At 40.7% G+C, this 50,543-nt stretch carries 39 protein-coding genes (1 of these 39 only partly in view); 2 read left to right on the top strand and 37 right to left on the bottom strand.

Annotation, left to right across the window (positions count from 1 at the left end):
- The 13 genes from ACSSWA_RS11945 to can all read right to left on the bottom strand — a co-directional run.
- Positions 1–710 carry the 5' portion of a PfkB family carbohydrate kinase gene (locus tag ACSSWA_RS11945; RefSeq protein WP_437356805.1) on the bottom strand. It extends 196 nt beyond the left edge of the window, so the window shows 710 of its 906 coding nt (coding positions 1–710); it begins with the start codon at positions 708–710; its stop codon lies off the left edge, out of view.
- A 36-nt stretch (positions 711–746) separates the two neighbouring features.
- A complete protein-coding gene (locus ACSSWA_RS11950; RefSeq protein ID WP_437356806.1) occupies positions 747–1,214 on the bottom strand; it encodes an NUDIX hydrolase in 468 nt (155 codons plus the stop codon).
- Positions 1,215–1,223: 9 nt separating this feature from the next.
- Complete coding sequence (locus ACSSWA_RS11955; protein WP_437356807.1) at positions 1,224–4,676, bottom strand: hypothetical protein; 3,453 nt, start codon at positions 4,674–4,676, stop codon at positions 1,224–1,226.
- A gap of 33 nt (positions 4,677–4,709) precedes the next feature.
- A complete protein-coding gene (locus ACSSWA_RS11960; RefSeq protein ID WP_437356808.1) occupies positions 4,710–5,939 on the bottom strand; it encodes an ABC transporter permease in 1,230 nt (409 codons plus the stop codon).
- Entirely contained in the window at positions 5,939–7,105 is a 1,167-nt protein-coding gene (locus ACSSWA_RS11965; RefSeq protein WP_437356809.1) for an ABC transporter permease, read from the bottom strand. Before ACSSWA_RS11965 ends, ACSSWA_RS11960 begins: the two co-directional genes overlap by 1 nt.
- 236 nt (positions 7,106–7,341) lie before the next feature.
- A complete protein-coding gene (locus ACSSWA_RS11970) occupies positions 7,342–8,724 on the bottom strand; it encodes a glycoside hydrolase family 28 protein (RefSeq protein WP_437356810.1) in 1,383 nt (460 codons plus the stop codon).
- A 36-nt stretch (positions 8,725–8,760) separates the two neighbouring features.
- Complete coding sequence (locus ACSSWA_RS11975; protein WP_437356811.1) at positions 8,761–9,789, bottom strand: LacI family DNA-binding transcriptional regulator; 1,029 nt, start codon at positions 9,787–9,789, stop codon at positions 8,761–8,763.
- A gap of 83 nt (positions 9,790–9,872) precedes the next feature.
- Complete coding sequence (locus ACSSWA_RS11980) at positions 9,873–11,594, bottom strand: T9SS type A sorting domain-containing protein (RefSeq protein WP_437356812.1); 1,722 nt, start codon at positions 11,592–11,594, stop codon at positions 9,873–9,875.
- Between the two features lie 55 nt (positions 11,595–11,649).
- Positions 11,650–13,443 carry a TonB-dependent receptor domain-containing protein gene (locus tag ACSSWA_RS11985; protein ID WP_437356813.1) on the bottom strand — a complete coding sequence of 598 codons (1,794 nt, stop codon included), beginning with the start codon at positions 13,441–13,443 and terminating at the stop codon, positions 11,650–11,652.
- A complete protein-coding gene (locus ACSSWA_RS11990; RefSeq protein ID WP_437356814.1) occupies positions 13,440–14,570 on the bottom strand; it encodes a carboxypeptidase-like regulatory domain-containing protein in 1,131 nt (376 codons plus the stop codon). The genes ACSSWA_RS11985 and ACSSWA_RS11990 overlap by 4 nt, the downstream gene beginning before the upstream one ends.
- Positions 14,571–14,874: 304 nt before the next feature.
- Positions 14,875–16,095 (bottom strand): glycoside hydrolase family 27 protein, encoded by a 1,221-nt coding sequence (locus tag ACSSWA_RS11995; RefSeq protein ID WP_437356815.1) that lies wholly within the window; start codon positions 16,093–16,095, stop codon positions 14,875–14,877.
- Positions 16,096–16,113: 18 nt separating this feature from the next.
- A complete protein-coding gene (locus tag ACSSWA_RS12000; RefSeq protein WP_437356816.1) occupies positions 16,114–17,925 on the bottom strand; it encodes a peptidase U32 family protein in 1,812 nt (603 codons plus the stop codon).
- Complete coding sequence (can, locus tag ACSSWA_RS12005) at positions 17,922–18,551, bottom strand: carbonate dehydratase (RefSeq protein ID WP_437356817.1); 630 nt, start codon at positions 18,549–18,551, stop codon at positions 17,922–17,924. The genes ACSSWA_RS12000 and can overlap by 4 nt, the downstream gene beginning before the upstream one ends.
- Before the next feature lie 420 nt (positions 18,552–18,971).
- On the opposite strand from can, the gene ACSSWA_RS12010 reads away from it, so the two are divergent.
- On the top strand, positions 18,972–20,114 hold the full coding sequence (locus ACSSWA_RS12010) for a 5-(carboxyamino)imidazole ribonucleotide synthase (protein ID WP_437356845.1): 1,143 nt from the start codon (positions 18,972–18,974) through the stop codon (positions 20,112–20,114).
- Position 20,115: 1 nt separating this feature from the next.
- Positions 20,116–20,631 (top strand): 5-(carboxyamino)imidazole ribonucleotide mutase, encoded by a 516-nt coding sequence (gene purE, locus ACSSWA_RS12015; RefSeq protein ID WP_437356818.1) that lies wholly within the window; start codon positions 20,116–20,118, stop codon positions 20,629–20,631.
- Here purE and ACSSWA_RS12020 read toward each other — a convergent pair.
- The 24 genes from ACSSWA_RS12020 to ACSSWA_RS12135 form a co-directional block, all read right to left on the bottom strand.
- Positions 20,628–21,536 (bottom strand): DUF58 domain-containing protein, encoded by a 909-nt coding sequence (locus tag ACSSWA_RS12020; RefSeq protein WP_437356819.1) that lies wholly within the window; start codon positions 21,534–21,536, stop codon positions 20,628–20,630. The two genes, purE and ACSSWA_RS12020, sit on opposite strands and share 4 nt — an antisense overlap.
- 1 nt (position 21,537) lies before the next feature.
- Positions 21,538–22,035 (bottom strand): tetratricopeptide repeat protein, encoded by a 498-nt coding sequence (locus ACSSWA_RS12025; RefSeq protein WP_437356820.1) that lies wholly within the window; start codon positions 22,033–22,035, stop codon positions 21,538–21,540.
- 60 nt (positions 22,036–22,095) lie between these two features.
- Complete coding sequence (gene hydE, locus ACSSWA_RS12030; protein WP_437356821.1) at positions 22,096–23,139, bottom strand: [FeFe] hydrogenase H-cluster radical SAM maturase HydE; 1,044 nt, start codon at positions 23,137–23,139, stop codon at positions 22,096–22,098.
- A 21-nt stretch (positions 23,140–23,160) separates the two neighbouring features.
- Positions 23,161–24,552: a [FeFe] hydrogenase H-cluster radical SAM maturase HydG gene (gene hydG, locus ACSSWA_RS12035; RefSeq protein ID WP_437356822.1), complete on the bottom strand. Its 1,392-nt coding sequence runs from the start codon at positions 24,550–24,552 to the stop codon at positions 23,161–23,163.
- A gap of 144 nt (positions 24,553–24,696) precedes the next feature.
- The gene (locus ACSSWA_RS12040; RefSeq protein WP_437356823.1) at positions 24,697–25,638 is read right to left on the bottom strand and encodes a S66 peptidase family protein; all 942 of its coding nucleotides are present in this window, start codon (positions 25,636–25,638) and stop codon (positions 24,697–24,699) included.
- Positions 25,639–25,746: 108 nt separating this feature from the next.
- The gene (locus ACSSWA_RS12045; protein ID WP_437356824.1) at positions 25,747–26,793 is read right to left on the bottom strand and encodes a glycoside hydrolase family 26 protein; all 1,047 of its coding nucleotides are present in this window, start codon (positions 26,791–26,793) and stop codon (positions 25,747–25,749) included.
- A gap of 2 nt (positions 26,794–26,795) precedes the next feature.
- On the bottom strand, positions 26,796–27,863 hold the full coding sequence (locus ACSSWA_RS12050) for a glycoside hydrolase family 88 protein (RefSeq protein WP_437356825.1): 1,068 nt from the start codon (positions 27,861–27,863) through the stop codon (positions 26,796–26,798).
- An 84-nt stretch (positions 27,864–27,947) separates the two neighbouring features.
- Entirely contained in the window at positions 27,948–29,054 is a 1,107-nt protein-coding gene (locus ACSSWA_RS12055) for a glycoside hydrolase family 5 protein (protein ID WP_437356826.1), read from the bottom strand.
- Between the two features lie 11 nt (positions 29,055–29,065).
- Positions 29,066–31,507: a glycoside hydrolase family 9 protein gene (locus ACSSWA_RS12060; RefSeq protein WP_437356827.1), complete on the bottom strand. Its 2,442-nt coding sequence runs from the start codon at positions 31,505–31,507 to the stop codon at positions 29,066–29,068.
- A 138-nt stretch (positions 31,508–31,645) separates the two neighbouring features.
- On the bottom strand, positions 31,646–34,198 hold the full coding sequence (locus ACSSWA_RS12065) for a T9SS type A sorting domain-containing protein (RefSeq protein WP_437356828.1): 2,553 nt from the start codon (positions 34,196–34,198) through the stop codon (positions 31,646–31,648).
- Positions 34,199–34,242: 44 nt separating this feature from the next.
- The gene (locus ACSSWA_RS12070) at positions 34,243–37,215 is read right to left on the bottom strand and encodes a TonB-dependent receptor (RefSeq protein ID WP_437356829.1); all 2,973 of its coding nucleotides are present in this window, start codon (positions 37,213–37,215) and stop codon (positions 34,243–34,245) included.
- Positions 37,216–37,498: 283 nt separating this feature from the next.
- Complete coding sequence (locus ACSSWA_RS12075; RefSeq protein ID WP_437356830.1) at positions 37,499–38,818, bottom strand: AGE family epimerase/isomerase; 1,320 nt, start codon at positions 38,816–38,818, stop codon at positions 37,499–37,501.
- A 16-nt stretch (positions 38,819–38,834) separates the two neighbouring features.
- Positions 38,835–39,665: an RraA family protein gene (locus tag ACSSWA_RS12080; RefSeq protein WP_437356831.1), complete on the bottom strand. Its 831-nt coding sequence runs from the start codon at positions 39,663–39,665 to the stop codon at positions 38,835–38,837.
- 170 nt (positions 39,666–39,835) lie between these two features.
- Positions 39,836–40,834: an SDR family oxidoreductase gene (locus tag ACSSWA_RS12085; protein WP_437356832.1), complete on the bottom strand. Its 999-nt coding sequence runs from the start codon at positions 40,832–40,834 to the stop codon at positions 39,836–39,838.
- Positions 40,835–40,894: 60 nt separating this feature from the next.
- Positions 40,895–42,106: a hypothetical protein gene (locus tag ACSSWA_RS12090; RefSeq protein ID WP_437356833.1), complete on the bottom strand. Its 1,212-nt coding sequence runs from the start codon at positions 42,104–42,106 to the stop codon at positions 40,895–40,897.
- Positions 42,107–42,627: 521 nt separating this feature from the next.
- Positions 42,628–43,323, bottom strand: a complete 696-nt coding sequence (gene phoU / locus ACSSWA_RS12095) for a phosphate signaling complex protein PhoU (RefSeq protein WP_437356834.1) — start codon at positions 43,321–43,323, stop codon at positions 42,628–42,630.
- Between the two features lie 15 nt (positions 43,324–43,338).
- Positions 43,339–44,091, bottom strand: coding sequence for a phosphate ABC transporter ATP-binding protein PstB (gene pstB, locus ACSSWA_RS12100; RefSeq protein WP_437356835.1), 753 nt, complete (start codon positions 44,089–44,091; stop codon positions 43,339–43,341).
- A 4-nt stretch (positions 44,092–44,095) separates the two neighbouring features.
- Positions 44,096–44,899, bottom strand: a complete 804-nt coding sequence (gene pstB, locus ACSSWA_RS12105) for a phosphate ABC transporter ATP-binding protein PstB (protein ID WP_437356836.1) — start codon at positions 44,897–44,899, stop codon at positions 44,096–44,098.
- A gap of 8 nt (positions 44,900–44,907) precedes the next feature.
- Positions 44,908–45,774 carry a phosphate ABC transporter permease PstA gene (gene pstA / locus ACSSWA_RS12110; RefSeq protein WP_437356837.1) on the bottom strand — a complete coding sequence of 289 codons (867 nt, stop codon included), beginning with the start codon at positions 45,772–45,774 and terminating at the stop codon, positions 44,908–44,910.
- The gene (gene pstC, locus ACSSWA_RS12115) at positions 45,759–46,703 is read right to left on the bottom strand and encodes a phosphate ABC transporter permease subunit PstC (RefSeq protein WP_437356838.1); all 945 of its coding nucleotides are present in this window, start codon (positions 46,701–46,703) and stop codon (positions 45,759–45,761) included. Before pstC ends, pstA begins: the two co-directional genes overlap by 16 nt.
- Positions 46,704–46,718: 15 nt before the next feature.
- On the bottom strand, positions 46,719–47,768 hold the full coding sequence (gene pstS, locus ACSSWA_RS12120; protein WP_437356839.1) for a phosphate ABC transporter substrate-binding protein PstS: 1,050 nt from the start codon (positions 47,766–47,768) through the stop codon (positions 46,719–46,721).
- Positions 47,769–47,791: 23 nt separating this feature from the next.
- The gene (locus ACSSWA_RS12125; protein ID WP_437356840.1) at positions 47,792–48,808 is read right to left on the bottom strand and encodes a hypothetical protein; all 1,017 of its coding nucleotides are present in this window, start codon (positions 48,806–48,808) and stop codon (positions 47,792–47,794) included.
- 167 nt (positions 48,809–48,975) lie between these two features.
- Entirely contained in the window at positions 48,976–49,656 is a 681-nt protein-coding gene (locus ACSSWA_RS12130) for a hypothetical protein (protein WP_437356841.1), read from the bottom strand.
- 21 nt (positions 49,657–49,677) lie between these two features.
- On the bottom strand, positions 49,678–50,412 hold the full coding sequence (locus ACSSWA_RS12135; RefSeq protein WP_437356842.1) for a T9SS type A sorting domain-containing protein: 735 nt from the start codon (positions 50,410–50,412) through the stop codon (positions 49,678–49,680).
- Positions 50,413–50,543: the final 131 nt, after the last annotated feature.

Below are 50,543 nucleotides of genomic sequence, written 5' to 3' on the forward strand. Positions count from 1 at the left end.
GCGTCGCCCGCTCCAGTCGGATCGTTAATATCCTCCATAGGATAAGCGGGAGCTGAAAATATCGAATCGTCTCCGAAAAGCAATGCGCCGTGTTCGCCCTTTTTGATTATTAAATATTTCGGACCCATCTCCGATATAATCTTAGCCGCTTTAATCAAATTAGGCTGTTGGGTTAAAAGTCTCGCTTCCGAATCGTTGATAATCAAAACGTCGACTCTTTTTAATACCTTCAACAAATCATCTTTAGCTCCTTCAATCCAAAAATTCATCGTGTCGCATACTACAAATTTCGGATTGGTTAATTGATCCAGAACTTTGAGCTGCAGCGCCGGAGATATGTTGCCCAGAATAACAAAACTGCTTTTCTTTTTTTGTTCTGGAATAACAGGGTTAAAATGTTCAAACACGTTCAAATGAGTAAAAAGCGAATCCCTCACATTTAAATCGTAATGATATTTACAGCCGTAGCGGAACGTTTTTTCGCCTTCTACTATCTGAAGTCCTTCCAGATCGATATTATGATTTTCGAGCATCCGGACGTGACGCTGTTCGAAATCGTCTCCGACTACGCCTACAATACTTACCGGAGCCGTAAAATAACTTGCAGCCAAAGAAATATAAGTAGTAGAACCGCCCAGAGCGTTTTTAACGCTGTCAAACGGCGTTTCGATATCATCCAGACCGATTGAACCGACAACGAGTAAACTCACAGTTATCACCTTTTTTTGTTTATATAAATATAGGAATCATTTTCGAAATTTTATTTCGAGCAGGTCAAAAAAATGTTTTTGATTCATAAAATAATCTTCAATAATCTTTAGCGATTTGCGCTGACCCTCCCAAGGAAGCATACCGCGCGCTTCGCCGGCATCGGTCCATTTGTATTCGCAATGCTCTTTAGACAATATTATTTCCGCGCCGGCATTAAGCATTGCCGCGAATACAGGTATTAATACAATACTGTCGTTATCGTCCGAATAAAAAGAATTTACGTTCGGAACTGTCCACAACCGCAGGGGGCGCTGCCCTGTTTCTTCATAAATTTCTCTCAATGCTGTTTCGTAAGCCTTTTCGCCTTCTTTTATTTTCCCTGTCACCATCTGCCAAATCGATGGATAGAGTTCGCCTGCGGATCTTTTTAAAAGTAAAAATTCGATTCCTTCTTCTTTTTCCCTGAAGAGATGAACTTCAATCATATTCGATATTATTTTCATAGTATGATCTCAAAAATACGCTCTCGCCTCGGCGCGCATGGAATGAATTACTCTTCGTTTGCCGTAGATGCGAGCTTCGTAATTTACGGTTGTTTGTATATAATTTGTAATTCTGTAATCGAAATACGTTCTGCAAAAATAATTTTTCCCGACGATATTTCCTTTTAGTATTTCGAAAGGAATATTGTTTTCGTTCGTATTGGCGTTTATTTCAATTCTTTCAAATTCAATTCTCAGTCTGCCCAGATTCAAGAATGAATAATTAAATTGAATAGTCTGGGAATTATCGTCGATTATAGTGGGACTCTCGGGATAATAATCCGTGCTTCTGCCTGTTGATATCTTGAAACCCACTTCTACTTTCCGGGCAGGTTTGTACGAAAAGTTTGTCGACAATTCGTCCCTTCGAATATTACGGGAGCGCTTGGTTATGGGAGGCGCGATATAATTATCCGCCTGATTCAAATACTCGGATTGATTGCTCAATTCTTTCAACATTCTGAATCTCAATCTTACCGATCGTTCTTTGAGATATCCTTTTTCAACGCCGTTGCTGTATTGATTCAAACTTTTGCGCTCCAGATAACGCAGCCTTATTGAAAAATCCGAACGGTTTTTAAATAAATCCAGGTCCTGTTGAAAAAATTGAGCGCCGTTTATTGTAGTCGAATCATTAAGGAACTCAGACAGCTTGAACAGATAGATATTTGACCTATTTCTGTCCCTGCTGTTTTCGTCGACCCGCCAGTACGTTTCGGTCGATACGGGTTTAAGATATTTACCGAAAAAGCCGTCTCTGAATTTTGAGAAATCGATTCGTAATCTGACGTTCGATTTCAAATCGATTACGGGGAACCGTTCTTCGGTAGGAACGGTAATCAAAATAAATTCGCCGTCGTAAGAAGTCAATTCGAATTCGCTTTCATCGGCAATACCGTTGTTATTCAAATCCCCCAGATAAATATAATTTCCGTAGCCCGTATTAACTTTAACAAAAACTTTTTCGTATTTGGCAGATTGTTCGGTAGATACCTGATAATAGATATCCCCGCTTACGGCTCTTTCGAAAAAATTAAATCTGTTTTTGGAAAGCAAAAGAAACGTCTCGCTGTTCGTAAAACCCTCGGCTAAAAATTCGTCCGTATATTTTTTATTGCGAAGACTTAAGTTCAACGACGAATTTAGAAAAGACGCCCCGTTATATTCGAGGGTCAATTGTTTGATATCCGCTTCGGATTGTTTGATCAATCGATTATTGCGTGCGGCAAATTCTTCTCTTACCGAATAACCTCCTTTTATATTAAATGCGCCGGAGATAAATTCGATAAACGGCGCCGCTTCTCTGTATTCATAACTGCTGTTAATCAGACTGTCGGAAACCTGTTCTTCTTTTTTTTCGAAGAGAAGATCGATGCCCGGTCGAAAATTATAAATCTTATAAAATGCGTTCCCGTTCTGGCGATTCCACATGGAATTGAGCGAACCGTTTCGGGACGAAACGTAATCCAGAGTGTAATCGATAGTGTAATTTTTTTCGTCGGTGATAATAGCGTTGCCGAAAAAGCGGTTCGATTTGAAATTGTTTCCCTGTTTCAAGAAACCGTAACTCGAATTAAGCGTGATTTTTTCTCCCGGTTTATAAACAATTCCCGCTTCTCTTAAAAGTTGATTCCCTTTTTGAGTCGATTCGAGATTATAATACCTGTTGAATTCCACATCGTTTATTCTGTCGAGCGTTGTATAGCGGTTGTCGATAAATCTCTCTTTAAAACTCAGTCCAATATTTCCCAAATTTATGTCGTAAAGTTTGAAATCCCTCGGTTTAATTTCGAGTTCCACAAGTCGGGCGTATCCGTAGTTGTCGTTATCGTCGAGCGAAGAAAATCTGTTTTGGTCGTAACTGCTGCCGGAGAGTTCCAGTTTAAGATTTATGCCCATTCCAAGGTCCGATACAGCCGACAAAACCGTTACCTGCTTTAATTCGGGAAGCGGTAAATAAATCAACGGCATATAATTGCCTTTGCCGGGACCCGCATACCGGTAATTGCCCAACCCCCTTTTAACATAATCTCCTTTCGCTTCGCCGACATAGCTGAAACTCACGTTATATAACGACGAATCGCCTCCCGGCGCGTAGAAATAATATTCAAAAAGTTCGCCGTTAATGACCGTATCTCTTTTGGCATAAATACCTTTGACGTTGCCCGCCGAATCGGTTTCCGCCAATCGAACGCCGCTTTTGTATGCATTGACTCGGGAATCGCCGGCATTTCTTAATATATTCAGGTCGTCGTCCGTCAAAGAAAGTTCAACGGGGCTGTCCTGATTGTCCGCCTCTCTGTAATATGAAATTCCGACGGCAAGCCTGTCATCGAACGCTTTCGAATTTATATTTACTCCCATAAAATTGCGGGAATAATTCAGATCGGTATATTCGTAATCGACATGGATTCTGCTTGCGGAAGTAATAATTCTTTTCGGAGTGAATGTAATGGTTGCATTCGAATAATCGATTATATAATCGTAATTTTCGCCTCGAGCCATTTCGATTCCGTCGAGAAATACTTTTTCGCTGCCAGCTATAATTATAACATTCCGTTCGTTATTCTGACCTGTAAGCCGGTACGGTCCCTGATCTCCGTCCGAACCGAAAAAATCAAGAGAGTTGAATTTACCCCGCGCTCCTGCAATAACCAGATTTCCTTTAACTGTCCCGTCGTCGGAGCGGATTTCGGTTTTGAATCCCTGTAATTTTTTTGTCACCCTTGAAAATTGGGAAGAATTATCGATGAAATCGATATCTCCGAAAGTTCCGGTAAAATTACGATGCCTCAGCTCGATGAACACTTTGTCGATTTCATCGAGCGTTTGAGTATTTCCTTCGGGTTGAATAGGAGTGCTTTCATCGGTAAGAGCTGCTATTAATTCCAGATCGTCGGACAATTTTCCGCTTAACTGCAGTCTGAGCCCGCTGTTCAATGTAAAGTCCCTGTTGGTGCCGATTGTAAAGCCTCTTATAATCGATCCGCTCTTGTTGATCTCCCTTCCGAAAATCGATTCCGCCGACAATGTTTTGGATAAAGGCTCTACTGCAATTAATGTGTCTTTCGCGCTATCGTCGTATTTGAAAACCGGAGTTTGGCGGCGATATTCTTTTTTCAAAGAAACCGCCGTCGAGGAATAACGAATTATTAATGTATCCCCGATATTATAACGCGTAATATCGTTAAGTTTGAACTCGCCTTTTCTGTAAGAAATCGTATATTCGTTTTTATCGAGCGGCTTGCCGTTAATTAAAATTAATTCGGAAAACGGAATTATATTAAGCGAAGAGATTTTGTAATTGTTTTTTAAACTGACCCGGAATGTATCCGATACCGTTGCCGATTGCGCGTAGAGATTCCACCCGCTCAGAAGCAACGGCAAAAGTGCGATAAGTTTTTTCGGTAATCTTAATTTCATGACAAGGTAAAGACAAACGATATCACCTCGTGATTATTCGTAGCGAAGCGCTTCTATCGGGTCGAGATTGGCTGCCTTCATAGCAGGATAAACTCCGAAGACAACGCCGACGACGGTTGTAATAATCAGACCGATTACAATCCAGTCGATCGGAAGTATAAGCGAAACGCTCAAATAGAGAGCTACAATGTTTCCGCCTATCAAACCGAGCGCAATTCCGATCAAACCGCCGAACCAGCTGAGAGCGACTGCTTCTATAACAAATTGCGTTAGAATATTCTTTTTCTGCGCTCCCACGGCTTTACGGATTCCGATTTCCTTCGTTCTTTCGGTAACGCTTACAAGCATAATATTCATAATACCGACTCCCGCCGCAATCAACGCAATAAACGCTATAACTGCCGCGCCTAACCGGAAATATTTTGTCAATTCGTTGAACTGTTCCGTCAACTGATCGTTTGTGACAATTTCAAAATCATTATCCTCACCGGGAGCTACTCCGCGTATTAACCTGAGAGCTCCGATTACTTCATCCATCGTTTCCTGAATCAAATCTTTGCTCGGAGCCATTATAAGAAACGACGCCGACCTTTCCCGTCCGAAATATTTCTGAAAAACAGGCAGCGGAATACATACGAAATTATCCTGCGACTGCCCGAGCACAGTGCCGCGTTTTGCAAACGTACCGATAACTTCGAATTCGAATTTATCGACCCGTATAGTTTGTCCGACCGGACTTATATTCTTGAACAACTTATCAACAACGTCGTGCCCGAGCACCGCCACCGGACGGCTCAATTCAACATCGGCATTGGTATACATTCTGCCGTCTTCCATTTCAAGATCGAGCGCAACAAAATAATCGACGTTAGTGCCGGCTACATAAACAGTAGGATTGGTCTTTTCGTTACGAAAACGGACAACCCTTCCTGTAGCGTTAAGCACAATGCCAACCGCTGCGGGTAGTTCCGTCATTTCCCTCAGTTTTTCGCCTTCATAAGGAGTTAAATCTTTTCTGTTTCTGTATTGTCTTCTCGCATGAGGACCTCCCGCCTGAAAAGCGGGATATTTCTGGACAAAAAAGTTATTGGCGCCGATTTCATTAAATGCGTCGACAATATTCTGCTGAATTGCGCTGATTGCCGTCATAACGATTATAATCGAAAACAGTCCGATTGCAATTCCCAGAAGAGTTAAAAAAGATCTGAGTTTGCTTCCGATGATCGATTGATACGCCAGTTTAATGCTTTCCAGTATAAGCATTATTCATACCTCAACGAATCGACAGGATTCAAACGCGAAGCCTTCCATGCAGGCACAAATCCGGAAATAATACCGACCAGCGCCGAAATCAAAAGCGAAATAAATACAATATGAATAGGAAGAGATGTCGGTAAAAATTGATTAATCACGAGACTCAGCGGATATGAAAGAATAATTCCGATAATTCCTCCGATCATACAAATTACAGCCGCTTCGGTTAAAAACTGCAACAGAATCGACCATGTTCTTGCGCCGATAGCTTTTCGAATTCCGATCTCCTTAGTCCTTTCGGTTACCGACACAAACATTATGTTCATAATACCGATTGCCCCGACGAAAAGGGAAAGAGCCGTAATAACAATACCGGCTATTGCGACAACACCGACCGTCTGGTCGTACATTTGTTTGAAAGCTTCCTGTTGATTGATGGCAAAATCTTCCGGTTTACCCGGAGGGACTTTACGGATTACGCGCATTGCGGCTATAATTTCTTCTTTGGCGTCTTCAAGTCTCTCTACGTTACCGATTTTAATGTCGATTCGCATTCGATTGCGCGCTTGTCCGACGGCGGCTTCAAACGCTTTGAATGGAATTATTACCTGTCCGTCCAAACTGAAGGCTCCCAGAAAACCGCTTCCCTGTTTTTCAATTATTCCGATAACTTTAAACGGTATATTATTAATACGGATTTCTCTTCCGATAGGACTTATGTCGGGAAATAATTCGTTCTGAATATCTTTGCCGATAATACAAACGCGCCGCCCGGCTTTAGCCTCCCATTCGTTCATAAATCTGCCTTCCTCCAGAATAATCTGACTGGTACGGGCATATTCCTGCGTGGTGCCGATTATCATAGCGGATTCAACGGTTCTGTTTTTTCTTTTTACGGAGGCGCCGAAAGTTCTCTTTGTGGGAGCCATTGCTTCGTAATTTTTTAGTACGGTTCTGAGTTTTTCGTACTGTTCGTAAGTGATGTCTTTGCGGTTCCTGTAGAGGCGCCAGTCGTTCATGGCAAACCAGGGGAATTTATCGACATATAAAACGTCGCTTCCGAACGACGAAATCGAACTCATGAAGGCTTCCCTCAATCCCACAATAGCAGTCGACATTGTCGTTACAGCTACAATTCCGATTATAATACCGAGGGTTGTCAATACGGAACGCATTTTATTTGCCCGAATTGCCCTCAATGAAATTAACAGAATTTCTTTAAACTCTATAAAGAATCTTTTCATATGCCGGTTGATTTATCGGTATTAATATAAAAGTTTAATTTTAATAAAAAAAATAAATTGTAGAATTACGTTCTATCGATTGAACAGACAGGAAATAAAAATAGTTTAAAAATTCCGCAGTTTTCTGCGTAATTTTGCTCCTTACATAATGCCCTCTTAAAGTCAACTTAATTTATCTGTGTACCGTTAATTTTAACGTTTTTCAAAATAAGATTAATCGTATTCGAAATCGAATTTTCTTTTTCCACACCTTTAAAATCGCAGTTGATAATTTCTACATTCTCAATCGGCGATTCTTTCAGTCCCAAAAACTCCAGTGCGTATTCGCTCTTTTGGCTGGTAACATTTTCAACACGTATGTTTCTGAATTTAGGCGGAAATTCGCGCGGTCCGATTTCTTTCGGATCGTAAAACATATTCAACCGGACGATTGCATTGCTTACCTCGCCCACTTCGATATTTCTCACGTAAATATGTTCAACCACTCCGCCGCGAATTGTATTTGATTTAATTCTCAGCATCCTGTCGAGATTCGGGCTGTCCATTTTACACTCTTCCGCAAACACAAAACTGCAGCCGCCGGAAATTTCGCTTCCGATCACAACTCCGCCGTGCCCGTCTTTCATAGTGCAATTTCGAATAATAATATTTTCACTCGGAGCGTTAATTCTCCTGCCATCGTTGTTTCTGCCAGATTTAATTGCTATACAATCGTCGCCGTTATCGAAATAACATCCTTCGATCAAAACGTTTTTGCACGATTCCGGGTCGCATCCGTCGTTGTTGGGACCGTGACCGATTGTTTTAACGTTGCGGATAATGATATTTTCGGAAAGCGCCGGGTGCAAAAACCACATTGGCGAATTTTTGAAAGTTACTCCTTCAATCAGAATATTCTTTGAACTATAGAATTGAACAAAATTTGGACGCAGATAATGTCCTTCGCCAAAGATGCGTTTTTCGACGGGAACATTATTATTATTCATTTCAAAAAGTCGAGGTCTGCTGTTCGGGTTATTTTGAGTTTCATCGTCTTCCGGATTTTTTCTGCCTTTCCATTTCCACCAATTTTCGTCGGAAGCCATACCGTCAAAAATACCTTCGCCCGTTATCGCCACATTTTCCACTTCGTAACCGTAGATCAAAGGCGAATAGTTATAACATTCCACGCCTTCCCAACGAGTAAAAACAACGGGCAAATAATCTTTTGGATTTGTACTGAATAACACAACCGCATTTTTCTCCAGATGCAGATTAATATTGCTCTTAAAATGAATAGGACCGTTGCATTTATAAACGCCTTCGGGAATTATAATTTTGCCGCCGCCCGATTTGCTGCATTCTTCGATTGCTTTGTCGAGCGCGGGTTTAATATTTTCGGATAACGAAGCTTTACCGGCGTAATCCGTAATTTTGAAAACTCTTCCCGGTATTTCAGGTTCATGAATATGCTTTAGTATTTCATCGGCTTTTTTCCAGGGGTCGTTTAAAGTCTGCGAACCGATAAAAAGCGGCAAAAAAAATACAAAAATGCCTATGTAAAATTTCATACATTTCATAAAGATCTCTAACTATTGATTATGAAATTATTTTTCGTTACAGCTGATACAAGTGCCTCTCAGTATTAATTCCGACTCGACGGTTATCTTTTTCGAAGTTTCGTCGGTTTTTTTGTCGATTAAGTCGAAAATCAGGTTCATGGCATTTTCAGCGATTAATTTTGTAGGTTGGTCAACGCAGCTAAGCGGCGGCGACAAAAATTTTTGAATCCGCGCATTTCCGAAACAAATGACGTCGATGTCGTCAGGTATTTTGTAGCCGACTTCATTTGCAGCCATATAAACGCCCAGCGCAACAGGATAAGTAACCGTAAAAATCAATTTAGGCAGATTATTTTTGAGATATAATTCCATAAACGATCTGTAACCGTATTCCTCGCCAAAGCCTCCTTCAATCACCCAATCGGGATTAATTTCGACGCCATACTTATTCATCGCATCCTGAAAGCCCATTAAACGCTCCCTGCCGATATTAATATCCGTATAACCGGCAAAGTGCCCGATTTTACGGTAGCCCAATTTAATGGCGTGTTCAATGGCTTTGAAAGCGCCTCCTCTGTCGTTTACCACAACGGAATAAATATTTTCCATTTCGGGGATACGGTCGATAAAAACAATCGGTACGTTTCTGTTTTTTACGAGTTCGAAAATTTCATAGTTCTTCGTTTCCTGAGTTATCGAAACGATTATTCCGTCGACTTTCATCGAAAGGAGCGTTTGAATCTGTCGTTTTTCAATTTCCGCGTTTTCCTGAGAAACGGTCAAAATTATGTCGTAATTTTTTGAAAACGCCAATTGATAAACGTGCTCTATAATCGAACCGAAGAAAAAGTGAGCAATTTTGGGAACGACAAGACCGATAGTGTTCGATTTGCGGGCAGAAAGATTGCGAGCCATAATATTCGGAATATACCCGAGCTGTTCCGCAGTTTGTTTAACAAGGTTAGTGGTTTCGGGTGAAATATCGGGGTGATTTCTGAGAGCCTTAGAAACCGTAACCGTAGAAACATTGAGTTTCTTGGCAATATCGCTGAGTGTAACGGCTTTGTTTTTCAATTCTTCAGACCAATTTTATTCGGAAAAATAACAAAATATAAATAAAAACGGGACTGCAATTTTGCAGTCCCGCCGGTAATAAATTACTTCAGAAGAATCATTTTCTTAGTAAGAACGAGATCGCTCGATTTCAACTGATAGAAATAGATACCCGATGCGACAGAATTTCCGTAATTGTCTTTGCCGTTCCAGGTAATTGTGTGCGTACCAGCTGATTGTAATTCGTTATTGACCAATTTAGCTAATTCCTGACCGAGCGAATTGTAAACAGTAATCGTAACATTCGAAGCCTTCGGCAATTGATAACGAATATTCGTAGTCGGGTTAAACGGATTCGGGTAATTTTGTTCGAGTACGAATTCGTTTTTGATTACCGGTTCGTCAGCCACGCCTACAGTTCCGCCTTTCGACCAGAGTTCTTTCAATTCGGGGAACCAGTTAAGATCGCCTGCAGGGAAGCCTTTAGCAGCTCCGGTATATGCCGGAGAGGAAGTCGAATACGACGCGTCAAATTCATTGACATAATACGTCAACGGACGTCTGTCCATATCCTGCGTTGCAGGATCCCAATAATCATTCGGCGTGTCTTTCGTCTTATTGGCTACCGTTACATAATATTCCATCATCCCTAACATCAAATCCGGCACGTTTGTCAATCCGGGATCGCTTATCATCGTAAAGGCATCGGCTGCTTTCGAACCCAATGCCGATTTTATGTAATTCGACAACGGTTCGCCTACGTCAATTTCAGGATATTTATCGAAGAACGACTGTCCCTCTGCGGTTACCGCATAATAGTTATGGTCTACTACCCATTGGGTCGTATCGTTCGGAGCGGCAAATATCCATGCCATACGGTTATTTCCATTGGCATACTGCTCGCCCGTGTTTGCCCATTCTGCCGTCCTCGTGGCATCCGTCGAGTCCTCGCCTGCGGCAAATGCATCGACAAACAAGTTATTCGTTATCACTATCTCGTCGCCTACGTTACCCAACGACAATAATCCGTGAAAGCCCATGCCGTTGACAAACGTATTATGATCAAACAATCCGTAACCGATATTGCCCGTTCCAGCCAGCGGATTGCTGAAATTATAGTGACGGATCGGACGGTCAATATAATTTACAAACGTATTGTTTATCAATATCAACGAATCGCACGTCGAGGCTCGTAAATCGATGCCTTTGCCGGCTCCGAAATTCGATACCGACAACGCGCCTAAATTTGCAAATATACAGACCTCTACTCGTATAGTTTTTGTAGAAGCTTCTGTTCTTAATACCTGCCCCGATACGTTCGAGAATATACAATTCTTTAGTGTGATCGAAGCTCCTTCTCCATCTGTCCTCAAAAATGTTCCGCCTACGGTATACAATTGATCAAATACGCCGTTTGCCGGATCGTCGGCAGGTTCATAATATCCCGTTATTGCTATATCCTCTAATATTATATCTCCGCCTCTTGTCCTCAATAAATATCCCGGAGGATTCTGTGGATTGTCGCCCGTACCGGTGGGATATTGATATATTATCGCTTTCTGACCATTGGACGACCGCATACGGAACGTATACTCCTTCTCCACATAAAATGATTCCGTATTATAATAAATCTTCCCCCCCTCTAATTCGTATACTCTGCCTTCGGGTATTCCGCCGTTTGCTGTCGTATCGGCGCGTATCTGCGCTATCAAATACGACTCCGGAGTGCCGTCAAACGGCTTCAAACGGAGTACGTTTTGCGGGTAGGCGTACCCGGCAAGAAATATCAGCAGCAGAAAAAGACTCAGTTGCTTTTTGGTTATCATGTTGCCTCCTATTATTATTGATAATTACTGAGTTAGACCTCAGTTAAATTTATAATTATAATTCCAACCAGACGCCGGCTTCCACAGTTATACCGTAACGTTCCGCCGAGCGGGGTATTTTGTAGCCGTCTTCTCTGTTTTCGAGTAAGTTTTCTTCTTTAATATTTGTCAAATTATTGATATTGCACAGTACGGTTATGTTATCCGTAATTTTTTGTTTTAAAACAAGATCGAGACGAGTAAATGCGCCTACTATTCTGTCGGAACGTCCGCTGGGCGAATAAGTTCTGTAATACTCCGATTGATGGAAGAGCGACAAACGTCCTGAGAAGCCGCCTATATCGTAACCGATCGAAATGTTGCCGAAGAATTCGGGTTGATTTTCCAAACGTTGTTTGTATGATTTTACAACCACTTCGTATTTAGGCAAAGGAATTCCAAGTAGCGGATCTGTTACATAAATAGTATCCCGTTCGGAACCAATCAATGAAGTTTCAGATCGTACCAACGAAAAGTTGTAGCTAAGAACAAAGTTCTTAAGCCATCCCGGCAGCCACGTAAAATTAATCTGGTGATCGACTTCGAATCCCCATACTTTGGAATTATCGGGGGAATTATACGGGACGTACAAATCGTAATTACCTCTGTGAGGCGAGCTCCAGTTGAGTCCCAGAGCGTGAATTAACGTATCGCCTACAGTCGAGATACCGTTCAGCATGTGATACATATCTTCTATTTGCTTGTAAAACGCCGACACAGAGAAAAGCCCTATTCTGTTGCCGTAGAAAGAAGTGTTGATTTCGAAGTTCCAAGCCTTGGCAGTTTTGAGCAACGGATTTCCGAGAATCAGTATTCTGTCTCCGCCAGTCGTGGATTCTCTCCATGCAAAGTAAGACAATAGCCTCATGTTAAAATCGGGACGTGCTAAAGCGCGATAAGCCGCAAGCCTAACGTTCATAAAATCGGTAACGGCTATATTTAATTGCAAGTTGGGAAGAACTATTGTCTCTTTATACGTGGAACTGGTATCTCTGGTAGAACCGACGGGAATCGGGAAACCGCCAATCTGACGCGGCGAATATTTGTTTGAATAGTCATGGCTTTCGTGCTCAATTCTCGCTCCTAAAATCACTGTGATAGCCCTTCCGATTTTAAGAGTATTCATTGCATAACCGGAAGTAACGGTTTCCGTAATATCGTATGTATTTGCCTCGGACGAAGGATCGTTATGATATTCGGGATTTGTACCCGCCTGATTAATTCCGTTCTTGTTGAGCGCATACCATTCTCTGAGCTTATCCCTGTTGATTAAAGGATTCATATTAAAATCGTCGAGAATAATTTTCGAATTTGGAGACGGGTCGAGAAAATCGTTGAACGATATAGTTCCGATGTTCGGATTTTCCAGATAGCTTCGGTAAAAATCTTCGAAATAAGTTCCCGTAAAATCCTTCGGAACAATAGAACCGTCTTCCAATTTTTCGTACGCGCGCCAGTAACCGAGATAATAAGGCGAATAGATTCTCGAATTTACATTCGTTCTGTTTTTGGAGCGGTATTTGGCGCCCGCCTTAAAAGTTCCGGTAACAGATTTCGTTATGGTATAATCCCTGGTTAAATCCAGAAAAGCCGTTATTTCTTTTTCGGCGTTATCCTGAGTATAATAATATGCCTCGCTGAGCGTTGCAGCCCGGAAGTTATTGTAAGCATAATTTGTAAGCGCTTCGGGATTTTCTTTAATAATCGGGGGGCTCATCATACCCGACAAACCGCCGCTCGAAGGCTCTACAAACCGGAGCTCATAATCATAAGGATAATAAGCTTTGGAACGCGCAACGAAAGTCCTCAATTCGTATTTAAACCGAACAAATTATTTTCGCCTGTTAATGCGCTGCTGAAAATGTCAATAGTTTGTTCCCTGTCTCTGAATATGTATGCTACTGAAGCTTCCGTAACGGGATAATTTCGCGAATGAACGAGATAATCTCTCGTAGTAGTACTGAATGTAGTATTTAATTTAATATTTCCTTCGTCGGGCGTATTAATGTCGAGAATAAGTCCTGCGCCTTTTCTGTATCTGATTTCATCCGTAAATTCCAATTCGAGGTCGCCGATAAAATAATCCGACTGGTTTTCGCCCGTAGTTGAATAACTGATGTCGATTCTTTCGTTGCTTCGGATTTTTCTTTCGATATTACCGTTTACCTGCACGCCCAGTAAATTGTCGAAAAATCGTTCTCCGTACTTAAGACTGAAATCATACTGGCCGAACGAATCCATAATTCCGTTATAGCCTCCTTTCGAAACAAAGCGGAGGTCTCTTACCTCAGGAGCTTTTTTGGTAACGAGGTTAATGCTGCCCGCAATAGCGTCCGCGTCTTTATCGGGAGTTAAGGCTTTATAAAGCTCGATACCAGCCAGTGAACTTTGCGATATGGTACTCAGGTCGAGCCCGCGTTCGAGAGCGTCGGTAGCCGGCAGTCTTACTCCGTCGACCGTAACGCTCAAATACTTACCCGACAGACCGCGAAGAATAACTTTGTTAGCTTCTCCTCCGGAACGAATCAAAGAAACGCCCGGCAGTCTTCCGATCGATTCAGCCGCATTAGCGTCGGGCAATTCCTGAATTTTTTCTTCCGAGACAACATTTACGATCGTATTCGAAGAAAGCTGTTGGTTGATTGCCGCTACCTGTCCTACAGCCTGAGCGGTAATAGTTATTTCGGTACCTTCAATTACGTCCGCCACAAGGGGCACATCGAGTACAAGAGTTCTATTGTTTTGAATAGTAACTTGCAGAATTTTCGGTTTGTAACCCACATAAGAGATTTTAACATCGTAAGTGCCTGCTGGAATTCTCGAAATATGATATTCCCCTTCAATATTTGTGGCGCTTCCGAGAGAAGTTCCCATCAAAAATACGTTTGCGCCAATTAAAGGCTCGGCTGTAGCCGAATCGGTGACAACCCCCTTCAAATTACCCTGCCCATATAAATTAACAGCGAGAAAAAAAATTATAATTAAGCGGTTAAATAATTTCATGGGTACCTCATTTAATAGATTTTTTGACTGTTTAAGTTAATGTTTACTTAATTGCTTACTTAAATTCTCCAAAAAAAATTTTAATGTTAAGTAAAAATTGACTTCTCTTAAATATTTAATTATCTCAATTTTATTTTGCGAGGCGTGATTTTGTGTTAATATTACACTTTTGAATATGACTGCCCCGCCCGATATGAAGCAACAAACTAATCAGTCGGGACAGTCATTCTCATCATAATTATTTTATCAATCTGAGCATTAATACGTCATGCGACCGAACTACTGCTTTCAACGGCTCGTCTGTCGTACCTATAAATTCGTGTTTCCATATATCTCTAAGCCTATATCTGTTATTTTGAGTATCGAGCGTTCTGTTGAACAATTCATCTATCACTTTTTCGTTTTGCCAGTCGAATACAATTTCTTTATCCGCGTCATTCCGGTTCAAAATGCAGAACGCCCATTCGTCGTTTACAAGGGGTTTGAACCAGACTTCAACGCTGTCCTCCGACGAATATTTAAAACCCTGAATACCGAGCGAATCCTGGTCGATTGCAATGGCTTCTTTATTTGTGAGTATTTCGAGTGTTTCTTTCGACATGTTTCTGATATCGTTGCCGGCTATTAAAGGAGCCGCAAGCATACACCACATAGAAAAGTGAGCCCGGTCTTCATTAACGCTCATACCGTTGCCGACTTCAAGCATATCGGGATCGTTCCAGTGCCCGGGACCCGCATACTGCCTCAATCCTTCCTGCATATCGAGAATATACGTTACTCCCCACGATTTCCATGTTCCGTGATCCACAAAGCAATCGAAACAATCGGTTATATCTCCGGTTGTACGCCAGAGATGTCCAACGTCTTTGCCCCATTCCCACGGTTGATTGTCGCCCCATTCGCAAATACTCAGCACCATTGGTCTGCCTGCGGCGCGTATAGCGTCGCGTATTGTCATATAAGCTCCTTCGGCGCAGAGTCCTTCCGTATTGCACCAATCATATTTCAAATAATCGATACCCCACTTTGCGTAAGTGAGAGCGTCCTGGTATTCATAACCTCTGCTGCCGGGTCTGCCCCCGCATGTTTTATAACCGGCGCACGAGTAGATGCCGATTTTTAATCCTTTCGAATGAATATAATCCGCAAGGGCTTTCATTCCGGATGGAAATCTTTCCGGATCCGGATGAATAAATCCGAGACTGTCCCTTTCGCCGTGCCAGCAGTCGTCCAGATTAACATAAAGATAACCGGCGTCTTTCATCCCCGATTCAACTATAGCGTCCGCTATTTCTTTAATAAGTGCTTCGTCAATATCGCATGCAAACTTGTTCCAGCTGTTCCAGCCCATCGGAGGCGTAAGCGCGAGCCCCTCGTATTTTTGAGCCGTTATATCTCCCCCGATAAAGAAAAAGAATGCCGCAAGCGCTATCGAAAATACTTTTTTCAGATTATCCATTAATCGCTCCTCTTTTGTTTATTTTATGTAGACTTCCATCAAACAATTTTTGCAATCGAATTTCAGTTCGAATTTGCCGTTCCTGTTTTTCAGGTAATATATTTTCGAATTATTATTAGTCGTTTTCTTGCAAATTCCGATTTCTTCCAGAATGCAGTATCGGGACGTCATCAAAGGTTTATTTTGAAATTCTTCCGAGTAATCCAATCCGCGCTCAATCTTTTCGACTCCGCATTTTATATAGAAATTTTCCGTCAGCCGATTAACTACATTTTCTCTGTAATCAATTTCTTTCTTATAATAATTTGTGTATCGCGGCTTAAAAAAAGAGCTGCGTTTTTTCCGGTGATGTTCGATTCTCAATTTTGTCAGTTCCTTCAGCGTTTCTCTTCTGAACCGGTTGATTTGCGAAATTGCAAGGAAGGATATCTTCCCTTCGGCGATATTAACCTGCGTTGCGTTGTAGATTGTATTGCCGGTTTTGGAAAACTGTTTTTTCAACAATCCGATAAATTCGGTTTCTTTAACGGGCTGCGTGAATTCAATTTCGAATTTCTTAACAGCTGCAATGCCGTCACCGCATTCCGCTTTAATCGTAATTGAACGGGCGTCGAAAGAGATATAAAAAGAAACGTCAATTTTTCGATCGGTTTCTATTTCGAGTTGCTTTTCGAATAATCTGTCGTAATTTCTATATATGCCGGTATTCTTAGGAACGACAAAATTGCCATCGTAAAAAATAGAATCGTTTGCAATTTTGTTTACATAAAAGCCGTTCAAATTTCCCTCGTTGTCAAAATAGCAGAGCCCGTCTCCGGTATGAACGTCATTATTATTAAGTCTGATGAAACCTTTTCCGGATTCAATAACTTTTCCGATTAATTCCCCTGTCGACTTAGGCGTGTTAAACGAAGCCAATCGATCGGCCTTACCGTTTAGAAAAAAACTTGTAAAACCGCGATTGAACGATTTTTCGGGGGCGGGTATAAAATCGATTAAAGATTTTCCGGAAGACGCCCTTTCGATTTCGTCCGAATTATCAATTATTTCATCGAGCCGGTTCCGATAAAAAGCAGTAATGTTTTTAACATAATTTACGTCCTTGAGTCTTCCCTCAATTTTAAAAGAAGAAATTCCCGCGTCGATTAAATCCTTCAAATAATCCGACAAATTCAGGTCTTTCAGAGACAGCGGGTATCTGTTTTTTATAATCGGATTTTCATTTTCATCCAGAAGGTCGAAAGCCATGCGGCAGAATTGAGCGCACTCGCCCCTGTTGCCGCTGCGATTAAAAAGCGCTTTGCTTATATAGCATTTTCCGCTGAAACTTACGCAGAGGGCTCCGTGAACAAAGAATTCGAGCTCCGCACGGGTTGACAGGCTTATTTCTTTAATCTGTTGCAGCGAAAGTTCACGCGCGAGAATAATTCGATCGACTCCGATACTGTCGATAAATCGAATTCTTTCGGGATGGTAATTATCCGTTTGAGTCGACGCAATTAATTTAACCGGAGGGAGATCCATTTCCAGCAAACCGAAATCCTGAAAAATGATTCCGTCGATTCCCGCCTCATACAAATCGAAAATTAAACTGCGAACCTCTTCGATTTCGTGGTCATAAAAAAGTGTGTTAACTGCGGCATAAACATTAACTCCGAACGGATGAGCATAGTCGGTTAAAAGCTTAATGTCTTCAATCGAATTGCCGGCAGCTTTGCGCGCTCCGAATTTAGGAGCGCCAATATAAACGGCGTCGGCGCCGCAATCGATAGCCGCCATTCCGATTTCCGCGTTTCCCGCGGGCGCCAGCAGTTCGATTTTCTTTTTCATATCATCTTTTTTCTTTTTGCTTCGGCAAGACTTGATACCGTTACATTGAGATTTTCAAGAAGTCCGTCTTTTAATGAATAGATAATGCCGTGCACGCTCAGTTTTTTCTTTTCCCTCCATGCGTTTTGAATAATCGACGTACCGCATAAATTTCTTACCTGTTCTACAACGTTTAATCGACACATCATATCGAAACGCTCGTTAGGGTTGTTTATTTTTTGTAATTTATCCCTGTTGAATCGATAAACATCTTTTATGTGTCTGAGCCAATTGTCGATAAGACCGTGTTCTTTCGATTCCATTGCCGCTTTCACTCCTCCGCAGCCGTAATGTCCGCAAACGAGTATATGCTCCACATTCAACACTTCAACTGCGAACTGAATAACCGAAAGGCAATTCAAATCCGTGTGAATAACCATATTTGCAATGTTGCGATGCACGAATACTTCGCCCGGCATTAAACCGATAATTTGATTGGCGGGAACCCGGCTGTCCGAGCAGCCGATCCATAAATATTTCGGTTTCTGCTGGCGCGACAATTTCTTAAAAAATTCCGGGTCTTCGTTTTTTATAGACTGAGCCCATTTTCTATTTTTATTAAAAAGTTCCTTTAATTCCCGATTCACAATTCCTCCTTATCATTAAGGATTAACAAAAGAATTTATTTCTGAATTCTCTATTGCTTTAATCAATCGCGGATATAAAAGCAGTCTTTTGATGCTGCCTCAAATAAAATTCATGAAAAAGCTCGAACTACATTTAACAATCAAAACAAACGGAGTCATTTTATTAAGAGGTTATTCAACCTTTAAAACTAAACGCGGAATTGCCGATCCGTCTAAGAAATTATTAATTAATTCAGAATATCAATTACTTGGAAAGAAAATTTAATCGTAAAATATTATTTTTACAAATTGGTATATGATTTTTAACTATGCACGGATCATCAAGCTTTTTAATGATTCTAATAATTGCATATACCTTAAAAGCCGCTACAGATTCAGAATAAGATTTATATTTGCATAACATAAAAAATGAGGTGAAAACTGGACAATCCCAATAAAATAAAATTAGGCATCATCGGAGGCGGACAGCTCTCTAGAATGATGGCGTTCGAAGCGCAGAAAATGGGCATTTATGTCGAAACTCTCGATCCCGACCCTAAATGTCCGGCTTCCTACGTTGTTAACAGTCTAATCATATCTGATTTTTATAATGAAGAACATCTTACCCGAATCTTTAACAATAACGATTATATTACTTATGACATTGAACATATCAACACAGACGTATTAAAAAGGCTTTATGATAAGGAACCAAAAATATTCCCTTCTCCTTACATATTGGAACAGATCCAGGACAAACTAATACAGAAAAAAATATTCGAAAAGGCAAATGTGCCTGCTCCCGCATATCGGAAGCTGGACAAAAATGAGATAGATACTTTCGAATCGGATATTTATCCGGTAGTGCAAAAATCAAGGAAAGGCGGATACGACGGAAGAGGAGTTTACGTACTGAAATCTCCCGCAGATAAAGCAAACATGCTCAAAACCGATTCTTTAATTGAAGAATATATCGACTTCGAAAAAGAACTTGCAATAATGGTCGCAAGAGACAAAACTGGAAATATCAAACTTTATCCGGTCGTAGAAATGATATTTGACGACAGGGTTAACATTTGCGACATTACATCGGCTCCGGCAAGAGTATCCGAAAAAGTAATCAAAGAGGTAAACTCGATTGCGGAAGCTATTGTTGAGACACTCGAGGGAGTAGGCATTTTCGGCATCGAGTTGTTTCTAACCAAAGACGAAAAAGTTTATGTTAACGAGATAGCTCCCCGTCCGCATAATTCCGGACATTATACTATCGAGGCGTGCAAAACTTCACAGTTCGAACAGCATGTAAGAGCGGTTTGCGGTTTGCCGCTCGGCTCGTCCGATCTGGTAATTCCCGCCGTAATGGCAAATATTCTCGGAGAAGAATCCCATACAGGTAAGCCGTTAATCATTGGGCTTAAAGAAGCTCTTCAAATCGAAGGGCTCTATTTTCATTATTATTGCAAATCTTCTACCAAACCGTTCAGAAAGATGGGACATATTACAGTTGTCGATAATTCTGTCGACTCGGCGTTCCGAAAAGTAAATCAAGCAAAAAATATCATAAAAGTAATAAGCGAGAAATAATATGAAACCGATAGTAAGCATAATTATGGGAAGCGATTCGGATTTACCCGTGATGAAAAACGCCGCCGAAGTCCTGGAAGACTTCGGAATCGATTATGAGATTAAAATTGTGTCGGCTCACAGAACTCCCGATTTCATGTTCGAATTCGCGCACAAAGCTGCCGAACGCGGAATCGAAGCGATAATTGCTGGAGCCGGCGGAGCGGCTCATTTGCCCGGAATGGTAGCTTCTTTAACAGAATTACCTGTCATCGGAGTGCCGATCAAAACTTCGTCGCTCAACGGCATCGACTCGCTTCTGTCGATTGTTCAGATGCCGGGCGGCGTCCCGGTAGCAACCGTCGCGATAAACAACGCTAAAAACGCCGGACTTCTTGCCTGCCGCATTTTAGCTTTGAAATATCCGGAGATAAAAAGTAAACTTATCGAATCGATAAAAAATACAGAAAAAGAAGTGTTGGATAAATCGGATAAATTATACAAAGAAGGTTATAAAAAGTATCTTGGTAATTCTTAAAAGCTCATAATTCTTTTCTTGAAATATGAAAAAAGAGCCGTGCTGAAATTTTCGTTCGTTTTAATCAGATTGTATTCGATGCCGTAATTGAGAGATTCGTTCTTTAATTTTTCAATAAAACCCGCCATCGATTCCGAGTATGCTTTACGAATATGATACGGCTGCGACGACAGTTCTTCCGAAGTTTCGAGGTCTACAAAAAGAGCGTCCTTTTCGAAATCGAAATCGATTTCCGATGGGTCGAGCAGATGAAACAGAATTACTTCGTTCTTTCTGTGTTTAATCTTTTTAATCGATTTGAGTATTGTATCGGCGTCGTCGAAAAAATCCGATATGATTATTGTCAATCCCCTTTTCTTAATTTTTTCCGTAGCCTTATTCAAACAGTCGGTTGTATTAGTCGTTCCTCCCGGCTTTACGCCCGCAAGTGAAATCAGGATATTTTTCAGATGAAGTCTGTTGGATTTGGGCGGAAGGTAATTTTGAATTTCGTTCGAATAAATCGTGAGAGCTACCGCGTCTTTTTGATTGATCATTATATAACTCAGAGCCGAAGCCAGCGTTACGGCATAATCCAGTTTTGTTACGGACGCCTTATGCTTGAAACTCATCGAGTTGCTTACGTCGAGAAACAGATTACAAATTAAATTGGTTTCCTCTTCGTACTGCTTGATATAAAACCTGTCGCTCTTAGCGTAAACTTTCCAATCGACATCCCTGAGCGAATCTCCCTGCATATACGGACGATGTTGACTGAATTCAACGCTGAAGCCGTGATACGGGCTTCGATGGAGTCCGACCATAAAGCCCTCGACAACTGCTTTTGCCCTCAGTTCAAGATTTTTAATTTTAGTTACGATTTCCGGTTGAAGATAAGCGACAATATCCTGCGATTTGACAAACATGTCACTGATTCTTTAATCTTTGCTCAAGCAATTTATCGGGCGGCATACCGAGATATTCCAGTTCGAGTTTAACGGAGGCAACCATTTCGCTTTCCGGATAGCGTTTCAGAAATTCTTCGTAAGTTTTTCTTGCCGCGCTTGTATCGTTCAATTCATTTGCTTCGATATAGCCCGCTACAAAAAGCGCTTTTTGAGATTCTTTGGCGTCGGGATATTCCGAAGAAAGTCTTTTATAATAAAGAACCGCGTTGCCGAGCGATTCTTTATTATCCGTTTCCTTAATCAAATTCATGTGATAAATTTTTGCTATTTCGTAGAGAGCTTTCGGCGCAAGCCGACTGCCGGGATGCTCTTCAACTAATTTATTATATTCGTTGACAGCGCCCTGAAAATCGTTCTTTTTGACCAATTCCATGGCGGCGTTAAAAATTTCGGTATCGCTTTGAGAACTGCACGAAACCAATAAAACCGAAAAGAAAAACAAGAATATTTTACGCATAAAATTTCCCGATTTTTTTGTTGACTAATATACAATAATAATCGGATAAACGGATTGAAATCAATTCTTATGATTTAAAAGTTTCAGAGAGTCTCCTCTCGAAGAAGAAACTCTTCTGCCGATCGATTCGATTTGCAATTGGAGACAGGAACGGCAGTAGTCGGGATTGTCGTTGACGCACTTTCTGTCGGCATAAATCTGGTATTTTTCCCTGTATGGCGAGGGTGTAAAGTCGGGCATTACTACATTTGCCCCGGCTTTAAGTCCTTTAATTCTGCCGTCTTCGTCAAGAGTCGCAAGAGCAGTCGTGGCGGGAATATGAGCGTCTTTCAGAACAATTCTTGCAACAGCCATTGTTTTAAGCGTCAGCAGTACGTCCCCGGCTTTTTTATTGTGCCACGGTGTATCGGGCGCGGGTATGAAAGGTCCGAACGCCGCCATATCGAGATCAAATTCTTTACACAACAAAATATCGTCGGCTATATCTTCCAATGTCTGATTCGGAAGTCCAATCATATTACCCGACCCTACCTGATAACCGATTTCTTTCAAAAAGCGGATATGTTCCAACCGTTCGTCCAATTTTTGATTTTCATGAAAAGCGGCGTATAATTTCGGATTTGCCGTTTCATGTTTTATCAGGTACCGGTCGGCTCCCGCAATTTTCCATGTTCTGTATTCTTCGAAATCGCGCTCTCCCAAACTCAACGTTATTGCCACGTCGGCTTTCCGTTTGATCGAATAAATTATGTAGGCAATCTGGTCAGTATCATAATATGCATCCTCGCCCGACTGGAGCACAATCGTAAAAATTCCTTTATTGATAATCTTATGAGCTACTTCAACGACTTCATCGGGAGTCATGCGGTACCGCGGCAGATTTTTGTTGCTTTTTCTCAAACCGCAATAGAGGCAATCCTGCTCGCAATAATTGGAAAAATCGATAATTCCCCTCAGATGGACTTCGTCGCCGCAATAAAGACGGCGTACTTCATCGGCTCTTGCGAATAAAGAATTTATCTCCTTTTCATCGGATAAACCGAGCAGATATATAATTTCGTCCCGGTTCAAACTCTCTTTTTTCAATAATTCGTTTATATCCATAATCGGGAAATAATTTAGTTATCAGAAAAATACATCGCGTTCGCCCGCGTCTACTCTTTCGACCATTTTCAATGTTTTATTCTTAGTCGGCTCTTCGAGTTTTTCAATTTCATTGAGCAGAAATTCGAGAGCTACTTTTTTCGTTTCCTCAGACGCGTAGTCGAGTATATATTCTTTAAAAGTCGAAATTGCATTCGGCGAACAGAGTTTGCCTATATTGCCAGTTTTTGCAAGTTCCATAAACCGGTCGCCCGTACGAGAAGACCTGTAGCAGGCGGTGCAAAAACTCGGGAGATATCCCAATTGGCAGCAATCCCGAACGACTTCGTCTAATGAACGATGGTCGCCCAGTTGAAATTGCTCCATTTGATGTTCTTCCAGACTTTCCTGCGATTCTTTATATGCTCCGGGCGAAGTACGGCTTCCGGCGCTTATCTGCGACACTCCCAAATTGAATAATTCTCTTCTCAATTCGGGACGCTCCCTTGTCGATAAAATAATTCCCGTATACGGAACTGCCAAACGAATAACCGCCACAAGCTTTTTGAACGAAATGTCGTCGACAGCAAACGGTGGTTTTTCCGAAACGGGAGCATTCAAAGCGGGCTCCAACCTTGGCACCGAAATGGTATGCGGACCAATTCCGTACTTTTCATCAAGATAAAAAGCGTGGCTCAACATTGCGAGCGTTTCAAATTTATAATCCATTAAACCAAACAACGCTCCGATTCCTACGTCGTCAATTCCGGCTTGCAAAGCTCTTTCCATTGCATAAAGTCTCCAGGCAAAATCTCTCTTCGGTCCGTCGGGATGCATTTTCATATACGTTTCGTAATGATAAGTCTCCTGAAAACACTGATAAGTGCCTATGCCAAAACTCTTTAACGTTTTGAATTCATCCACTGTCAGAGGAGCCACATTAACGTTAATTCTTCTTATATTGCCGCCGTTAATGTGAACTTTGTACATCGTATCGATTGCTTTGCCCACAAAATCGAGTCCCGGTTTTTTCGGATGCTCTCCGGCAACCAACAATATTCTCTTATGCCCCTGCTTTACCAAAAACTCCGTTTCTTCTCTTATTTCGTCGAGAGTGAGCGTTTTTCTTTTCAATTCTTTGTTGTCCCTGCGGAAAGCGCAATAGAGACAATTATTTACGCAAATATTTGTAATGTAGAGCGGAGCAAAGAGAACCAGTCTGTTGCCGTAAATTTTCTCTTTTACCTCTTTAGCCGTATGGAACAGTTCTTCGAGTACTTCTTTATCCTCGATATTCAAAAGAGCGGCGCTTTCTTTGAGGCTCAATCCCTTGGCGTTTTTTGACTTTTCGATAATTTCACGCTGATAGGACCTGTCGTTTAATCCCTTATCTTCAATAAGAGATTGAATATATTCTTCGTTAATGAATTCCATACTGCCTCTTATAATTAGTGCAGGTGTAATTTAATTAAACAATAAGCATACCAGTACGGAAATCATTAAATAAATGAGGGTAAAAGGAGAGTTTTTCTTAAAAAAGAGAAATATAAAAGTCGTTATTCTATAATTGCGATAAAATCAGACAACGCCGCTTTCCGGTATTTCTATGAAACCTCTCGAACCGTTAACGATGCACTGCAAACCGAAAGGAATCGTTATATTATCTTTAATATGCCCGTGTTTGACGTTATAAATAACAGGAATTTTCATTTTTTCAAAATATTCGAGAATTACCTCATTTAAAGTAAACGAAGCTTTGCTGTTATCCGTTTCGTAACAATTTACAAACCGTCCCAAAATTACAGCCTGCGCGTTCTTAAAGAGTTTAGCCAAGCGTATATGATTGAACATTCTGTCGATTTTATACGGCGGTTCGTTTATTTCTTCGAAAATGAAAACCGGGGACTTAAATTGCGGTAAAAATTCGGTTCCGATAAGAGATGTGAAAATACTCAGATTTCCACCGATTAAATTTCCGACTCCGCGGCCTTTCCGGAGCACGAAGAATTTTTCTTCCGAAGGATTTTTCAGACGACCGATTTTTTTATTTGAAGTAATAGTACGCCAGAAAATCTCTTCGGTAAATTCGCTCACCTGCTCATGAAAATCGACCGCAAGCATCGGTCCCGCGAATGTAACGAGTCCGCACTTTTTCAAAAAAGCCAATTGCAGCGCATTAATATCGCTGTATCCGACGAAAATTTTCGGGTTTCTTTTCACCAGATTATAATTAATTTTATCGAGGAGTCGGGTTGATCCGTAGCCTCCCCGGATCGAAAATATAGCTTTTACATGCTTGTTTTCGAACATATAATGAAGGTCTTCGAGTCTTTGCTCGTCGGTGCCGGCTAAATATCCTTCCTGAAGACCGACATTTTTGCCGAGTTCCACACGGTAACCGATGCTCTCGAGATAACTGACGCCTTTATTGATTTTATTCAGGTCGTCGGGTGATGATGCAGGCGAGATTAATCCTATTACGTCTCCTGCATTTAATTTGGGGGGTTTAATCAACTTCATTAAGATTTATAGTTTTGTCAGAAGTTTTTTACAATATAAAAAAAGTTTAATCCAATGCAAAATAATTTTTTTGATTTATGCGGCTCTTGCTAAAGAGCCGCATTTGTTTTATTTCAATACCGGATAGTGGATTTTGACCGAATCAATATCCGTCCACGGCAATTCATCCAGAGTAAGCACTTTTTCGTCGTTGTAAATTTCAATAAATTGACGATTCGATTGAATACCGCCAAAAGGATCGCCCCAGAGCATAAACCAGACCCATCGAGGCTGATCTTCCAATATTTCACTTGAAGGCGCAGCTCCAACTTCTCCCAAAGCAATAGGTTTATCCTTTGCCAATTCGAGCAGTTCGTTATAATTCTCCAGATTAAATCCTTCCGAATAAACGTCTGTGGCAAGAATATCCACAACATCGTCGCCCGGATAATAATCGGCATAAGAACCGACGCCGGGCTTAACTTCGTTTGCATTGAAAACCCAGAGAAGATTATTAAGACCATGAAAATTCACCAACCTGTCGAAAAGCATCCGGTAAAGTTTTTTATAGCCGTCATCTCCTTTTTTTCCGCCCCACCAGAACCATCCTCCGTTCATTTCGTGATACGGTCTCCAGAGAACAGGCACGCCCGCATATTTCAGTTGTTTTAAGAACCATGCAATTACGTCAACCTGAGATTTCCATCTTTCGTTCAGTTCCGTGCCGTCAGTAATCAGGTCATTCCATTCGTCATCTGTAAGTTGACTCTGAATTGCCGAACTGAAGTCGACAGGTTCTTCCATATTCGGAGGCACGGCGTGCCACATTAATGTGATAATAAAACCTTCGTTGTAACGTTTTATAGCCTCGTCAACAATTTGCTGCCTGTAATTAATACCATCCCATGACCCCGGTTCGCTGAATCCGAAATCCTGTCCGAACAGAGCCGGATATTTACCTGTGGCTTTATGTACAGCCGGTAGTCTTAAAGAACCCAGCAATGGCACGGAATGCTGACCTGCCAAAGTATATTTCCCCGAAATCGAGTAAAAATAGTTAAGCAGTTCGACAGCTTCGGGCGAAGCGTTCGGGGTAACAGGCAAAACAATACTTGAGTCCTGCTGTGCTTTAATTGTTAGAGTAAGAAAAATCAATAAACATATTTTTTTTAACATAGTTACTCCGGTTTATTTAATTCTTGATATGCCGTTTCCATTAATATAAAGAATGCCTGACCTTCAGTGGCGGTGCCCGGATGATTAAAATCGGGAGACCCGCAAACTCCTTGAATCAAACCGTATTTATCAAATTTCGAATGGGCGGCTTTTCTCATCAATTCCGCCTTTTCGAGATATGAGCTGTCGAGCCAGCCTCCTTTTACCCCCTTGAATATCGAATACGAAAGCATTTGGGACAAATTAGTTTCTACAAACGAATTATAATCGTCGACTATATTATGAAATAAACCGTCGTCGCGCAAATGAATTAAACATCCGTCGAGTAAACTTCTTAATCTGTTTATTAATAATTGTTTTTCGCTTGCCATCGATTCGGGAAGTTTTGGAATAATTCTCGTAAAACCCGCCGCAGTCCAGCCGTTACCGACTCCCCAGAACTCTTTCCTTGCATATTGATTTTTTTCGAAATCCCACATATGGGACAACAGTTTTTTGTCGTCATTCCATAATACCCGCCAAACTCCGTTAATCTGTTTCATTGCTTCCCGGTATTTTTCCGCCGCAACTAAAAAAGGCGGCAGCATATAGTTAATATCGCTCCAAACCTGCGGAATATTCGTAAAATGATAAATAATCCCTTCTTTATTCCGGGGAGCATCATACAAAATATAATTCAAAAGTTTATTAAATCCGTCGTATAAATTCTTATCCCCGGTTTTCTTGGCAGCCCACAGCAGAGCTTCGCCGGGCGATGCAGCGTCGCTCAATGCGAATTCTTCTCCCAACATGGCGAGTCTTCCGTCCGGAGTTTGTCTTACGACCGCTTCTTTAGCCATAAGAATTACAAGTTCTTCCTCGCCGCGCTCCAATAAAGCCTGCATTGCAACGCCTTGCTCCCACGGGGCTCTCTGCATTGTAAGCATGGCAAGTATTGCTTTTTCCACCATTCCCACGCTTTTAGCAAATATTGTTTTTTCCTCCGGTTCGGAATTCAGAATTTTGCCGTCAATGATACCCGGGCCGACTAAACTAAGTGGAATTATGCTTAAGAACCGTTTTCTTTTCATATTTAATAGCATTTATGTTATTAAATGATATCCGTATTATATTTATATTGTATAGATTACATAAATTAGCTGATATTCATTATATCAAAAATATTTTTTAATTAATTCGAGCATTTCCCTGTCGAGTTTATGACCTTTATAGTTCTCATATTTCACGTCTTTTCTGCTGCTGTTCAATATGCCGAAATCGCCTTTTAGATTCCACATGGCATGTCCCCATCCTGCTTCTTTCCATAGCGAGAGAACATCTTCCATCCATCTGAGACAAACGTCATGAGGAGTTTTATTGTAGCACCCCCATTCTCCGACATGGACAAGCGAACCTTGCTCCACAAGAGGCATCCAAGAATCAATTAATTTCACTCTGAGCGCTTCTTTATCCCATAGTTTGCCGTTATCGGCTTTTAACGGCCAGGCGGGAGGATTAAAAGTTTCGAATTCGTCTTCAGGCACCCAGGTTGCCGTATAATGGCTAAGGCTCATCGGATCATAGCCGCGGGTACTTTGCATCGGCACGACGTCCGCCAATTCCATTACCGGGTATCTGCCGATTTCCCTTCCGTCGGCTACAATTAAGCGCGCCGAATCTTCTTCCTTTATTCCCGTTACAAGAGCTTTGACAATTTCCACATATCTCTTGACATTTGTATTTTTTGGCGGTTCGTTAATCAAATCGAAACTCAGTTGCGAATTCGGTATTCCGCTGTATCGCCTTGCAATATATTTCCAATGGAATACGGCTGCATCGAGCGCTTTTGCCATATTTTCAGGCGTATCGTCAAATAGATCGTACGGCTCCAAATTTCTGCCGTTAATACAATATCCGGGAATCCGATGTAAATTAAGGTTAATATGGATATTGTATCGCTTCCCGAATTCAATTAATTCATCTACATCTTTAAATACATCCTCGTCAATTTCGTACCAATTATCTTTCGACGCCCAATTCCAATACGACATTGGAATTCTGGCGAAGTTAAAGCCCCATTCCGCCATTATTTCAAAATCTTCTTCATTAAATTTTCTACGGGGACCCATACCGCTTGTTTTTTCGGTGAGATTAAAACCGATATAACGTGGAATATCGATTTTATTATTCTTAATATTCGACGCTAATACCGACGGCAGACCGCTGATAAGCGATCCAGCTCCAAGCATTCCTGTAATTTTTATAAATTCTCTACGGTCCATCGGGTATTCCTTTATTTTTGATTTAGAATTTTATCGGCTCCTAAAGATAAAAGGATATAATCCGCGGTTCCTCCTCCCAGAACATATTCGGTTTGCTGCCATAAATAAGGCCATACTTTAAGTTCCGGTAAATCCGGTCTAATGAGAGCCGTTCCGCTGCCGATACCTCCCGGAATGTAAGACCAGTCCGCGCGGTTAAATCCGTACGCCGTAGTCAGAGAATTTACGCCGATTCCAGAAACAAACGACGCGTTGTTCTTTCCCGGATGAACGCCCAAAATAAAATTTAAGGAATTGAGAAGAAAATCCGGTTTGAAAACGCCCGGGAAATAGAGATGCAGGAATAATTGAGAGACTCCGAAGGACTGAATTCCCCATCCTGCGCCCCAAATATACGGTTTATAAGGAACTCCAAACGGCGTTTCCCGCTGAAGTTTAGTCACATTATCATAGACATTTTTAACAGCTTTTTCGGCATTTATTTTAAAATCATTTCCAAGTTCATCTGCCAATCTTCCGATTACCGTAGTATGAGCGAATAAATTTTCGATCAGCTTATCCCGGTTATCGAAAAGTATCTTTTTATAATTTTCCTTTTTAGTCGAAAAATAGAGTTCGGCGGCGGCGTTTAATTTTTCCGCATTAATTCCCGAAGTATCACGTTCGAAAATTTCAGCGGAAATCCTTAAACATTTTTCGGCGAGAATCGGATTATAATTTTTCATTACCCGATACGCTGCCGCCAGGGCTTGCGCGGTTCCGAGCTCGTGTCTGTAATTGTTTTCGGTAAAGACCCATCTGTCGTCTTCGTTCGGAAGATTATCGGTCATATTAACGGGATCGCCCAATAATACATATTGTCTTAAATCGCGGCATATTATTCCTCTGTAAAGTCTGCCCATCGATTCGTAAGCTCCTGTTATCGAGAGTAATCCGTGTTCAATTTGCTGCAGAATATCGTTTTTGCCGTCGGGAACATGAATTTCTACAGTTTTACTCTTCTGATCGATTGTGGTGACGTCTATCTGGGGACGAAATAATTCGTACGCCAGAGACAATTTATATACGGTTTCCGACTGCGATTCAATTCTCAAGTCGAAATCGCCTGCGTCGTGCCATCCCCCCGCATTCAGTCCGGGCACGCGCATACCGGATTCGAATTTCGTCAGAGTCGATTCCCCCTGCAAATACCCGTCGAAATGATTGTGATTAACTGGAGCCATTACAGCATCGTCGAGATGGCATCTTCCGTGCCACACTCTGTAATTTTCGTTTACTCTCATATGGCACATTTGAGCCGGAAGAAAATATTCAACTGTAGGCTGCCAGATATATTCGGAATAAATCTCATTATCGATCAAAAAAATGTTTGAGACGGCTTCCTGTTTCTCGTCTTTATATACGAAACGGTAAAGTCCCTCGTCCCTGATGTTAGTGAAATCCCATGTGTAATAATTGTAGCGTAAAAACCTGCCCCAATAATCAGGCTGAATATTATTTTCGATAATAATCACAGAATCTTTTTCGATTCTTTGAAGTTGCAGTTTACCTCCTGCTTCATAATCTTTTGCCGTTTCAATTATAACCAGTTTATTTTGTCGAGGGTGATATCCCAACTGCGAAACTTTAATTACGGGTTTATAATCGCTTTCCGGATTAGCATTAGGAGTAATCACCCACTTGACAGCTTCATCGGGATTGGATGAATCGATAAGAGTTCGAAGAATAAACCAGCCGTTATTGTGCCTGATCCTTCCGTCGAATAATTCTATATTTTTCGTCAAGCTTTCAATTGTAATCCTGTTCGGCATTCCCGGTTCCAGAACAAATTCACTGCATTTTACAAGAGGAGTGTCGATTGAAGATGATTTCAATATCGGGTCTCTCGGGAACAGTCCTGGCTTTCCATCCGCTATATAATGTTTTCCGAAGAAGTAACCCGGAAAAAGTTCCAGATTAAAACCGACTTTATCCGCCCACCCGGAAGGCAACGGCTCGTCAATCATAACCGTCACGAGTATGGATGCTCCGTTGTTGATCGGTTCAGTTTTGATCTTATATTTAAGATTAAGGTCGGGATAAACAATCGGATTGAATCCTTTACGATTTTTCGATGAATCCGGGAACCAGAGTTCAACGCTGATTAATTGTTTTTCTTTATCTACTATTTTCTTCCCCATTTTAGGAACGGGCGACCATTGTCCCGGGGTCGGTTCCAATCTTAAATCTCCGTTAGCCGCAATCCTATCGTCGTTTCTTATAATTGTTATTCCTCCCTGATGCCCTTCGGGATAGAAATCGTCGAAAACCGTAAGATTGAATCCGGGAGCTTCGTAATAATTTTCCGAATTAAGGTATATTTTCGACGAATCCGGTCTAATTATCTCTGTTTTAGCTGACAGGCGGGCAATCAATAGAAAAAAGAAAAAAAGAAAGAGTTTACTCGAATGCATAGAGACTCATGTTTTAATGAAAAACAAACTTTTAGAAATATTTTATAATTATAATCCCCCGCAAAAAAATTTTCAACCCGAAAAAAGAGACAGCCGGTTTGCGCCGGCTGTCCCGATATAACAATATGAAGTCAAAAATTACTTAAGCAGAATCATCTTTTTGAACGTTTTGAAGCTTCCTGCTTCGATACCGTAGAAATAAATTCCCGAAGCAAGATTCGATGCGTTAAAATGAACTATGTGCTGTCCCGCAGTCATAGGACCGTTAACAAGGGTAGCTACTCTTTGTCCAAGAATGTTATAGACGGTCAATTTAACTACTTCCGGTTTTGCTAAAGTAAATTTGATTGAAGTAGTCGGATTAAACGGATTCGGGAAGTTTTGTTCGAGAGCGTAACCGTTTGGAATCTCGTTATCATTTACGCCAGTTCCAATTTCTTTAAGTAAATTAATATAATCGATATTAACATTTGATCCGCTTAACATAATTGTATGAGTTCCTTGAGTTAAACTAAAACCATCTGTAATAACATCAGCGCCAGTCGAATCATCTTTACTAGGTAATAATACAGTGTTAATTACCTGTCCATCAATGCTTAATTGAATAGATTGATTTCCCATATAATTTTGATAGAAGATTCTTAATCTATAGATTCCGTCTTCAGGAGCAGAAAGATTCAGGGCTACACTGCCATTTGTATTGAGAGCCACCGACTTAAATTGACTTGGGACAAAGGGAGCGCCTTCCGATTTTAATGTAACAATATCGAACTTAGCGTCGGGCGCTCTTAATTCAACCACGGGAGTTGTAGAACCGGCAGGAATAACATCAATCCCTGCAAATAGCTGGTAACCCCACGAGGATTCAATTCTAATAGTATTTTTTCCAGCCGGAAGAGTTAAAGCCCCGGCTTCAAGTATTTCTTCCTGTTTAATCAATGTCCATACCCATTCGTTCGGGTCAAATTTACCGTACCAGATATTCTCAGAATGCTCAGTTGGACTCCAGATATATTCGCCCCAATTCATCGGGTCGTGAATAGAGACTCCATTGACTATTATACGTTGTCCTCTAGTGCTATTTCCATTTAAATTCGTCCATATATTTAAGTCGTACTGACCAGCTTCTGCCAATTCGAATTCCCACTCAATGTATCCTCCGCCCTGCATGTCGAAGTATGTAAATCCTTCAAACGGCAAAACTGCGGCATCGCCGCTTAAAGTACCATCCTCCGCTTCAACAGATTCAACTACTTCAAGTTCTACGGCAGAAACCAGATTTTCGATTTCGGATACATACTGATCATAATTTGCTAAGAATTGCTCCTTTTTCTCAGGGAACCAGTTAAGGTCGCCAAGTGGAAGTCCGTCGGTTCCAGCAGTTAACAAATCTGCATTTGAATAGGAAAAATCTTCGGGCAAAGGCCAAATATTACATTGATAACAATTTTCATCTCTACCGGGGTCCCAGTAATATAGAGTGCTTCTGCTGACGGTAAGTGAACCTTCGTCTGCAAAGAGAGAATCCATAGTAGCTGTCATTTTGTCAAAAATATCGTCGGTTGGATAAACAGTTAATTGAGGATTAGCTTCTATATTACCTTGCATAAGCATATTATCCCACGCATTGAACCATCCCTTAGTAGTATCATTTACTAGCGGTTGTGGACGTATTGGTTGTGTTCTTACCGGAGTAGTGGAATTTTCATACCATTGGTCAAATTTTGGGTCTCTCCAATAACCGTTATTAACTAAGACAATTTTCCTTTCCAGGTTCGTTCCAAATTTTGCTGGTAATTCCGCAATGCTGAAAAATCCAGTGTGAGGATCCTCGCGGTCAGGATCGGTATATTGTTCATAACTTTCGCCTGCCCAAAAGTAATTTACGAATAAGTTGTTTGTTACATATATAGTTTTCCAAATAGAGCCGGCAGAGAAAGAGCGACCGATATTAACAAATGTATTATGGTTAACTCTAAAATAATTTATTGGCACTGCCTCTGATTGGAATGGAGTGAAACCAATATTAAAAAACGTATTGTTTTCGAAAATAACCGTATCGGCTCCTACTTCGAACCTTATACCGAGTCCTTCCCATATTTGCGTAGGGCCAAAAAGATTTCTGAATTTACAATTTGTAATTATAAAATCATTATTAGGACCGTCGGGACCCAAATGATGCCAATCATTGCGGTCAAAAATAACATTGTCAAAAATATACTTTTTACCGTCTCCTAGTAATTTGATTGGTTCGTATGTAGCCAAATTACCTTGGTCGGTTTGCCCCATAATCCAAACATTTTTGACGGTCAAATCATCGTAACTTTCGAACATTGTTGCCGCAGGTTCGCTACCGTCTTCGCGAGCGACTCGTTGTATTATTGCGGGTCCATAATCAATCTCCCCTTCAGGAACATCAGCTTCAGTTTCACCAACTATTACTAGAGGAAATCCATCATTTTGAATTGGGTCTGTAATCCAGTAGAACCCTCCCCTTTGTAACTTATACACCCGGCCTGCAGGACGTAAAGTATCATTGGCGATAGTTTCTCTTAAGGAATTAATAATAACATCCCCATTTTGATCAGCCCACGGTACTACCAGGGTATCGCTTGATTGCGGTAGAATTTTAGAAGGCGAAATTATGTAAAGCAATAACGCCCACATAAAAAGTAATTTAATATTCTTCATATTTACCTCCACGATAAAGTTGTTATTAAAATGTGCTAACGCACTTATAATCTATATCTTAATCCTACATCCATTGTAAATCCGTAATACTCCGTATAAGACGGATTATTTACGGCAGAGCCCCTGAAACTGCGATCCGCTCTATTATTGATATTGTTAAAGTTGGCTATAGCTTCAAAATTCTTTGTTATTTTTTGGCGTATTGAAATATCAAATCGACCATATTCTCCCGAATAAGTGTCCAATAAAGAAATAGTAGGATGTATGTAGGTGCTTATATCTGTTTGGAATAGATAAGAAAATCTAATAGAGAAATCTTTATAGTCGTAACCAATCATGAAATTAAGAATATGTTGCGGCTGGTCCGGCATACGTCCTGTTCTCAAAGAATCTTTAAGAACCATTCTGTATACAGGCGGTCTATCTTTTATTTTTTCTCCCTTCGTAAGAACGTAACCCTGGTATGTTGTATTCGATTCAATATATGTGTAATTAATGTTCATAACCAAGCCTTTAAAAACAGATGGGAGATACCAAAAATTTGTTTGCCATTCTAATTCTATACCTTTATATGTTGCTTTATAAGGGTTATTGATATACGTATAGATAGTTGGAGATTGTCCGCTATACCAGGAAGCCGGCACATTCGTGCCAGGTAATAGAGGTACGTCTGGATGAAGTTTGTAATTAATTGGAATAATCAGATCATGAATTGTTTTATAGAAGGGAGATATTGTAAATAAACCCACATAATTTTCATAAACTGCAACTGATAAATCATAATTTATTGAACGTGCAGGTTTTAATAACGCATTATTAGCTCTAACAGTAGAATTGAAACCATCTATTGAAGTAATCGGAGCATATTGTATGTAATCGGGTCTTGTTATAGTCTCGGTTCTAGCCAAACGAATTTGCAACCAGTCATACGGTTTATATTTCAAATGAACCATAGGCAACCAAAACGTATTTGTACGGACATTAGTCAATTCTTCAAAATCGGTAGGTGGTCTATCTTCCCACGCAGAAATTATTTCTCTAAATCTTTGTCCATTATATTTAGTATATTCGTTTTCCCATCGAACTCCAGGGATAAGCGTTATATATTTACCGATATTTATTTCAGCCATAATATATGCAGCTTGATAATGCTCAATACCGTCATAATCCTGTCCTAAAGAACCGATAGAATTTGTTCTGTAAGCGGCGTCGGTTCCGTATAGTTCCAATGTTTTTTGAAGCGCTCTTGTTAATTCGATCATCTTGGCTTCGCTGAATGTATACCCTAAATCATATTCTCCATTTAAAAAGTTATCTCTTGTATAGTTATCTTTTACAAAAGTTATCGGCAAATAGCCTTCCGTTCCAACGAGTTCTTCAAGGTTCCACTCAGGTAATATCTCTGCCAACTGTTCGAATGGTTCGCTTAAATTATTTGCACCGCTGCCATACTCAAGACCAGCGCGACCGTTTTGAGTTATATCATTCATACGGTCGAGCCATTTAAATTTTGCTCCCGTTTTAATATAGCCAGTAAAATTCTTGCTGAAATTAAATGGAATTTCGACATTGAACTGCGTAGAAGTTATATTTTCGTCACGATTAATCTTGTCAACCCATATGTACTGAAGCCGCGTAGAGGCGGTATCAATATTGATAATGTCAGGTATTTCACTTGGATGAGTATTCTGGTTAATCGATTGAGTAAGGACATTACCCTCTTGAGCAAAACGCCATCTAAAATCTTCAGGATTTTCAGTTTTTGTATAGGATCTTGCAATACTTAAATCATATCTAATCCATGAAAGATCTTGCTCCATTGAAATTGCGCCAGTGAAAATTGAAGTAGTGCTATTATGTCGTTCCATATCGTAATAGTGTCGCTGGTCTGGAATACTTGTATTGTCGATACGATATAATGCATCTGATTTTAATTGGTTATAAAATGAATTTGCAGTTACTTTTCCATAAGGTATTCTATAATCAAGAACAATACTACCTCCGCTTCTTTTTCTTATCACCGATTCTTCTCTTAAACCTAAATTTGAAATTAGAATGATTTGATCCCCTGTTTTAGCGTCGGTCGATAGTTGATAATCCGCCGAAAATTTATCGGCGCTTCTATCATAATTATCAGCATTAAAGTTTAAGATTATACCTAAATTGTCATCCATAAAACGATTACTAATGCTTCCATTTAAGTTATAATTACCATAATATGACTGCATTTTATTATATCCACCTTGCGCCATAAAATTAGCGCTCCATCCTTTAGGCGCTTCCTTTAATTTCAGGTCTACAGAACCGCCAAAAGCATCAGCGTCCATGTCGGGCGTTAATGCTTTTTTCAATTCTATACCATCCAACATATTAGAAGATATTAATGACAAATCCACGCTTCTATCATCCGAACCTGTGGCAGGCACCCTTATTCCATTTACAGTAACTGTATTATACTTTGGTGAGAGTCCGCGTATCGCAACTTTAGTAGCTTCGCCGCCGTACCGCTGGATTGAGACACCGGGCAAACGCCCTATCGATTCCGCTGCATTGACGTCGGGTAGTTCTTTTATTCTTGCGCCAGACACTACGTTGGCAATTGTATTTGATGACAATTGCTGATTAATTGCCTGCACCTGCCCTTCGACTTGAGCTGTTATAACAACTGTTTCGCCTTCAATTGTAATAAATTCCAGATAAAAATCCTGTTGAACAGTTTTGTTATCAATAATTTCAATTTCAGTGGTTACCTGACGATAACCGATATAGGAAACCACAATAGTATGTTTGCCTGCAGGAATTCCGACAATGCTGTATCTGCCTTCTAGATCTGTGGCCGATCCCAGACTTGTTCCCTGCACAATAACATTTGCGCCTATTAGGGGTTCGTTAGTTGCTTTGTCGAAAACTCTGCCTCTCAAACCGCCGGCAGCAAATAAAATTTCATTAAAACCGAAAATAATTAGAATAAAAATTATTAGTTTACTGCAGAAATTATAAAAAGTAGAAGTTTTCATTCTGCCTCCTCTTAATGAGCATTTCAACGATATTTAACATTGTAATATCAAGATTTATATTTCCTTTTTATTAGATATATTAATTGGCTGTAGTTTATCGCCCCCCCCGGCTAATATAAACCGCCCTATTAAAATTCTGTTCATGTATATTATTTACCAATTATAATGCCATTGAAAATGAGCCGATTTATTAGTAAAAAGTTCGAAAACACAACAGCGCAATTATCAATTCAATAAAATTTTATAAAAATAATAAAAGCTAAAAACGTATCATGTAATTTTTCTACTTTTTCAGCGTTTTTAAACAGTTAATAAGCGCCCTGGTCGTATGATAATTAGCCTTCCATATTGATGCTTTCGGAAAATATTCCATGTTTTCGGCTGTGTCGCTGCCCCAGAAAAACCATCCGCCGTATTTCGAATCAATCAGATAATTACGGATGTAATTCAGCTGCTTTTCAAAATAAGAGTAATATTTTATTTTATCAACGGGGAAAAAGCTAGCCATTAAAAGCGCGGAATTGAGCGCTTCGGCCTGAGCCCACCACTCTTTGGTCTTTCGAATAATTGTTATTTTGTTTTTGCCTTTGAAGTAGTAACCCCTGTCGTAAATTCCGCCTTTATCGGAATCCCATCCGTTGGTCAGCGTGTGATCGGTCAGTTTTTTTGCTATCCTAAGCGTAGCTTCGCTGTCGTTCAATTCAAGTATTTCGGAAGCCTCCAGCAATAAATAAGCAATTTCGATGTCGTGACCGAAAGATACATGGTCGAATTCATAATTCCGGGCTCTTACTTCGTCGCTTGAATCCCGATAAGACACAGGCCGGAAATCCCGCGTAAAGAAGAGGCGCATATAACCATCGGGCGAAACTATTTTATCCCTGATGAGATAAAAAATCGATTCCAGGCGTTCTTTGAGGCGCTCGTTTTTCCATACTTTATATAACTCTGTAAAGGCTTCCAGCAAATGGATTGAACTGTTCTGGTCTTTAGGCGGCGTATGATAATATCCTTCCTTGAACGGAGAGCCGTCGCGTTCCATAAATTGAAAATAGCCGCCGTATTTTTCGTCGTAACTGTGTCGATCGAGCCATTCGAATGTTTTTATTGCTAATTTCAGCGCGCTCGAATCGCCTGCTGCCCGGAAATAAGCCGACAATCCGTAAATGGCGAAAGCATTTCCGTATGCTTTTTTAATAATTTTTCCGTTCTCTTTTACCGGCTTGCCTTTACGATCCACAAGGTCGTAAAAACCGCCGTATTTATCGTCCCACATAACGCGCGAAAGAAAATCGACGCCGTTTTTTGCATATTTCAGATACTCCCTGTACTCAGGAAAATTTAAAGCGGCGTTCGATATCGACCAGATGTGGCGGGCTTGCGTGACAATCATCTTGTTCTGAGCGCCTTCCAGTTCCCATTTATAATTGATGTCGCTGTAATATCCTCCGTAAACTGTATCGACGCAAAGCGGATACCAGAGAGAGATTTCTTGCTCCAGGAGTTCGTTCAGTTTTTCAATATAATCTTCTTTATTGCTATGAATGCCGCCCGCATAAATCACGAAAGCGTTAAATAATATTAGAACAATAAACTTTTTCATTTGCAAATCTTCTTTTTTATTTAACGGTTTTGTCGAGTTCCATATTTAAACTTTCGTATAAATCTTTTCTGCCCGCTTTGTCTTTTTCAAGAATTTCCCTGGCGTATTTCGCAACTTCTTCGGCCACATAACGAGGAACGACCACCACGCCGTCTCCGTCGGCAACAATTACGTCGCCCGGACATACTAAGACGCCTCCGATAACAACGGGACGGTTAACCGATTCAATTTCGTTTCTGCCTGGGCGAATGCCTCTTCCTTTTTTTCTCAAATAGAGCGGCACTCCTTCGATTTCAATTTCGTCGGTGTCTCTGGATGCGGCGTCGGTCACAACTCCAACGGCTCCGAGTTTTTTCCATGCCAGAATATTATACGAACCGATTGTACCGATATCTTTGTCTTCAACGTCGTCGATTACGATTGCGGTTCCGGGACGAATTAATTTGGAAAATTCCTCGTGCGAGTATTTTGAATAGAAATTGCCTTCCCAGTCCTGAAATTTTTCGCCTGGCGCCGGACGGTCGGGTTTTTGTGTCGGAACGTATCTGACCGTTACGGCTATTCCGCGAAATTGATGAGTCAAATTAACCGGATCCTTCCAGCATGCTTGAATCGACGGATCGACGAGCCCGGTATTTGGCAGTCCGACCATATCGAGTCCATCCGAAACGTCTGCGACACGCAATCCTTCGTAGAGCTTTAATATTCTTGCATCTTCTTCAGCAGTATAAACTTTAGTCTGAATGTAATTGTAACCCTTTTGCAATTGTTCTTTTGTTACTTCCTGCGCAAGAAGCGTTACGGAAAAAATGACTGACATACTCAAAAAGTAAAATAATTTTTTCATCGATAACTCCGATTTATTTAACGTTCTATTGAACAGACGAATTTTAATTTTATCTTCGCCAAAAGAATCCAGACCGTTTTTAACTCTCATTGCCTTTATAATAATGCTCTTCTATAACATCAAACAATGAACCGACAAACCCCAAACCCCTAATCCCTAATCCCTTTTCCCTAATCCCTAATCCCTATTTTAAGATACTCCCCGATAATTCTGTCGATCATATCGTTGGTTTCTTTTTTTACGACCATTCTTTCGGGTTTTTCTTCGAACCATTTTAATGTTCTTTTAATCCCCTCCTGAAAAGGAATGACAGCCCGGTAATACGGTACGAATGATTTTATTTTCGAGTTATCGAAAATTGCCGTCCAGGTTTTATCGCCCAACAAACTTCCTTCCAATGAAGGCTCGCATTTAACAATAAAATCCGAAGGGATATGGATGATATTTGCTTCCGTCCCGACCGCGTCGGCTATATAATAATGAATTTGATCCCACGAGAGAGCTTCGTCGGAAGTAATGTGAAAAGCGTGCCCGATCGATTTAAGATTTCCGATTAAACCCGTAAAAGCAACGGCAAAGTCGTCCGAGTGAGTTAAAGTCCAGAGCGAAGAACCGTCGCCATGAACGATAATCGGAAGCCCTTTTTTGATTCTGTCGACGATCGTATATTCCGTCCATCCGCCAATCGGCACCGGGATAACGTTAGAGTACGTATGAGAAGGTCTTATAATTACAGCGGGAAAATTTTTGTCGCGGTAAGCGTTGTTCAATAAGTCTTCGCAAGCAATTTTATTTCGAGAGTAATCCCAGTACGGATTGCGCAAAGGAGTCGATTCGGTAATTATCTGATTCACAGGGGGTTTCTGGTATGCAGACGCCGAACTTATAAAAATATACTGTTTTGTTTTTCCTTCGAACAGTTCGATATCCCTTTCAACGTCTTTCGGGTCGAAAGCAATCCAATTAACTACCGAATCCCAATTATGCCCTTTAAGCAATTCCTTCATACTGCCGATATCGTTGATATCGAATTTGATATGTTTAGCCCCTTCGATCTTGACTTTGTTTTGTCCCCTGTTCAGCAGATAGAGTTCATAACCTTTTTGAATACAGAGTCTGCTTACGCTGGAGCTGATATTTCCTGTTCCGCCAATAAAAAGAATCTTCATTATTATGCCTCTTGTTTCGTTATTCCGTTCAAAGATAACGAGTAAAAATTGAAAACACTATTATTTTTTTTGATTATGTCGATCCTGCTTTTCACGCAGATTAAAATGCAGTTTCGGCGCGCATTCAGAATTTTCCGAAGAATAAAAAGACGCTACAACAGCCCCGAGCGGCTTGACGGCGATACCTTTCGTTTTTCCGTCGATCAATCTCTGCATTACCGGTCGAGAAATAACAAAATAATTTTTTTCGCCTTTACCTTCTTTAACTTCGTAGTCGATAATCATCTGAGTGTTAATCGCGCGGTCGATACTTTTACCTTCGAGAAAGTTATCGAGGGTTACGGTTTCGTCTTTCCAATCGGAAGCACCTCCCAAAATTTCCGAAATACGAACCATACCGAAATCCTTTTTGTAATCGGGCGAATTCTGGAGCGAATATGTAGTCAATTCGAGAAGCGCGGGACCGTCTGCAATTTTATTTTTGAATTTTTGCAAATCCCATTTAAGGATGATAAACTGACTTCCGCTAACAGTAAGCAGATTTACAAAATTTCCTTTTTCGTCTGCGCTTCCCCAGCGGTTGAAATTATAATCGGTATAAGTCAAATCAATTACTGCATCTTCCGAAACCGCCAAATGATATTCGAATTCCGAAATATCCGGAACGGGTGGATGATACGGAATCGGCTCGCCGATGTCTTCCCCCGCCTCGTTAATATTCACGACGTCAACTTTTATATAATCGATATCGACGCTGTACTTGTCCGGACCCCAATCCATCATTGCCATCTGCACGTAAACAGTATCCCCCGGACGAGCGTCGAAATTCTTTGTGGTCATGCTAATCGTATGCCAGCCGGATGTGTCGGGAATGTCGTACTCCATTAAGTGCGTGTGAAAGTCGGTTGTGCGTTGAGTATTGAAATGCAAATTTACTCTTTTGGGCGCGCTGCTCGCTCTTATTCTCGCTTCGACTCTTAGTTCACAGTTTTCTTTTTCGAGTAAAGATAAATCAAGTTCCTGAGACACAGCGCGCCTTATCAACGCCCACCAGATGCCTCTTTTATCTTTTGTAGCGTCTACATATAAAGTAGCGTATCCGTCTCTTTGCTTAAAATCGATATCGACAATTCCGTCGCCCGCAAAATATGTCCATCCATTTAATCCGGCAGGATCGTATTGAAGCCCGTCATTTTCGAAATTATCAATAAATTGCGCTTTCATGCAAACTAAATTCAACATAAAAATTATAATTAGAAATTTGTTCTTCATAATATTTGACACTATTATTTTGCAATAGCCTGAAATTATGTTTTTGATAAAAATTTATTTTTTTAATAATGCACGTCTGCCGCATAAATCCGCTCTATTATAAGAATAGGCAACTTATAACGATTTTAATTACAAATTAAGAATCAATATATATGCCAGAAGATACGATTCGCGGGAAAACTTATTTTAAGATATTAGCAAGATTACAAGATTACAAGATTACAAGATTAGCAAGATTACCAAATTACCAAGATTGCAAGATTGGCAAATTGGCAAATTCTTTTTTAGTCGTTAATTCTGGCGCGGGCGTGTTTTGAAGCGTTGAAGTTCGCAGCGCTGAAGTTCTACGTCCCTCGGAGAAAACTCATAAAATAAATTGGTCATTGCCTGTCAACTAATAAAAACTCCTAACCACTATTCCCTAATCCCTGATCCCTAATCCCTAATCCCCACCAACAAACATCGAACTCCATAACGAAGAACATTGAACTCCAAAATGAAGAACATAGAACCGTAAGTTCTCAACTATCTTCTTCGGGTTTGTTCTTTTCCAGTTTTTGCAATTTCTTTTTGTGAGAAATTATTTTTGCCTCCACATAAAAAACCAAATCTTCGGCAATATTAGTAGCGTGGTCTGCGAGGCGTTCGATATGTTTGGTCATAACGATCAGATGAGAGCATGGCTCGATCAGTTCCGGTTGGGCTTGCATTTTAGACACGAGGAATTTGAACGCCTGTTTATTGTATTTATCCACAATCTCGTCTTCTTTCATTACTGTTTCTGCCAGTTGACTGTCGTTATAGATAAAAGAATTGATTGCTTCTTTTAACATTTTACGGGCTTGTTTGCCCATCTCATTAATTTGAGCTTCTACGATTAACGGATAGTTATCGGCTGTTTTCTTGACACGTTTGGCTATGTTAACGGCAATGTCGCCGCATCGTTCGAGTTGATTGTTAATCATCATAGCCGAGATAATAAATCGGAGGTCGCCTGCAAAAGGCTGAAACAGCGCGAGTATATTTTCGCACTGAGCCTGGATTAAATTGTCATAGGCATCCACTTCGATATCCCGTGCCTTTACGCCCTTGCACAATTCGACTTTGCCGGTTTCGAGCGCTTCGATTACCCTTTCGACCTGTTCGTCAACAATCGAAGCCATTTTAATAAGGTTGTTTTTCAAACTATCTATTTCGGCGTTAAAATGTTCCTGCATAATCACTCCGTTTTATTAACCGAATCTACCGCTTATATAAGCTTCCGTTTTTTCATTTTCGGGAGCGGTAAATAATTTTTTTGTATCGTCAAATTCAATCAGTTCGCCCATATAGAAAAAAGCGGTTTCGTCGCTCACCCGGGCTGCCTGTTGCATGTTGTGCGTAACAATAACAATTGTATAATTTTTTTTCAACTCAAAAATCAGGTCTTCGATTTTAGTCGTGGAAATGGGATCAAGAGCGCTTGCAGGTTCGTCCATTAAAATTATCTCGGGTTCGACTGCAAGGGCGCGCGCGATGCAAAGCCTTTGCTGTTGACCGCCGCTGAGCGATAGTCCGCTCTTTTTCAAATCGTCTTTCACTTCTTCCCAGAGAGCCGCTTTTTTGAGACTGTTTTCCACAATCTCTTCGAGACGTTTTTTATCTCGTATGCCGTTTATTCTGGGACCGTAAGCCACGTTGTCGAATATCGACATCGGGAAGGGATTCGATTTCTGAAAAATCATTCCCACATTTTTTCTAAGCTCTACAATGTCCACCCTGTCCTTATAAATGTTCTTTCCGTTGATAATAACGTCGCCTTTGATTTTCACTCCGTCGATCAAATCGTTCATTCTGTTCAGACATCTTAAGAAAGTCGATTTGCCGCAGCCCGAAGGACCGATTAACGCCGTGACTTTTTTTTCTTTAATATTCATCGAAATTTCTTTTAAAGCCTGCGCTTTGCCGTAAAAAAGGTTCAGATTTTTTACTTCGATAATATTCATAATATCAGCCGAAACGTCCGGAAATATATTCTTCAGTTTGTTCATTAGAAGGATTAGTAAATATTTTTTTTGTATTGTCGAATTCGATCAGTCTGCCCATATAAAAGAAAGCCGTAAAGTCGCTTACGCGCGCTGCTTGCTGCATATTGTGTGTTACTATAACAATCGTGTATTCTTTTTTCAGTTCATAAATCAAGTCTTCTATTTTGGCGGTGGCAATCGGATCCAGAGCGCTTGTCGGCTCGTCCATTAAAATCACTTCGGGATTTAGAGCGATTGTTCGCGCGATACACAATCTTTGCTGCTGACCGCCCGATATGCTAGCGCCTGACCGGTTCAGATTATCTTTTACTTCATCCCATAAGCCGACTTTCTTTAGATTTTCCTCTGCAATTTCGTTCAATAATTTTTTATCGCGCATCCCGTTTAATTTCAGTCCGGCGACCACATTGTTCATAATCGACATAGTAGGAAACGGATTAGGCTTTTGAAAAACCATACCGACTCTCTTTCTTAGATCGACCGGATTGATATTCTTAATGTCTTCGCCGTCGAATAATATTTTTCCCGTATACTCGCCGCCAATTACTTCGTGCATTCTGTTCAAGCATCGAAGAAAAGTCGATTTGCCGCAGCCCGAAGGACCGATAATTGCGGTAACCCGATTTTTCGGTATATTAAGATTAACTTCAAAAAGCGCCTGCTTCTCGCCGAAATACGCCGACAAATCTTTTGTTGAAACGACCGCCTCTTCGTCGGTCACTGTGCTGCTTTCGTAAGTTATATTTGTAATTGGTATTCTGCTCACGGATCAATTCAGTTGGTTTTGTATTTTGAACAAGTAATTATTTTGAACGTTAAACTTAATAAAGAAATTAAAATAATTAAAACCAAAGCCGCAGTCCATGCCTGTGCATTCCAATCTTCAAAAGGCGCGCGGGCGTAGTCATAGATGTAAACCGTAAGCGAAGCAATCGGCTCAAATACATTAGTAGACCAGAATCTGTTGCCCAGCGCTGTAAATAAAAGCGGAGCGGTTTCGCCGGCGGCTCTCGACAAGCCGAGCAATACGCCCGTCGCTATTCCTTTCCATGCCGTTCTCAATATGATGAACAAAGATGTTTTCCATTTCGGAATTCCGAGTCCCAATCCGGCTTCTCTATAACTATGCGGCACCAACTTAATCATTTCTTCGGTTGTTCTGGTAATCGTAGGAATCATCAGAATTGCCAGAGCCACTCCGCCCGCCAGAGCCGAGAATTGTTTCATCGGTATAACCACGAGCGTATATGCAACAACTCCGACAACAATCGACGGCACGCCGCTGAGAACGTCCGTAAGAAATCTCAATAATTGTCCGAATTTATTTTTTCCGAACTCGGCAAGATAGACGCCCGACATGATACCGACGGGCAGACCGATAGCTCCGCCGATTCCAACCAAAATCAACGTGCCTACAATCGCATTTGCCATTCCGCCTCCGGATTCACCCACAGGCTTGGGCATTTCAATAAAAAACTCAAGGTTCAATCTGCTTATGCCTTTCGAAACCGTGTAGTAAAAAATTAAAAAGAGCGGCAGAATGGCGACTAATGCAGCAATAAAAGTCAATGAATTTACCGCAAAGTTTACGGCTTTACGGTATTTAAGTCTGCGTTTATATTTTTTTAATTCTGTTTCCATTGCTTTTCCAGACTCCATACTAATAATCGCGCGGCAATATTAATAATAATTGTAATTACGAATAAGATTAGCGCCAATTCGATTAACGCGCTCAGATAGAGCTCGGTAGTCGCTTCCGTGAATTCGTTTGCTATAATGCTCGCCATAGTATATCCGGGGTCGAACAGGGATTCAGAAATTATCGGTCGATTGCCGATTACCATAGTAACAGCCATCGTTTCGCCGATAGCCCTGCCGAGTCCGAGCATGATGGCTCCGAGAATTCCCGACTTGGAATTTTTCAATACAATTTTAACGGCTTCCCATTTGGTGGCTCCAAGAGCAAGAGCCGCTTCCTTTTGAACCGACGGCACTGATTTCATAATATCGCGCGATATCGAAGTAATAATCGGCAATACCATAATCGAAAGGATTACAGCCGCGGCGAGCATACCGAATCCGTACATCGGTCCGTCGAAAAAGGGCAGATATCCGAAATGTTCGTTTAGAAACGGTTCTACATCTTCACGCAGCCATGGAACCAGCACGAATATACCCCACAAACCATATACAATGCTCGGGACCCCGGCTAATAATTCTACCATAAAAGACAACGGTTTTTCGAGCCATCCGGGCGCCGATTCGGCTAAATAGATGGCGACTGCCAGGCTGAGCGGGACAGCCATCAGTAAAGCCAGAAACGATGAAACGAGCGTTCCGTAGATTGAAGGAAGCGCTCCGTAGATTTCTTCGACAGGGTCCCAAGTAGTCTCGGTAATAAAATCCCATCCGAATTTATCGATCGACAATTTCGAATTGACATACATCTCGTATCCCATCAATATAACCATCATGAAAACGACAATCGCAAAAATCAAAGTCAATTTTTCGTAGATGAAATCGCCAATATTGATCCGGGACGATTTAAAGGATTTTTTAACGGACTTCATTTTTTCCATAAAATTTTATTTTACCTTAATCGGTTTTCCGTTGACAGTCAACATATCGATTTTTTTCATGCACAATTTAACTACAGAAGGCGGCAGCGGCGCATAATAAAGGCTTTCCGCATACGATTCGCCTTTTGTCAAAGCCCACCTCAAAAATTTAACCAGCGCTTCCGCTTTCTTACTGTCTTTCATGTCCTTATAAATCAAAAGCCATGTAAAGCCCGAAATCGGATACGAGTCTTTACCGTCGGCGTTGGTAATCATTGCTCTCAGATCGTCCGGCATATCTTTGGCGGCTCCGTCGGATGCAGCGGAAACCGTTTTAAAATTCGCCTCGATAAAATTGCCGGCGCGATTTTTAATTGCGACGTGAGAAAGTTTATTCTTTACCGCATAAGCCAGTTCCACGTATCCGATGGCTCCTTTTGTTTGCTTGACCATGCCGGCGACGCCTTCGTTGCCTTTTCCTCCAAGTCCGATCGGCCAATTAACCGAAGTGTTGTATCCGACTTTCTTAGCCCATTCTTTGCTTACATTTGAAAGATAATGAGTAAAGATAAAAGTAGTTCCGCTGCCGTCGGAACGATGCACTACGATTATACTTCTGTTCGGAAGTTTAACTCCCGGATTCAGTTTTGCAATTCTTTTGTCGTTCCATTTATAAATTTTCCCGAGGAAAATATCTGCAATAGTTGGTCCGTCGAGCTTAATTTTTTCTTTTACTTCCGGCAAGTTGTAGCTGAGGACAACCGCGCCGAGAACTGTAGGGATATGAATCACATCGGTTCCCTGTTTGGCTTTTGCTTCTTTAAGCTGCTCGTCGCTCATCGGTCCGTCGCTGGCGCCGAAATCGACTGTTCCCTCGATTACCTGTTTAATACCGCCGCCGCTTCCGATCGATTGATAATTAATTTGAACGCCGGTTTGTTTATGAAATTCGTCGAACCATTTGGAATAGATAACGTACGGAAAAGTAGCGCCGGCGCCGTTGAGTTTAACCTGCGCCGGGAGATTTATCAATCCGGCGATCATAAACATCATTAAATAAATTATTTTTTTATACATCTTTTCTCCTGTTTTGTAAAAAATTAAAATTTCCAGTAAAACGAAATGCGCGGTACGATATCCGGGTCTCCGCTGCCGTAAGTAACAATTTCAATATTAGGCGCAAAATGAACCGATTTATCGGGCAGAAAATCCGCGGCTAAAAGAATTAATGAGTTTTCGTCTTTCGATAAATCTGAATTCGGTTCGAAATAATCGAATCGACAAACGAGTTTCAATTTTTCATTCAATCGAAAGTGGCTCCAAACCGATACGCCGTATGAATTCTGGTCCGAAAGAGGAGACGCAGTTGACTTATGGAAATTATTTTCGATTTTACGGTAGAACGATTCAATTCCCAGATTTAAATCTTTATACGAATAACCCGCAAAAACAGCCGATACTATACTGTTGTTCTTTTTGAATGAATTTGTAAATCCGTCCTCGATCAATCCGGATGAAGCGTAATCAAAGTACGCGGTAAATGTTAAATTTTTCGCAGGATTGAATTGCAGCATCGAATAATACCTTTTGAATTTGTCGCTTTCCAGCCCGCTTTTGGAATTGTTGCCAATCTTAAGCCAATATTTGATTTTGCCGTTTGACGTAAGATTCCCTTTAAGGTCGAGTCCCATGTCCCTGCTCGATACGATTTTGTTGTAATCGAGAATCGTTTTTTCGAGAAATCGATAGCCCCACGCTTCTTCCGAAATACTGAACGCCGGCGTAGGCGACAAACCGACTATCACATCCGAGCCTTCGAAAATATCGTTCCACTTTAACCACGCATCTTTAACAATAGTATTGAAATTCGAACTCTGCCAGCTCGATTCGAGACGGAATCGCGTACTGAACTTTTCTGATATCTTAAAATCGGTAGTAAAATAGATTCTCCTGAATTGAAATCCGTTAATGTCGTTTTTCCCGTTGTCATTTTGTTGAACGTTGTAAAAATAATCTCCAAAAACGAGTCCGCTTAATTTTGGAAGGTTTTGAGCTGATATTTGAAATGAAATAATCAAAAAGAACGTAATTATTGGCAAAACAATTTTCTTGCTCACTTCTCTCCTCTCTCTCCGGTTTGTAAAAAAATGAGTTACACAATTATAAGAATTAAAAAAATCCGCAGTGTTAAGAAATTGTTAAATCATTTAATACGCTTTTTTGCCCGAACTTATTTGAAGACGAATGGATTTGCAGGAACAGTTTAACTGTTTTTTAATTTCGCTCAATTAATTCGATAACCTGTCAGTTTCTGTATTCTAAGCGTTTTGCCTTTTTCCGGCGTTTCCGCTATTAATTGTACAAGTCCTATTCCGACAGAATAATAATAGTCGGCATACCAGCTCACGCCGTTCCCGGTTCGTATAACTATGCATATATATTGATTGTCTTTTAATTGAACCGTATCGGCAGTTGAGAGACATGTATAAACTTCCGCATAATCCCCGTGGTCAACTCTCCAGCTTTCGCCTTTTTCGACAGGATATTTTACGACATGAGATTTAATAAATTTTCCCTCGCTAATTTCCTGCCAGTTATAGAGTCCGTCTTCTTCATACGAATAATAGAAATATCTTTCCGCGGGATTTATTCCTTCCGTTGTTTCCTTCACTATAAATACTTCTACGTTATTACCAGCTGTCCTTATTTTTGTTTTGCCGGTAACTTCCACTTTAACCTTTCGAGACTCCGCAACGCTGTCGTTTTGAATTATATCATATTGATATTCCCATTTATTGCCTACCGCCAAAGGAAATATTTGCTGCGATTTGTCAATAAAAAGATTTGACTCCGTTGTATCGCAGGATATTCCCGCCAACATCAAAGAAAGTAAGATAATTCTTTTTTTTGCGGACTTAATTTTTTTGATAAAACAATTGCAATTCTTCATTACGATAATTGTCATTTTTCGTACGTCAATTTATCTTCAACGCAGCAGTATCATTTTTTTGGTTTCAATAAAGTCGTTTATTTTCATTTGACAAAAGTAAACTCCGGACGGTAAATCCGATGCAACAAAATCGAAAGTATAACGACCGACAGACTTAAATTCATTTACCGGCGCGCTTATTACTCTGCCGAGGATGTCGTACACAATTATCCGCACTACACCCGGTTTATAAACCGCATACGATATGCGGGTATGCGGATTAAACGGATTCGGATAGTTCTGTTCTAGCGAATAGTCTTTTACGGGAAGCGGATCTTCCCCGACGCTAACATACCCTTCGCCGTCGATATAAATCGTATACACCGGATAATTCAGGGCATTGCTTAAGAAGTATAATGTATCGGAAAAATTTTGAAACGGCGAAGAGCCTTCGCAAATTGGACACAGGTCAGGCATGTAAAAAATCAGTTTGATCGAATCCCCCGGCGAGATAATAATGTCTTCAAAAATTTTATCAAATCCGAGATAAAATAAATAAGATGTATCTCCCGAATAAATATCTACCGGATATCCGTAGATTTTATTTGAGTAGATACTGTCGATAATCAGATCCGATGCCCCGGTATTGTATAAAAACAAACTGTCGTAAATATCGCTGAACGCTCCGTCCCCCGAAATATGAAGGGAATCTTTGCTGAATTCAATACTCTGCGAAAAAGTTACATTTTGCAGGATAATCAGAAACACCGTAAAGAAAAAGTGTTTTTTCATTTTTTTATTTATCACATTTTTTTACGCTCATCTAAAAAGCTCGTTAAGCCCTACAAACGGATTTTGCCCTTTTGAAAATATTTGATAGTGAAAATAACGGTAACAAAAAATAATGTCAATTAAAAATATTA

It is taken from the genome of Melioribacter sp. Ez-97 (assembly GCF_051488665.1).
Taxonomy (GTDB): domain Bacteria; phylum Bacteroidota; class Ignavibacteria; order Ignavibacteriales; family Melioribacteraceae; genus Melioribacter.

What these genes read in the sequence shown, in the direction of transcription:
- ACSSWA_RS11950 (WP_437356806.1), bottom strand. Translation starts at nt 1,214, where the DNA reads ATGAAAATAATATCGAATATGATTGAAGTTCATCTCTTCAGGGAAAAA.
- ACSSWA_RS12065 (WP_437356828.1), bottom strand. Translation starts at nt 34,198, where the DNA reads ATGAAGAATATTAAATTACTTTTTATGTGGGCGTTATTGCTTTACATA.
- ACSSWA_RS11995 (WP_437356815.1), bottom strand. Translation starts at nt 16,095, where the DNA reads ATGGATAATCTGAAAAAAGTATTTTCGATAGCGCTTGCGGCATTCTTT.
- ACSSWA_RS12075 (WP_437356830.1), bottom strand. Translation starts at nt 38,818, where the DNA reads ATGAAAAAGTTTATTGTTCTAATATTATTTAACGCTTTCGTGATTTAT.
- hydG (WP_437356822.1), bottom strand. Translation starts at nt 24,552, where the DNA reads ATGGAATTCATTAACGAAGAATATATTCAATCTCTTATTGAAGATAAG.
- ACSSWA_RS12045 (WP_437356824.1), bottom strand. Translation starts at nt 26,793, where the DNA reads ATGTTAAAAAAAATATGTTTATTGATTTTTCTTACTCTAACAATTAAA.
- pstB (WP_437356835.1), bottom strand. Translation starts at nt 44,091, where the DNA reads ATGAATATTATCGAAGTAAAAAATCTGAACCTTTTTTACGGCAAAGCG.
- pstC (WP_437356838.1), bottom strand. Translation starts at nt 46,703, where the DNA reads ATGAAGTCCGTTAAAAAATCCTTTAAATCGTCCCGGATCAATATTGGC.
- hydE (WP_437356821.1), bottom strand. Translation starts at nt 23,139, where the DNA reads ATGGATATAAACGAATTATTGAAAAAAGAGAGTTTGAACCGGGACGAA.
- ACSSWA_RS11980 (WP_437356812.1), bottom strand. Translation starts at nt 11,594, where the DNA reads ATGATAACCAAAAAGCAACTGAGTCTTTTTCTGCTGCTGATATTTCTT.
- ACSSWA_RS12080 (WP_437356831.1), bottom strand. Translation starts at nt 39,665, where the DNA reads ATGAAAAAATTATTTTACTTTTTGAGTATGTCAGTCATTTTTTCCGTA.
- ACSSWA_RS12025 (WP_437356820.1), bottom strand. Translation starts at nt 22,035, where the DNA reads ATGCGTAAAATATTCTTGTTTTTCTTTTCGGTTTTATTGGTTTCGTGC.
- ACSSWA_RS11965 (WP_437356809.1), bottom strand. Translation starts at nt 7,105, where the DNA reads ATGCGTTCCGTATTGACAACCCTCGGTATTATAATCGGAATTGTAGCT.
- ACSSWA_RS12000 (WP_437356816.1), bottom strand. Translation starts at nt 17,925, where the DNA reads ATGAAAAAGAAAATCGAACTGCTGGCGCCCGCGGGAAACGCGGAAATC.
- ACSSWA_RS12020 (WP_437356819.1), bottom strand. Translation starts at nt 21,536, where the DNA reads ATGTTTGTCAAATCGCAGGATATTGTCGCTTATCTTCAACCGGAAATC.
- ACSSWA_RS12055 (WP_437356826.1), bottom strand. Translation starts at nt 29,054, where the DNA reads ATGGACCGTAGAGAATTTATAAAAATTACAGGAATGCTTGGAGCTGGA.
- ACSSWA_RS12050 (WP_437356825.1), bottom strand. Translation starts at nt 27,863, where the DNA reads ATGAAAAGAAAACGGTTCTTAAGCATAATTCCACTTAGTTTAGTCGGC.
- ACSSWA_RS12060 (WP_437356827.1), bottom strand. Translation starts at nt 31,507, where the DNA reads ATGCATTCGAGTAAACTCTTTCTTTTTTTCTTTTTTCTATTGATTGCC.
- ACSSWA_RS12130 (WP_437356841.1), bottom strand. Translation starts at nt 49,656, where the DNA reads ATGACAATTATCGTAATGAAGAATTGCAATTGTTTTATCAAAAAAATT.
- phoU (WP_437356834.1), bottom strand. Translation starts at nt 43,323, where the DNA reads ATGCAGGAACATTTTAACGCCGAAATAGATAGTTTGAAAAACAACCTT.
- ACSSWA_RS12040 (WP_437356823.1), bottom strand. Translation starts at nt 25,638, where the DNA reads ATGAAGTTGATTAAACCCCCCAAATTAAATGCAGGAGACGTAATAGGA.
- ACSSWA_RS12090 (WP_437356833.1), bottom strand. Translation starts at nt 42,106, where the DNA reads ATGAAGAACAAATTTCTAATTATAATTTTTATGTTGAATTTAGTTTGC.
- purE (WP_437356818.1), top strand. Translation starts at nt 20,116, where the DNA reads ATGAAACCGATAGTAAGCATAATTATGGGAAGCGATTCGGATTTACCC.
- pstS (WP_437356839.1), bottom strand. Translation starts at nt 47,768, where the DNA reads ATGTATAAAAAAATAATTTATTTAATGATGTTTATGATCGCCGGATTG.
- ACSSWA_RS12070 (WP_437356829.1), bottom strand. Translation starts at nt 37,215, where the DNA reads ATGAAAACTTCTACTTTTTATAATTTCTGCAGTAAACTAATAATTTTT.
- ACSSWA_RS11960 (WP_437356808.1), bottom strand. Translation starts at nt 5,939, where the DNA reads ATGCTTATACTGGAAAGCATTAAACTGGCGTATCAATCGATCATCGGA.
- ACSSWA_RS12135 (WP_437356842.1), bottom strand. Translation starts at nt 50,412, where the DNA reads ATGAAAAAACACTTTTTCTTTACGGTGTTTCTGATTATCCTGCAAAAT.
- ACSSWA_RS12085 (WP_437356832.1), bottom strand. Translation starts at nt 40,834, where the DNA reads ATGAAGATTCTTTTTATTGGCGGAACAGGAAATATCAGCTCCAGCGTA.
- pstA (WP_437356837.1), bottom strand. Translation starts at nt 45,774, where the DNA reads ATGGAAACAGAATTAAAAAAATATAAACGCAGACTTAAATACCGTAAA.
- ACSSWA_RS11970 (WP_437356810.1), bottom strand. Translation starts at nt 8,724, where the DNA reads ATGAAATTTTACATAGGCATTTTTGTATTTTTTTTGCCGCTTTTTATC.
- ACSSWA_RS11955 (WP_437356807.1), bottom strand. Translation starts at nt 4,676, where the DNA reads ATGAAATTAAGATTACCGAAAAAACTTATCGCACTTTTGCCGTTGCTT.